The 57,671-nt window shown below is 55.7% G+C and carries 53 protein-coding genes (2 of these 53 running past the window's edge); 19 read left to right on the top strand and 34 right to left on the bottom strand.

The genetic code is table 11. The annotated features are described in order from the left end of the window. Positions 1–248: the 3' portion of a GNAT family N-acetyltransferase gene (locus tag DK872_RS23115; RefSeq protein ID WP_007370444.1), read on the top strand. It extends 187 nt beyond the left edge of the window; only the last 248 of its 435 coding nucleotides appear in the window; the start codon falls outside the window, past its left edge; its stop codon occupies positions 246–248. A gap of 27 nt (positions 249–275) precedes the next feature. Then, positions 276–710, top strand: a complete 435-nt coding sequence (locus DK872_RS23110) for a carboxymuconolactone decarboxylase family protein (RefSeq protein ID WP_007370445.1) — start codon at positions 276–278, stop codon at positions 708–710. An 80-nt stretch (positions 711–790) separates the two neighbouring features. On the opposite strand, the gene DK872_RS23105 is transcribed toward DK872_RS23110, so the two are convergent. From DK872_RS23105 to DK872_RS28050, 4 genes are all read right to left on the bottom strand, one after another. Continuing rightward, positions 791–1,225, bottom strand: a complete 435-nt coding sequence (locus DK872_RS23105) for an NUDIX hydrolase (protein ID WP_007370446.1) — start codon at positions 1,223–1,225, stop codon at positions 791–793. Between the two features lie 168 nt (positions 1,226–1,393). Then, positions 1,394–1,885: a PaaI family thioesterase gene (locus tag DK872_RS23100; RefSeq protein ID WP_197685249.1), complete on the bottom strand. Its 492-nt coding sequence runs from the start codon at positions 1,883–1,885 to the stop codon at positions 1,394–1,396. A gap of 118 nt (positions 1,886–2,003) precedes the next feature. Further along, positions 2,004–2,432, bottom strand: coding sequence for a RidA family protein (locus tag DK872_RS23095; RefSeq protein ID WP_071921326.1), 429 nt, complete (start codon positions 2,430–2,432; stop codon positions 2,004–2,006). 137 nt (positions 2,433–2,569) lie between these two features. Beyond that, complete coding sequence (locus tag DK872_RS28050; RefSeq protein WP_199200060.1) at positions 2,570–3,130, bottom strand: cupin domain-containing protein; 561 nt, start codon at positions 3,128–3,130, stop codon at positions 2,570–2,572. 297 nt (positions 3,131–3,427) lie between these two features. On the opposite strand from DK872_RS28050, the gene DK872_RS23085 reads away from it, so the two are divergent. The 6 genes from DK872_RS23085 to DK872_RS23060 all read left to right on the top strand — a co-directional run bounded on the left by DK872_RS23085 (position 3,428) and on the right by DK872_RS23060 (position 7,411). Next, positions 3,428–3,991: a helix-turn-helix domain-containing protein gene (locus DK872_RS23085; protein WP_035887745.1), complete on the top strand. Its 564-nt coding sequence runs from the start codon at positions 3,428–3,430 to the stop codon at positions 3,989–3,991. Then, complete coding sequence (locus DK872_RS23080) at positions 3,988–4,515, top strand: GNAT family N-acetyltransferase (RefSeq protein ID WP_144133950.1); 528 nt, start codon at positions 3,988–3,990, stop codon at positions 4,513–4,515. The genes DK872_RS23085 and DK872_RS23080 overlap by 4 nt, the downstream gene beginning before the upstream one ends. 245 nt (positions 4,516–4,760) lie before the next feature. Further along, positions 4,761–5,516 (top strand): trans-aconitate 2-methyltransferase, encoded by a 756-nt coding sequence (locus DK872_RS23075; protein WP_079517434.1) that lies wholly within the window; start codon positions 4,761–4,763, stop codon positions 5,514–5,516. Between the two features lie 153 nt (positions 5,517–5,669). Beyond that, entirely contained in the window at positions 5,670–6,212 is a 543-nt protein-coding gene (locus DK872_RS23070; protein WP_079517435.1) for a GNAT family N-acetyltransferase, read from the top strand. A gap of 124 nt (positions 6,213–6,336) precedes the next feature. Continuing rightward, on the top strand, positions 6,337–6,648 hold the full coding sequence (locus DK872_RS23065; protein ID WP_035887746.1) for a hypothetical protein: 312 nt from the start codon (positions 6,337–6,339) through the stop codon (positions 6,646–6,648). Positions 6,649–6,898: 250 nt separating this feature from the next. Then, positions 6,899–7,411 (top strand): GNAT family N-acetyltransferase, encoded by a 513-nt coding sequence (locus tag DK872_RS23060; RefSeq protein ID WP_161518893.1) that lies wholly within the window; start codon positions 6,899–6,901, stop codon positions 7,409–7,411. A 64-nt stretch (positions 7,412–7,475) separates the two neighbouring features. On the opposite strand, the gene DK872_RS23055 is transcribed toward DK872_RS23060, so the two are convergent. The 3 genes from DK872_RS23055 to DK872_RS23045 all read right to left on the bottom strand — a co-directional run bounded on the left by DK872_RS23055 (position 7,476) and on the right by DK872_RS23045 (position 11,379). Further along, on the bottom strand, positions 7,476–8,741 hold the full coding sequence (locus tag DK872_RS23055) for an MFS transporter (RefSeq protein WP_107147275.1): 1,266 nt from the start codon (positions 8,739–8,741) through the stop codon (positions 7,476–7,478). Between the two features lie 254 nt (positions 8,742–8,995). Next, entirely contained in the window at positions 8,996–9,922 is a 927-nt protein-coding gene (locus DK872_RS23050; protein WP_161518892.1) for an AEC family transporter, read from the bottom strand. A 539-nt stretch (positions 9,923–10,461) separates the two neighbouring features. After that, positions 10,462–11,379, bottom strand: a complete 918-nt coding sequence (locus tag DK872_RS23045; RefSeq protein ID WP_161518891.1) for a LysR family transcriptional regulator — start codon at positions 11,377–11,379, stop codon at positions 10,462–10,464. A gap of 118 nt (positions 11,380–11,497) precedes the next feature. Here DK872_RS23045 and DK872_RS23040 point away from each other — a divergent pair, with 118 nt between their 5' ends. Further along, positions 11,498–11,941, top strand: a complete 444-nt coding sequence (locus DK872_RS23040) for an ester cyclase (RefSeq protein WP_144133944.1) — start codon at positions 11,498–11,500, stop codon at positions 11,939–11,941. Positions 11,942–11,988: 47 nt separating this feature from the next. Here the strand turns inward: DK872_RS23040 and DK872_RS23035 are convergent, their stop codons facing one another. From DK872_RS23035 to DK872_RS23020, 4 genes are all read right to left on the bottom strand, one after another. Beyond that, positions 11,989–13,329: a carbohydrate porin gene (locus tag DK872_RS23035; protein ID WP_144133942.1), complete on the bottom strand. Its 1,341-nt coding sequence runs from the start codon at positions 13,327–13,329 to the stop codon at positions 11,989–11,991. A gap of 279 nt (positions 13,330–13,608) precedes the next feature. Then, positions 13,609–14,487 carry an AraC family transcriptional regulator gene (locus DK872_RS23030; RefSeq protein WP_083596735.1) on the bottom strand — a complete coding sequence of 293 codons (879 nt, stop codon included), beginning with the start codon at positions 14,485–14,487 and terminating at the stop codon, positions 13,609–13,611. Positions 14,488–14,500: 13 nt separating this feature from the next. Further along, on the bottom strand, positions 14,501–15,130 hold the full coding sequence (locus tag DK872_RS23025; protein ID WP_007370466.1) for a YbhB/YbcL family Raf kinase inhibitor-like protein: 630 nt from the start codon (positions 15,128–15,130) through the stop codon (positions 14,501–14,503). A 208-nt stretch (positions 15,131–15,338) separates the two neighbouring features. Then, positions 15,339–18,092: an inverse autotransporter beta domain-containing protein gene (locus DK872_RS23020; protein WP_161518890.1), complete on the bottom strand. Its 2,754-nt coding sequence runs from the start codon at positions 18,090–18,092 to the stop codon at positions 15,339–15,341. 494 nt (positions 18,093–18,586) lie between these two features. On the opposite strand from DK872_RS23020, the gene hxlB reads away from it, so the two are divergent. Next, a complete protein-coding gene (gene hxlB, locus DK872_RS23015) occupies positions 18,587–19,147 on the top strand; it encodes a 6-phospho-3-hexuloisomerase (protein WP_007370469.1) in 561 nt (186 codons plus the stop codon). 149 nt (positions 19,148–19,296) lie between these two features. After that, positions 19,297–19,851 carry a TetR/AcrR family transcriptional regulator gene (locus DK872_RS23010; RefSeq protein ID WP_035887750.1) on the top strand — a complete coding sequence of 185 codons (555 nt, stop codon included), beginning with the start codon at positions 19,297–19,299 and terminating at the stop codon, positions 19,849–19,851. An 11-nt stretch (positions 19,852–19,862) separates the two neighbouring features. On the opposite strand, the gene DK872_RS23005 is transcribed toward DK872_RS23010, so the two are convergent. The 12 genes from DK872_RS23005 to DK872_RS22950 form a co-directional block, all read right to left on the bottom strand. Beyond that, positions 19,863–20,444, bottom strand: coding sequence for a TetR/AcrR family transcriptional regulator (locus tag DK872_RS23005; protein WP_007370471.1), 582 nt, complete (start codon positions 20,442–20,444; stop codon positions 19,863–19,865). A gap of 69 nt (positions 20,445–20,513) precedes the next feature. Beyond that, positions 20,514–20,870 (bottom strand): DUF6515 family protein, encoded by a 357-nt coding sequence (locus DK872_RS23000; RefSeq protein ID WP_161518889.1) that lies wholly within the window; start codon positions 20,868–20,870, stop codon positions 20,514–20,516. Between the two features lie 88 nt (positions 20,871–20,958). Beyond that, positions 20,959–22,395 carry an efflux transporter outer membrane subunit gene (locus DK872_RS22995; protein WP_079517444.1) on the bottom strand — a complete coding sequence of 479 codons (1,437 nt, stop codon included), beginning with the start codon at positions 22,393–22,395 and terminating at the stop codon, positions 20,959–20,961. Between the two features lies 1 nt (position 22,396). Continuing rightward, positions 22,397–25,561 (bottom strand): efflux RND transporter permease subunit, encoded by a 3,165-nt coding sequence (locus tag DK872_RS22990; protein WP_007370474.1) that lies wholly within the window; start codon positions 25,559–25,561, stop codon positions 22,397–22,399. Positions 25,562–25,563: 2 nt separating this feature from the next. Beyond that, complete coding sequence (locus DK872_RS22985; protein ID WP_107147281.1) at positions 25,564–26,703, bottom strand: efflux RND transporter periplasmic adaptor subunit; 1,140 nt, start codon at positions 26,701–26,703, stop codon at positions 25,564–25,566. A gap of 222 nt (positions 26,704–26,925) precedes the next feature. Further along, entirely contained in the window at positions 26,926–27,687 is a 762-nt protein-coding gene (gene chbG / locus DK872_RS22980; RefSeq protein WP_161518888.1) for a chitin disaccharide deacetylase, read from the bottom strand. 9 nt (positions 27,688–27,696) lie between these two features. Then, a complete protein-coding gene (locus DK872_RS22975) occupies positions 27,697–29,052 on the bottom strand; it encodes a 6-phospho-beta-glucosidase (protein ID WP_161518887.1) in 1,356 nt (451 codons plus the stop codon). 58 nt (positions 29,053–29,110) lie between these two features. Beyond that, entirely contained in the window at positions 29,111–29,950 is an 840-nt protein-coding gene (gene chbR / locus DK872_RS22970) for a transcriptional regulator ChbR (RefSeq protein WP_161518886.1), read from the bottom strand. A gap of 76 nt (positions 29,951–30,026) precedes the next feature. Next, positions 30,027–31,385, bottom strand: coding sequence for a PTS N,N'-diacetylchitobiose transporter subunit IIC (chbC, locus tag DK872_RS22965; protein ID WP_071921312.1), 1,359 nt, complete (start codon positions 31,383–31,385; stop codon positions 30,027–30,029). 73 nt (positions 31,386–31,458) lie between these two features. Then, positions 31,459–31,782, bottom strand: a complete 324-nt coding sequence (locus tag DK872_RS22960) for a PTS sugar transporter subunit IIB (protein ID WP_007370480.1) — start codon at positions 31,780–31,782, stop codon at positions 31,459–31,461. Positions 31,783–32,073: 291 nt separating this feature from the next. Then, positions 32,074–33,219 carry a porin gene (locus DK872_RS22955; RefSeq protein ID WP_007370481.1) on the bottom strand — a complete coding sequence of 382 codons (1,146 nt, stop codon included), beginning with the start codon at positions 33,217–33,219 and terminating at the stop codon, positions 32,074–32,076. A 467-nt stretch (positions 33,220–33,686) separates the two neighbouring features. Then, positions 33,687–34,277 carry an NAD(P)H-dependent oxidoreductase gene (locus DK872_RS22950; protein ID WP_007370483.1) on the bottom strand — a complete coding sequence of 197 codons (591 nt, stop codon included), beginning with the start codon at positions 34,275–34,277 and terminating at the stop codon, positions 33,687–33,689. A gap of 113 nt (positions 34,278–34,390) precedes the next feature. Here DK872_RS22950 and DK872_RS22945 point away from each other — a divergent pair, with 113 nt between their 5' ends. From DK872_RS22945 to DK872_RS22915, 7 genes are all read left to right on the top strand, one after another. Next, positions 34,391–34,978, top strand: a complete 588-nt coding sequence (locus tag DK872_RS22945) for a TetR/AcrR family transcriptional regulator (protein ID WP_161518885.1) — start codon at positions 34,391–34,393, stop codon at positions 34,976–34,978. A 64-nt stretch (positions 34,979–35,042) separates the two neighbouring features. Then, positions 35,043–36,305, top strand: a complete 1,263-nt coding sequence (locus tag DK872_RS22940) for a nitrate regulatory protein (protein WP_007370485.1) — start codon at positions 35,043–35,045, stop codon at positions 36,303–36,305. A gap of 282 nt (positions 36,306–36,587) precedes the next feature. Continuing rightward, positions 36,588–37,844, top strand: coding sequence for a CmpA/NrtA family ABC transporter substrate-binding protein (locus DK872_RS22935; protein ID WP_161518884.1), 1,257 nt, complete (start codon positions 36,588–36,590; stop codon positions 37,842–37,844). Positions 37,845–37,854: 10 nt separating this feature from the next. Beyond that, positions 37,855–38,739: a nitrate ABC transporter permease gene (ntrB, locus tag DK872_RS22930; protein ID WP_161518883.1), complete on the top strand. Its 885-nt coding sequence runs from the start codon at positions 37,855–37,857 to the stop codon at positions 38,737–38,739. A 10-nt stretch (positions 38,740–38,749) separates the two neighbouring features. After that, on the top strand, positions 38,750–39,544 hold the full coding sequence (locus tag DK872_RS22925) for an ABC transporter ATP-binding protein (RefSeq protein ID WP_007370489.1): 795 nt from the start codon (positions 38,750–38,752) through the stop codon (positions 39,542–39,544). Between the two features lie 34 nt (positions 39,545–39,578). Next, a complete protein-coding gene (nirB, locus tag DK872_RS22920; RefSeq protein WP_161518900.1) occupies positions 39,579–42,491 on the top strand; it encodes a nitrite reductase large subunit NirB in 2,913 nt (970 codons plus the stop codon). 18 nt (positions 42,492–42,509) lie between these two features. Further along, complete coding sequence (locus tag DK872_RS22915; protein ID WP_161518882.1) at positions 42,510–46,250, top strand: bifunctional nitrate reductase/sulfite reductase flavoprotein subunit alpha; 3,741 nt, start codon at positions 42,510–42,512, stop codon at positions 46,248–46,250. 79 nt (positions 46,251–46,329) lie between these two features. Here DK872_RS22915 and DK872_RS22910 read toward each other — a convergent pair whose 3' ends face one another. The 9 genes from DK872_RS22910 to DK872_RS27655 form a co-directional block, all read right to left on the bottom strand. Then, the gene (locus tag DK872_RS22910; protein ID WP_161518881.1) at positions 46,330–47,652 is read right to left on the bottom strand and encodes an MmgE/PrpD family protein; all 1,323 of its coding nucleotides are present in this window, start codon (positions 47,650–47,652) and stop codon (positions 46,330–46,332) included. 31 nt (positions 47,653–47,683) lie between these two features. Further along, positions 47,684–48,448 (bottom strand): ABC transporter ATP-binding protein, encoded by a 765-nt coding sequence (locus DK872_RS22905; protein ID WP_072439112.1) that lies wholly within the window; start codon positions 48,446–48,448, stop codon positions 47,684–47,686. Then, positions 48,445–49,311 carry an ABC transporter ATP-binding protein gene (locus DK872_RS22900; RefSeq protein ID WP_035890205.1) on the bottom strand — a complete coding sequence of 289 codons (867 nt, stop codon included), beginning with the start codon at positions 49,309–49,311 and terminating at the stop codon, positions 48,445–48,447. The genes DK872_RS22905 and DK872_RS22900 overlap by 4 nt, the downstream gene beginning before the upstream one ends. After that, positions 49,304–50,236: an ABC transporter permease gene (locus DK872_RS22895; protein WP_071921302.1), complete on the bottom strand. Its 933-nt coding sequence runs from the start codon at positions 50,234–50,236 to the stop codon at positions 49,304–49,306. The genes DK872_RS22900 and DK872_RS22895 overlap by 8 nt, the downstream gene beginning before the upstream one ends. Further along, positions 50,233–51,306: an ABC transporter permease gene (locus DK872_RS22890; protein WP_071921301.1), complete on the bottom strand. Its 1,074-nt coding sequence runs from the start codon at positions 51,304–51,306 to the stop codon at positions 50,233–50,235. Before DK872_RS22890 ends, DK872_RS22895 begins: the two co-directional genes overlap by 4 nt. Before the next feature lie 12 nt (positions 51,307–51,318). Further along, positions 51,319–52,911: an ABC transporter substrate-binding protein gene (locus DK872_RS22885; protein WP_161518880.1), complete on the bottom strand. Its 1,593-nt coding sequence runs from the start codon at positions 52,909–52,911 to the stop codon at positions 51,319–51,321. Positions 52,912–52,922: 11 nt separating this feature from the next. Continuing rightward, on the bottom strand, positions 52,923–54,350 hold the full coding sequence (locus DK872_RS22880; protein WP_007370498.1) for a M20 family metallopeptidase: 1,428 nt from the start codon (positions 54,348–54,350) through the stop codon (positions 52,923–52,925). Between the two features lie 136 nt (positions 54,351–54,486). After that, complete coding sequence (locus DK872_RS22875) at positions 54,487–55,179, bottom strand: substrate-binding domain-containing protein (RefSeq protein WP_237656246.1); 693 nt, start codon at positions 55,177–55,179, stop codon at positions 54,487–54,489. 108 nt (positions 55,180–55,287) lie between these two features. Next, a complete protein-coding gene (locus tag DK872_RS27655; RefSeq protein ID WP_237656245.1) occupies positions 55,288–55,401 on the bottom strand; it encodes a LysR family transcriptional regulator in 114 nt (37 codons plus the stop codon). A 214-nt stretch (positions 55,402–55,615) separates the two neighbouring features. On the opposite strand from DK872_RS27655, the gene DK872_RS22870 reads away from it, so the two are divergent. Continuing rightward, positions 55,616–55,957, top strand: a complete 342-nt coding sequence (locus DK872_RS22870; protein ID WP_035890212.1) for a nitrous oxide-stimulated promoter family protein — start codon at positions 55,616–55,618, stop codon at positions 55,955–55,957. A 108-nt stretch (positions 55,958–56,065) separates the two neighbouring features. Here DK872_RS22870 and DK872_RS22865 read toward each other — a convergent pair whose 3' ends face one another. Together DK872_RS22865 and flhA are read right to left on the bottom strand one after the other, a co-directional pair. Continuing rightward, positions 56,066–56,494, bottom strand: coding sequence for a molybdopterin-binding protein (locus DK872_RS22865; RefSeq protein WP_007370502.1), 429 nt, complete (start codon positions 56,492–56,494; stop codon positions 56,066–56,068). Between the two features lie 42 nt (positions 56,495–56,536). Continuing rightward, positions 56,537–57,671: the 3' portion of a formate hydrogenlyase transcriptional activator FlhA gene (gene flhA / locus DK872_RS22860; RefSeq protein WP_161518879.1), read on the bottom strand. Its footprint extends 941 nt past the window's final position; 1,135 of the gene's 2,076 nt are visible here — the last part of the coding sequence; its start codon lies off the right edge, out of view; the stop codon is at positions 56,537–56,539.

Below are 57,671 nucleotides of genomic sequence, written 5' to 3'. Positions count from 1 at the left end.
GCTATCGGGTTGCGGAAAATCTGCTGTACGGGCGCTTTCTGTACGTTGATGACCTTGTGACTGCACCCTGTGCCCGCAGCCACGGACTGGGGGCGAAATTAATCGATGCCCTGCGCGCAGAGGCGCGCGATCAGAATTGTACTCACCTGGTGCTGGATACCGCTTTAGGCAATGCGCTGGGACAACGTTTTTACTATCGACAAGGATTGCTGGCGGCAGGCATGCACTTTCGTCAGACCCTGGCATGACGTTTTTTAATAACCGGAGATAACCTGATGAGCACCCCACAACGTTTACCCTATTTCACCCTTTCCCCGGAGGCCTATAACGGGTTTGCTGCGACCAAAAAAGCGCTGAGTAAAAGCAGTCTCGGGAAAGCGCTGATAGAGTTGGTCTGGCTGCGGATCTCGCAGATTAACGGCTGCGCATTTTGTCTTGAAATGCACGCCAAAGCCCTGCGCGCCGACGGTGAAAGCGCTGCACGACTGGATAGCCTGGCGGGATGGCGCGTCAGCGAATTATTCAGCGAACGTGAGCGTGTCGCCCTTGCGTGGGCGGAGTCTCTGACGCACGTAGATAAAACGCATGCGCCTGATGATGATTATATTCCTCTGCAGGCGCATTTCAGCGAAGCTGAAATTTCCGACCTGACCTTTGCGATCGCGCTGATGAGCGCCTTTAACCGTCTGGCGATCGGCATGCGTCAGTAATCATGACGTCCGGCTCAGGGATGCGCCGGAACGGTGAATATTCAGCATATTGCTTATGCCCCGCGCCTGTTCGCAGGAATTCAGGCTGCTCCCCCGGAGGCGAGTATGGCCAGCTCCGACACGCCTTCACTCATTATGTCGCTGTCCTGCAGAAGATGTTGAATATTCACCCAGCGGGCTTCACTTACGTCATCGGCTGCAACTGGCTCGCCACTCACGTACCGGCATTGTATTGCAACCATAACGTAGTGCGTGCTCACATCGCCGTTATCATCTTTAGCAATCGCGTCCACCACCGTGAGTATCCGCTCCGGGTCTGCCACGATACCCGTTTCTTCATAAAGCTCACGTTGAGCGGCGGCGAGTGATGTTTCGCCGATCTCCGTTTTCCCACCGGGAAAGCCCCACATACCGGCGTCCGGCGGGTTATTCCGTTTTACCAGCAGAACGTGTTTTTCACGCACCACCACAGCCAGGACAGCGGCAATGGGTCTGGCCGACGGTATCGGATACATGTGGTACTCCTTTGCAAGAAATATCGGCGGTGGAGATGTCCCAACCGCATGAAGATCGCTGTTAATAACCCCTGTATCCACTTTTCGCCAATTTTTCAAAATATAAACACCTGTACGTTAATTATTAACGACACAGCGTCTCATATTTTATCTGTCATAACGGAGAACTTATCTTCCCCGGGCTTTTTCACCCGTTAGCGTTAATACCGTACTGGTTATAATGGCGACGGCCTTACCATCTTCGCGAGATATTTCACATCGGTAATGACTGATCGTTTTGCCACGATGCTCAGCATGTGCGGTAGCTAATAAACGCGAACGCCAGACAGGACGAAGAAAAGTGGCATTAAGGTCTATCGTTGTAAAACTTTCATTCTTCTGCATTAAAGTGGAGTGCGCGGTTCCTATTGCAGCGTCTGCCAGTTCGCATAATAAGCCGCCATGGACAGTGCCCTGCTGATTTCCATGACGTGCCGAATCGGCATCAAGCATCAGCGTCGCCTTTGCTTCGCCAATATCCACAATGCTGAAACCCAGCAGCCCTGAGATGGCTGTGGGATAATTCATATATGTTGTCATCGTATCGTCCAGTGTGCCTTGCAACTGGCGCTGTAAAAATTCGAGGACGGGTATATAAACGGACTTTTCTTTCATCATCATCTTCTAAATAAATGCCGTCACGACGGAAATAGAGCGGGGCAGCGCGATTATCTGCCCCCAATCAGAAATGTCTCTGCGATATAAAAGTTGCAGGTGAGACTTTTCCGGCAGGCCTTTCTCACTTTCGCACTGCGACTATCATTTCCAGCTCAACAGGCGCGCCGCGCGGTAATTCAGCTACGCCTACCGAAGTGCGGGCATGCGTGCCCCTTGCTCCAAGCCTCGCGACGAGCCGATCGGATGCTCCGTTCATTACCTGACTTTGCTGGATAAAACCGGGGGCAGAAGCAATATACCCTACGACTTTAATCACCTGGATAATATTAGCCTCGCCGCCTACGGCCTCACTCACTGCCGCAATACAGAGGTCTGCACAAAAAGCAGCGGCCTGTTGGGCGGCGGGAAGATCAATGTCCTGTCCCACTTTTCCTGAATAAAGTAGCGTTTCACCTTTGCGCGGGAGTTGCCCGCTCACATAAGCCAGCCCGTCATGGATGATGACGGGAACATAATTTCCACCCGGCTGATTTGTTATATGCTCAGTCATAATATCACCTGTATTTTACCGTTCCTGCATTCGGGATAACGTATTCACACATGGGTCAGAATACACGGCTGACAACCACCTGTGAGCGGGGATTATTTTTATATTCCAGACTGGGATGTTTCTGACTCAGGAAATATTCAGTCAGGTATCACCAGCGCACCACAATCACTGTCGGTAATGAAGGTAGCCAGTAATTCGGCAGGTTCCGTTTTACTGACGTTTTCGGCAAAAAGGTGTAATGCGCCAGGCGGCTCGAACCAGGTTTGCCCTGTTGTATAAGTTTCAGCCGCACCTCCTTCCATTTGCGAGCGCAACGTGCCTTTCAGGACAAACGCCAAAACCGAACCCGGATGACGATGCCGCGGTGTATAAGCGTCTGGCGGAAAGTCAACCACCGCTACGGTGATGGATTTGCCGGGAATGTCCTGCAAAGTTTCACAGGAAACGGGCCTGATACTCGTTTCAGGGCGCGCGGTATCCATGGCACCGGACATACCGGACATCTGTAAACCCGTCAAAGCGTGTTGGTCATTATGATGCATGGCCGGCGCTGAAGCGCCCGAATGATATACAAATGCAATATCACCCGCGAAAAGCAATGCCGCACCTGCAGCGGCGATGATGATAAGCCGCCTGAAAGGGCTGAAATGCAAAAGTGTCTTTCTCTGCGAGAAGGATGAATCAGGCTGTGTAAACACGGGAACCTCATGACGAAATGCCGTAACTAGCGTTACAGACGGAAATCACAGAGTGTTGATCGCCTTCAACCGGGCGCCATCAATTTGTCCGGCGGTGTTAAGGCTGCAATATATCGCCATAATGACCCACCCCATAGGGTCAAGAATTAACAGAAATACCAGGACATTTGCCTTTGATGAACGCAGTTAACATCAACCCGCAGCATGACATGCCCCTTTTGCAATAGCGCTTGACAGGGTTTCAGTAATCAGTAATCTCTCTTTTATGGGAATAATATCTCAAATAAGAGAAAAGACATGAACAACCAGGATTACCGAGCAAGGTTAGCCGCCCGTCTGGCTGCGCTGCGCTTACAACACAATTGGTCACTTGACGAGCTTTCCACTGCGTCGGGCATCAGCCGGGCATCCTTATCACGGATTGAACGGGGTGAAGTCAGCCCGACAGCGGAGGTTCTCAACCAACTCTGTATTGTATACGGAATGACGATGTCCCGGCTGATAAGCGAGATTGAACAGGCAGCAGATAATCTGTTCAGAGCAGAGCAGCAACCTCTGTGGCAGGATGAACTCAATGGATTTGAGCGACGCATGTTATTACCGCCTTCCAGTCAGTTCAAATGCGAGATGATCGAGGGAAAATTGCGCCCTGGCGCTTTCATTGAATATTCAAGCCCTCCCGTTCAGGGGCTTGAGCAATATCTATGGTTATATGCAGGTGAATTAACTATTACGATGAACACTGAAAAATGGAGTTTGAAAGAAGGCGACAGTTTGCGTTTCCATTTATCAGGTTATTCATCATTCAGCGCTCATCAGAGCCTCGGTGCACATTATATTTTGGTGGTATGTAAATCATGATTGAATATGAACTTCTCAGTGCTATACAGGCGCATCAATTTTTACCAGAATTAGGTGACGTATTGCAGTCTTGTGTAAGAGATGGAGCCAGTGTCGGTTTTACCGATCCCGATGATCGGCAGGCTATTGACCGTTTCTGGAAAGATAAAATTTATAGTCTTGCCAGCCACGATTGCGAGTTATTAGTCGCCCGCGATAATGGTTTTTTAGCTGCAACCGTCATCATTAACTATTGCGGCATTCCTAACGGTCGCCATCGCGCTGAAATATCCAAACTCCTCGTTCATCCGCAGGCTCGTCGTCAGGGGATTGCCAGAGAATTAATGAATCGGGCAGAAGATATGGCCTGGAAAAAAGGCATCTCTTTACTCGTACTTGATACACGAACAGGAGATGTGGCCAGCGACTTATATCTTTCCCTTGGGTGGCAGATAGCCGGGGTAATACCTTGTTATGCGAGGTCGATAGAAAACACCTTACACGGCACAACGTTTATGTACAAAATTAATTCGTCCGCTGGCTGATGATATTAACTGGCACCTTTCGCGTTAATACTGATCGTCATGCGAAAAAAATTACCGGTGCACAGAAATAAACTGAAAAAATAACCGTGTCGTACATTCACCTCAAGTGTGAAGCGAGCAGCCTGTCGGAAGCGTTATATCGCCAATAGTGTGATCTTTTGCCAGTTATAATATGGGGAGCGTTATCTCCCCTGCACTGAATATACTGGCAGGGCGGTGTGAAGAGAGTCACTGGAGAATATCTCGTGAAACAGTTCAACAAGAATGCAAATGCTTACGATAAAATCAGAAGCAAGATTACCTATCCACAGGCTCTGTATCGTTATCTTGCCGAACGGGCTCCCGCGACCAGTGCCGCACTGGATATTGGCTGTGGTAACGGGGTCTCCAGCATTCGCCTTAAAGACTATTTCAGTTATGTGGAAGGATGCGATTTAGGGGAGGCGTTAATTGAACGGGCGCGGGTTAACTATCCGGAACTGAGCTTCACCGTTTCCCCGGCAGAAACGTTTTCTCCCGGACGGGCCTTTGATCTGATTACCAGCGCCACCTCTTTTTACTGGATGGATCGTAAAGCGGTGTTGGCCAACCTGAAAAACTGGTTGCGCCCGGAGGGGCTTTTTTGCGCTTACCGATATGATGTCCCGATAATCTATGGCCCGTTACGGGACTACATTGAAAAAGAACTGGTAACACACTGGGCTGCCCATCGCGATCCCCGTTTAATACAATACGATGACACGCTTGAGCTGATGCGTGATTGCCCACATTTGCAGGATGCAAGACGTGAAGCCTTTGCAAATATCCTGTTTCTGAGCGCAGAAGAAGTGGCGCTGTTTTTCCTCTCAACAAGCTATGTCAGCCGTTTTATTGAACTGGAAGGTGGCGAAACTTACCGCAACAATTTTGTGGAAAAAGTTATGTCCATCGGTGGCTCTGAACCCATAGCCGTGAATTTTGATATTCATGCATTCAGCGCCACTTATCTTCCGGCAAACTAACTTATCGCCTGGCCGCCAGTGCGGCCTTTTTGTTTATCGCCACAGCAAGCGTGCATGATCGATAATCGAAGATATCCCATTGCGAATCGCTGTAAATATCCCGTTATTTTTGTTAATACTATTCCCTCCCACATTTTCGTGTATGGATAAATTATGAAGTTATTTTCTACCGAGCGAACTGATGTCTACTTGCTTGCAACCGATCTTGCAGAAAGTTTTCAGCGTTATCTGCTTAATAACAGGTCCCATTTAGCGCCGTTCGAACCATTACGTGATGAAGGCTATTTTACACTCGAAAATATATCGCAAAGAATAATAAACTCACTAAACGATTACGAGAATAGAAAGTGTCTGAACCTTGTAGTGACGTTAAAAAATGAAGATCGCATTATCGCCAGTATTAACTTCACTAATTTCATCTTTGGTGTTTTTCAGGCATGTTACTTAGGTTTTTCACTGGATCATGATTGTCAGGGTAAAGGCTTAATGCATGAATCCCTTGAGAAGTCTCTTCGTTATGTGCGTGAAAACTATGGCATGCACAGGATAATGGCCAATCATCTCCCGGATAACGAACGCAGTAGCAATACATTAAGACGTTTGGGGTTTGTAAAAGAGGGATATGCCGAATCCTATTTGAAAATAAACGGTGTCTGGCAGGATCATGTCCTGAACTCATTTGTATTTCCAGAGTGATTCCCCCAACAATATACACTCATGTCGCTTACCAAAATGACCTGTTGGCGATCACGTTAAATTACTGTTCTGCGGAACTAACCGGTCTTCGCGTTATATTTTTAGCATAAAGAGAGGAAAGCTCATGATTGTAAGAACCTGGCACGGCTGTGTTCCACTTAAACATGCAGAAGGTTTCGCGAAACACCTTGAGAAAACCGGAGTCGAGCACGCAAGGAGCATAGAGGGTAATCGAGGCGCGTTCGTGCGCATGGAAGTGCAGGGAGAGTGGGCGCATTTCTTTCTGGCCACTTACTGGCAGGATCTGCAGTCGGTGCGGGAGTTTGCCGGAGAAAACTATCATGTGGCGGTAACTTATCCGGATGATGAAGAATTTGAGCTGCTTTCCGACCCTTACGTTTTCCAGCATGACGTGGAAGCCATTTCACCGCTTTAACCTTGTTTGCGGGCCACCGGTCAGTTACCCATTTGCTATAAAATCCGAATGGCTCCGCATCCGAAGACACAGCGTATCCGGCAGCGCGACTTATTTTTATCGCCTGTCTGCCGGTAAGTCAGGAAAGGGCAAGCACCGTGTTGAAACCGGTCGGCCTGGAGAGGTCGCAAGATTCTACGTGGCGACGCTTAAGTCTCCATCACTGAAAGGAGACGGCAACATTACCTGCCATGTTCATAAGGATAACCCGATGACAGATATCACTATCAAACCGGCACAACGCGAGCATCTGGAGGCATTAAGGGCGATTGAACTCGCCTCGTTTGAAACATTGCGTGTCACCGGCGCGGTGACAGGTGAGCCGGTTGCGGGCAGCCTGGATGATTTCAGCAGGTTGAGCAAGGAAGGAATTCTCTTCGCGGCATTCGCAGCAGAGGAGATCCCGGTTGGTTTCGCCGGGGCTTATATTACGGAGAACTGGCTGCATATCGCCGAAGCAGATGTGCATCCAGACTGGCAGCGGCAGGGAATTGGTCGGCGGCTGATAAATGCGCTTCTGGCTGAAGGTAAGGCTCGCGGTTTAACCGGCGCCTCGTTGACGACCGATCGTTATGCTCCCTTTAACGCCCCTTTTTATGCCTCTTTGGGGTTCGAAATTGTGCAAGAAGAGGCCCTCTCGCCACGGCTAAAAGACTTACTGGCAGCAGAAACGATCTCCGGGCTGGCACCGCTGCGCCGGGTTGCTATGCAATTGGTGTATTGAGTCACCTTTTCTATACCCGATTGCGCTTTCTTCCTGCTCTCAGCGTATCTCTCGATGGCTTTCATTAGCGCGGCGGGTGTCCGGTCATTTTTGTCGCGCTCCTGACAGGAATGAGCAAAGGCAATATGCAAAGTACCAGCAGTGCAACAACGATTAATGTCTGTTTCACCCCAATCGCATCGCCCGCCAGGCCATAGATAAGCGGCATAAGCGCGCCACATCCCAACGATGCGGTATAGAAAATAGCAAATGCGCGGGTTTGCTGATGCGGTCTGGCGAGTTCGGCTACGCTGCCATACAGAATGGACGACGTTCCGTTCAGCGCGATACCCAGCGGAACCAACAGCAGCCAGCTTACCTGCAAAGGGGCAACCGTCATTCCCAGTACAATGGCCGACGTAATGATCTCACTGGCTGCGACGGTTTTAATTACGCCGAGTTTTGTTGCCAGCACCCCGCAAACCAGTTTGCCAAATGCCCCGCCAATAAAAATTAAGGTCAGCGCAAAGCCAATTTGCGTTGCAGACGCTCCCCTTGCGGCCATTAAAAAGGGAAGGAATGTCAGCGTGCCGGTACGCGTGGCGTTGTCGATACTGCCAATCACGCACAGCGCAGTGAAAGCACGTTTACGAAGCGGTTCGGGGAGTTTTACGCAGGAGGAGGCCTGTTGCTTCTGCTGCGTCGCCTCTTTGCCCGCCAGCGTAGCCACCTGGGGCGTTTTTTTGCCATCCGCAGGCAGTAACACATAGAGACCGAGAGTAACGAGGAAACCCAAAAGCGCAATCAACTGCAGTGCGGTTCCCCACGTGATAACCAACAGGCAGGCAGAAAGCGCACTGGGGATGATCCCTTTACCCACATCGCCGAAAAAGTTGTAGGTGCTGAGTGCGATACGGGCGCGCTGAGGGGGATAAAACCGCGTAATAAAGCTGGAGGAGAGCGGATGCTGAACGCTGGCGCCAAGGCCGCCGATCACAATCAATATCATGAGCTGTATCAGCGTTTCTGACGTTCCATACAGCAGCAGCGCGACGGTTAAAAGCAGCGTGCCGCCGATTAACACTTTCCGCTCGCCGTATTTTCTGCCCAGTTCTCCCGATGGGATCTGAAACGCCGACATCGCACCAGAAAACAGCATCTTCAGTAAACCGATCTGCGCCATTGAAAGCCCAAATTGCTGCTGCCAGAGGGCAAAAAGCACATAGTGCATATCCGTCGCACCATCATGGAAAAGGTGAGCAAGGCCGGTTGCACCCAGCACTTTGCGGCTCTGCGGTTTCTCGACGGTCGGCGAACTTTCTTTCTCAATGGAACCTGAATCCACGCTCATTCTTCCTCCTGCGCTATTAATGGCTATATTCACACTAAACCGGGCAGGGAAAACAGCGTGTTGTTATGTTTGTTTTGCATAAGCAATCCCGGTTTTTTAACGGGCGATTTTATTTGCTGATAGCTATTCAGCCGCTAATTTCATCCTATTTATTGTGGAATGACGCAGAGGGAAAACCGGCGGAATCTGTGCACGTTTTAATTCTACCCGGTGGCAGGAAGAGATCTGGGCCAGATATGAAGCGGATTTATCCCTCAGTTCGGTGACAGTTGGGTCAGCATCAGAATAAAGGGAATGGTCACCGCCGCCAGCACCGTTTGCACGGAGATAATCCCGGCAGAAAGCCGATGATCGCCGCCGAGAAGTTTGGTCATGATATAGGCGGAAGGCGTACAGGGCAGGGCATTAAACAGGACGACGGTGGCCAGTACCGGCCCGGAAATACCCAATTCAACGCCAATAAACAGCGTGATAAGCGGTACCAGTAATAATTTCACAAACGACGACTGTAATACCGGCCCGTGCGCCGAGCGCGCAGCTTTAAGATCGAGCCCTGCGCCAACCGCCAGCAAGCCCAGCGGCAGCGATGCGCCGCCGAGAATATGCAGAATATTGCCGATCATATCCGGAAGTTTGAGCGTACTGACATTAAACGCCAGCCCCGCGACCACTGAGATAATCACCGGGTTACGTACCAGTGCTCTGACTATCTGCCATACGCCAGGCCTTTTGCCCTGCCCGTAATGCATCAGGATGATGATAGACGCGACATTCAGCATGGGAATTGCCACCGCGATACTGATAGACGTGACCGTCAACCCGGTAGTGCCGTAAGTGGCCGCCGCCGCCGCAACGCCAATATAGGTGTTAGGGCGCAGCGCGCCCTGAATAACGGAAGAAAAGACGGTTCCCGGCTGGCTTCGCCATATTCGCCACAACCAGAGTGACACTGCGCCAATCGCCACGGCGCCCAGAATCGACCATGCTATTGGCCTGACCGGAAAATCATTCAGGCTCGCCGTCGCCACCTGAGAAAACATCAGCGCCGGAAACAGCCAGAAATAGTTGAGCTTTTCGCAGGGCAACCAGAACTGATGATCAAGCAGGTTTTTGGCCCGCAGTACAAATCCCATAACAATCAGGAACATCACCGGTGCAAGCGAAGACAGCGTCGTCATCATTTCTCAAATGTATCCTTTCGTCAGTACCAGCAGACCGTAAATGGCAATAAAACCTGTCAGCAGACATTTATAAAGCGGCGCGCTTGCCCGGCGGAAGAGTAAATTCCCCACCGCCCGGTAGATAAATAAGGCCACGGGAGCGGCGATAAGACCTTCAATACTTAATGCTGTGGGGCGAAGCAGCGCCAGAGTTGCGAGCAAGTGAATGTGTATTTTTTATGGCAGTTTTTTGACTTGCTTTTAAATGATAATTTTTGCCTTTATATATCTTTTGATTATATATCAGAGTAAACCTGATATTATTGCCTGCCAGCATTGCTGTTACTGCTTTGCTGAATATCAGAAATTAAAATCCCGAAAATAAATATCAGTTGTTATCACAAGAAATATAAATAATGCGTTTTGTCTTATGGTGACAGACGATGATTTTCTCGGGCGAGCGTTTTTATTCCTGTTGCTCAACTCGTGTGGTAGATGTTGCAGCGCAGAGAATCTCTTCTGCGCCAGCCGTTATGGGATATGTTGTGACCGGCGGCAATTCATTCAGCGCACGTGCTGAATTGCGCATGGATTAATTTCCGCAGCCATTGGTGCGCGTTACCGCCATCCGAGCGGCGGTGCCACAGCAGGTGAAAGGCAATCTCCGGCAGCGCCATCGGCGGCTTGAGCAGTACAACATCGTCATTGGCTTCATCCGCCAGCACGCTGCGCCGAAGCACGGTCGCAACATAGCTGGTCTGCGCAATAATCCGCGAGACGGCCGACATCGTGGGCAGCGTCAGGCGTACCGTTCTGCTGAGCCCCTGCTTGCGGAGCTGCTCATCCACCAGGCCGTAGTGATTGCCTTCGGGCGAGACCAGAATGTGCTTCATGGCGAGATAGCGTTCCAGCGTCATGCCGTCACGGGCGGCATCGCTGTCGCGACGTACGAGAGTGACAAACTCATCGCGGATCAAAGGCTGCGACAGGATGCGTTTTTCCGCCTGGGTTGGCACGATACCGATGACCAGATCGACCTCGCCGCTATCAAGCATCGCCACGGACTGATCGCGATCGACAAAGGTGCGCACATGGATCGTTACGTCCGGCGCCTGCTGGCTGACCGCGCGCATAATCGTCGGCATGAACACCCTCAGCGGGTATTCCGACATGCCAAGTGTGAAGGCCATGCTTCGATTCTGCGGGCTGAACGCCTCTTCCGGTGCCAGCAGGTGGGTTATTTCGTCCAGCGCGCGGCCGACATGCACATGGATCTCTTTCGCTCTCGCCGTGGGCAGTAATCCGCTGGCGCTGCGAATAAACAGCGGATCGGCAAAATGGCTACGCAGACGTGCAAGCGCGGCGCTCATTGCTGGCTGGCTGACTGACGCCTTACCGGCAGCGCGGGTGACATTCTGCTCTTCCATCAGCGCGTTAAAGGCGACGAGAAGATTCAGATCAAGCCCTCTAAAATCCATAAAACGGATACTCCTCTATATCTTATATTTGTTTTATTTATTGATATCGCGAATGTGATACTAGCGGCGTACGGCAAATAAACCAATGCAAAACCGTCAGCCTGCGAGGTAGGTAGTGATGTCAGACCATAATGAAATAGCGAATCGTCTTGTGCGCGAGCGCGAGGCCGTAGAAAAAATCTATCAGGCGTTTAGCCTGCAAAACCCGGATCTGCTCGATGAAGCGGTGACGCCAGACTGGCAGGATATTCCGCTGGCTCCCGGCCAGGCAGCCGGGCCGCAAGGGCTAAAACCCATCATCAGAAGCTTTATCGCGGCTTTTCCCGATGTGCAGATTGTCATTCAGGATTTGATGCAGCTTCCCGGTAAGATTGCCGTTCGCGCGGAGATTACCGGGACGCATCAGGGAACGTTTATGGGGATGGAAGCGACGGGGAAATTTGTGCGCATCCGTTTGCATGAGATGCACGAACTTAACGGTGAGCGCGTGATAAAAACCTGGCATATGGAAGACTGGCTCGGGCTGTTTATGCAGTTGGGCAAGACGCCTTCTCTGCCTTAAGCGCAAAAAAATCCACGCCGTAGCGTGGATTTTTGCTTTTATGGGGATCAGAAGTTGATGTTCGCCGTCACGCCGCCGACAAAGGCGTCATCAACCTGGCTGACTGCGCCCGGTGCGGAAATGTATTGCAGGTTCGGGCGAATTTGCAGCCATTTCGTCGCCTGAATGTTGTAATAGATTTCGTAGTTGTACTCGGAACCGTCCTGAATCGGCAGATAGGCCAGGCTGTTGTAGTCCGTCTCACCGTTGAAGCGGTTCTCGTCGCCCAGCAGGCGGGTGTAGGAGGAGTTGATATGGATACGGCCTGCGCCGATACCAATTTCATCCTGCGGACGCGCGTCAAACGGTCCTTTCCACGTCAGCGCAATCGACTGATAGTTGTCGGTCTTTGACGTTTTGTGATCGTTCATCACCGCCTGAACGGTCAGCGTAATACCGCGATCGCTGGATCCGCCCTGCGCGGTCAGTTGTTGCTGGGCGAGGATATAGCCGCCGTAAGAGTGGGCGGTATCCTGATAACTGCCATCGCGCCATGAGCCGTAAACATTATCGTTGGTCGAGGAGTAGTAGTAACCAAGACGGTAGTTCCCCGGCAGTTTGTCCGCGCCGAGCAGCGGTTTCCAGCCCAGTTCTACCGGAACCAGGTTACCTTCGGTCGGGTTAAATTCAAAACGGAAACCGTCGCCGCGATCATAGTTATACGGGTTCTGGTTGTAGAAACCGACCTGCATAAAGACTTCCGGCGTGAAGTTAATACGCACGCGACCGCCCCACTGGGAAACCGGCCAGTTGTACCAGTGATCGCCGCGCCAGTTACCCGCCTGGCCGCTGCCGAACGCCAGGTTCTGGAACTTACTGTCGAAATTATCGAAATCTTCGCCAACGGTCACACGCCCGGCTTTCACATCCAGCACATCGTCAAAGAAGCCTTTACGTAGCCAGAACTGTGTCAGACGCCAGGTCTGCCCGCGGCCATACACCTCCTGCGGGGAAGAGAGCATGCCGGTACGCGGATCGGCCACTTGATCGGCGACATTCTGCCCGTCACGGTTAGTGATGGTTAACTGGAACTCGGCATCCTGCCAGTTGAGCAGTTTTTGCAGATCGAGATTAACGCCGAACACCTGCTGATCGCTGTAGCGCGCCGTCGTTGAGGTGTTATAGCCGCCAGCCAGGTTTGATGCGGCTTCCATGGTGTAATTCACCTGGAAATCGACACCCTCTTTCTGTAGATCGGTGCGGGTTCCGCCCCAGTCACCAAACATCCACGGGGAATCGGCGCTGAAGGCGTCCGCCGCATGGGCAAGGCTGGGTTGCAGACAAAGGAATAAGGCTCCGGCTAAAGCAGATATTACAGGTTGTTTCACCACTGTTTTTATATGTTTCATAATGTTTATTCTTAGGCAAGGGGAGTTGTTCGGAATTTTGAGTGTAATAACTGCAAATTCTGAGTTTTATAAATTTGTGCGAGTAAAATTATCTTGCCAAAAAAATATGATCGTCAGCACAAAATTAGCTTCACAGTATTTTCATTTGCTATTTTTAGTGAATGACTTTGCGTAAGCCGTGCCGAAATAACCCTCAACCCGGCGGCAAAAAAAGAGGAATAAAGCGCCTTTCTGCCCGGTATATCTCTTACAAATAATTCGCGTGGGTGAAAAAAAACGTTAGCGGACCCGGGAAGGCGGCGTCGAAAAGCGTTTTTTAAACTGCTCCGCAAATCGTGCATAAGAGAGATAGCCGCACTGTTCTGCGACCCATTGCAGGGTGAAGGAGGTGGTTTGCAGCAGGAACATCGCATGCATCATACGCGTTTCCAGCAGCAGTGTTTCGAAGCGGGAATGTTCATCCGACAGTCGGCGTCTTAATGTTGATTCACTCATCGCCAGCCGTTTTCCCGCCTCTTTCACCGTCCAGTGTTGCTCCGGCGCTTTTTGCAATAATTCCCGGAGTTGCAGGGTGACAGAGCGTTTCGCCAGCGGTAAAAAACAGTGGCCGTGCTCCGCCAGCACCAACAGCAGATCCAGCAGCCGTAACGCCAGGCGGTTATCATCAAGTTCCGGTCGGTTTAGGCTCGCCTGTAAAGTAAAAAGCGAATCGATAAGTGCTTTCTTCAACGGAATAACGGCGATTTCGGTAACAGAACTGGTGCGGGAAATAACGTCGGTATAGCGTTTGGCAAACTCGCGAATAACGTTTGCCGAGATCGTCAGAAATAATGACTGGAAAGGCTGACCATCACCGTCAGGATATTTTTCAATATCGATACAGGTATCTTGTGCGATAAGACATGCGCGCGTTGATGGCGTCAGAATTTGCGCTGAATGACCTGTATGCAGAACCAGCGAACCTGACAAAATAATAATCAGGGTGGCCTGCGGAAAATAAAAATCCTTTGTGCTCTGGCTATTGCGCAGCAGCGGTCGGGAGAGTGAACAGAGATTATCCCGATGGATTAAACGCGGTGCGGAAAAGAGGCTGCCCCCGGCGGGCTGGATATTCAGCAGCTCATGTGATTCTTTTTCTACCATCGGGGGCTGAAGCATAGTGGAACCTTGATTAACGAACCGTCGGGTTAAGCGAGTAGAGTCCGGTCAATTCAGCTTGCGCCAGGACATTCACCGATTCTATGGCTTTACGGACATTTTGTCCTGTCAATGCGCCATCAACCGGCAGGCTGGCCACATCCAGCGCATACAGCGTAAACACGTAACGATGGACGATTTCATCATTCCACGGCGGGCACGGGCCATCGTAGCCATAATAGTCGCCGCTCATCTGCGCATCGCTGGCAAACCACAGCGAATAGTCGTTTATGCCGTGGCGATAACCTGTTGGCAAGCTGGCGAGCGTTTTTCCTTTTGGCGTCACGCCGGAAGAGAAAGCCGATTCTGCCAGTTCCTGCTGCGTGACGGGAATATCCAGCAAAACCCAGTGATAAAAATCGATGCGTGGCAGCGTGCTGGAAACCACGCGCCCCTCCTGATTAACATCATCGCCGCGGGAAGGAACATCCGGATCGTGGCATAGCAATGCCAGTGATTTCGTCCCTGGTGGGATCTGATCCCAGGCAAGATGCGGGCTGGCATTCTGCGACAGCGTAATATGCCCCTCGCTGGCGGGCACGGCGAAGGCGTTTTTTCCGGGAATAACATCACCATTACTGAAGTTCTGGCTGAACAGTTTCATCTCTGCATCCTTATCTCACGTCGCGGGAAAGCGATATGTTACCCCGTGGCGGATTTCAGACAGCAACATACCCAGTCAATTAGCGTCCATATCCGGTCAAAATGACGGTATCAGGCGCAAAAAAGTGACGGACAAACGCCATGTTGTCCGTCACCAGGAGGAGCGTTAACCGGTAAGGCGATTTCCGCCCTTATCGGATGCGCTGCGGTTAGTTGAAGTGAATACCGTCATAAGTGATGCTGCAACAGGCAACATTGCTGACCCGGACGCTGAAGCCCGCTGTACCGGAAACAACCGTACTGGTCGCGCTGATGGTTGCCGTTCCGTTAGCATCCGTCGTGGTCTGGGTTGTCGACAAGGTCATCGGATCCGTTGTGCTCAGGGTTAGCGTCTGACCGGCGACAGGTTGCCCGTTATCGGGGCGAATCAACTTCACCGCGAAGACGTTCTGATCCACGCCGTTAGCCGGAGAATAATCCGTGATCATCCTGAACATGCTTTGCAGCATGAGGAAATTCACCGGGCTTGTCGCTTCGTTACCATTATCCAGAGAAGCGATAACCGTATTTTTTATCGCTGCAAGCGATACCACTTCTGTTCTGGCTTTACCATTGGCATCGGTCGTCGCCTGGGTGCCCAGCACCTGGCTGAGCGTATCCTGGGTTTTAAAAGTGATGTTAACGCCAGCGATTGGATTTCCTTTGATATCCAGCACGGTGGCTTCCACTTCATCCTGATCCACGCCGTCTCTCAATGCATTGTCTTTGGTGGTCATCAGGTTAACCTGCGCCCGCGCCACACGGGATTCGAACTCCACATCAACCTGGCGGCGGGTGCCGTTGTCCAGCGTTGCCGTTACCGTACTGGGGCCGTCCTGAATATTGGTCAGGTCGACCGTTACAGCGCCATTGCTGTCTGTCGTCACGGTTGATGCTGAAGCCACTGCGCCATTATTCGCTGTGATGGTAACGTTCTGTCCAGCCTGTGGCTTACCGTTGTTGTCGGTGACCACTATTCGCACGCTGTTTTTGTCGCTGCCATCGGCCAGCGCATTATTGCGCGTGACGGTCATGCTACTCACGATATAGCTGATAACCGGCGTAAAGTGGGTATCCGCCGACGTTGTGGTGCCATTGCTTAACGCCGCCGTTACCGTCGTGGTTCCTGCGGCGGTATTGGTCAGCGTGGCCCAGGCCAGCCCGTCTGCCCCCGTCGTTCCGGTCACCGTCGTAACCTGCGCGCCCTTGTTGGCGGTGAAGGTCACGCTTTCTCCGGCAAGGGCATTGCCGTTACCGTCGGTCACTTCCACCTGTACGGCGTTGGCAGAATTACCATCGGCCAGCGCATTATTGCGCGTGACCATCATGTTGTTCATCATCGCGCTGGTTGACGACGTGAAGGTAGTTTTTACTGACGTTGCTGTACCACTGGCCAGCGAAGCGGTGACGATGGCGCTTCCCGGCAGGGTACTGGTCAGCGTCGTCTCTACAACCCCGTCTGCGTCAGTTGTTCCGCTGCGCGTGACGATTTTCGCCCCGTTACTGGCGCTAAAATTGACGGTCTGCCCGGCAAGCGGGTTGCCGTTACCATCGGTCACTTTTGCCTTCACGGCGTTGGCGGCGGCGCCATCGGCCAGCGCATTATCACGGGTAACGATAAGATCGCTGCCCTGGATGGTGGCGAGCGGCGGGTTCACCGTCACCTCTGTGCTGGCACGGTTTGATTTGTTGTCCTGGTTATCCCAGGCCACGGCGCGAATGGGCCAGGTGTTGTTGCCGCTCTGCCACGGTGGGAGAACAACGGTGGCCGTGGTCGTGCCCGTCACATTAATTTTACCGCCAGCGGCCAGCAGCTCTGGCGCATCCCACTCGACGCGTTTCACCCCGTATTTTGCGGTGACGATGGCGTCCAGCGCGATCGTTTCGCCGGCGTTGCCGCTCTGTCTGGCCGGTAGCGCCAGCGTGATCATCTCCTGCTTACGGTAATCAAGCACAATCGCATTGTTACGTTCGACCAGATCGTGACGGCTTCCGGCCAGGCTACGCATGATACGAACCGCATCCGGATTAAGCTGCTCGCGCAGCGAAACGCCCGGCTGATAACGTAACATCAGCGAGAAGCGGGTATCGCTGATGCCGCTGCCAGTCTGATAATCCACCCCCGTCGTCAACAGTGGAACGGGCGTCCAACTCAGCCCTGCTGTAATCGCCCGCGGGTTATTTTGCCGGTTGTTCTTATCAGCCAGCGCCACGTGACTTCCCCGGTACTGCTCATACACCAGACGGCCGCCCAACTGCGGATAATCAGGCAGCCAGGCTTCGGCGCGAATGTCCCAGCCGTCCGCCGGGCGTTCATCGTAATTGGCGAAATCCCTGGACTGATGCCAGCCCGTGAGGCCGAAATAGCTGTTCGCGCTGAGTTTGAGGTAGTCGGTCCAGGCTTCAGCCCCGAAACCCGCGCGGCGGTTGCTGCCGGTGAAGTCGTTATCCAGGAACAGATTAGCGCCGTACATCCAGCTGCCGTAGAGCGTTCGCCATCCGAGCCCCAGGTTGCCGGTCTGCCGCCCCTCTGGCGCACGATATCCGAGCTGCGCAAACAGGATATTCTTCGGGCCATCATAAAGTGGCAGCAAGAAATCTAACGCGCTATTGCCCAGGTTCCCTTTGGTATCAACGTTCAGTTGTACGCGAGCGGTGCCGAACTGTGAGAGCCAGGCCTGCACTTCACTGTTAGCTGCGCCGGAAAAATGGCCCAGCGCCAGGTTTTTCAATGCCCCGGACTGGTCATCTGCTTGCAGTGCTGCGCCAGTGGCCATCGTGGCAACAGAAAAACGGTTTTCCGTGTTGTTTTGGCTGTCGGTGGTTAAAGAGGGAGTGGGCAGAGCAGCGTGTGCCAGCGGATGCCAGACAGGTAATAGCTGCGTCAGTATCAGTAATCCCGAGGTGGTTTTTTTAATATCCATCAATAATGACTCCATTCCTTGCGGCAGGTGTCCCTAAGAAATAATTATTCATCCCGGTAGTAAAAAGCGCAGTAATCATCCAGTTTGTACTCTATTTCCCGGTTATTTTTCTAACGGCTCTGGAATTTACACCATCTCCGGATTGAATTAAGAAGATAGAATCCTAAAAATGGCGTGGATCGCTGATAAATAATTTTGTGTTATCACGATAAATTATTATATGTTTTTCTTGTCTGGTGACTGGAATATAGGTGGTGACTTTTTTTGAAGAGGTTTTTTGTATTTGTGGATGCGTGTTTTTTTAAAGATTAAGCGTATTTTCTATTTTTAATGAAGATATTTCCCTCTCTGTTTCATTGGGCGGAGGCAAAAAGATAACCGCAGCGGCATCACGGTAGCGGAAGATTTTACGCTCTGTCGCTTATCTTCTGCGCAGATCCCGCTATGCTCTTGTGTCTGGTTGAGGTATGGCAACGGCTTCAGGAGGAAAGAAAATGGGCGTGCAGCAAAACATCCGCAGTATTTTAAATGAACTGGCGCAAAATGCGCAGAGCATTGATAACGCGCAAGCCGGGCAGCTTATCGCGCATATCAGAAAAGCGGGCCATATCTTTTTGCAGGGCGCCGGGCGGAGCGGCATTGCTATCCGTGGTTTCGCCAACCGGCTTTTGCACCTTGGTTTTTCCGTCAGCGTGGTGGGGGAAATGTCTTCGCCGCACAGTAAACCGGGGGATTTATTGATTATCGGTTCCGGTAGCGGCGAAACCGGCAGCCTGAAAAGCCTGGCGCAAAAAGCGGTGGAAAGCGGGGTGGATGTGGCGCTGATTACCCTGAACGCCGACTCTTCCATAGGCCGCATGGCAAACTGCGTACTGGTCTTGCCGGGCACAGCAAAAACAGAGAATGCGCGCATTGAAGGTGCGTTTTCCCAGCCGATGGGTTCTGCTTTCGAGCAGCTCTGTTTTATTACCTGTGACGCGATTATTCTTGAACTGATGGCGCAGCTTGGCGAATCCAGCAACAGCATGTTTAAACGGCACGCTGATTTTGAATAATGATACGGAGCGCGTTGCGCTTCGTTAATACATTTTCCCGCTTCCGATTATTTGCGTGATGACGGTCGTAAATTCTTTATTCTGTTTTGAGCTGACTTGGTGATATTAACATTTCATTATATGATGGTATTTATTTTCGGAGCCAGACAATGAATCGTCACGAACTTATACTCCGCGCCGCCAGAACCTGCATGATAGAAAAAGGCTTTCATAATGCCTCCATTAAAAATATCGCGGCCTGCGCTAATGTCAGCGCCGGGCTTATCTATCGCTATTTTGCAAATAAAGACAGCATCATTGAAGCGCTGGTGACCGACATTGTTAATAATATGCGAAGTCACATAAATGACAAACCCCGGCATGATGAGAATCAGCCGTTAGATATATTCCAGGAATCTGCTTTCTGGGCGGATTTGCAGGATAATATCTTTATGCTGATGGATATCGCCTCCGCTGCGATCCGCAACGAGCGCTATAAAAAGCTGGTGACGGAGGCGCACAACGCCTTGCAGGATGATATCGTTCGGCGCGAGAAACAGCGACACCCGGCAATGGATGAGTCGATTATTCGTACCCGCCATTATGTCATCACCATGCTGCTGGATGGCGTCATTGTGCAGTGCGGCAGAAAAGGCTATGTCATCGACGACGAATTACGCCAGATGATTAATGCGATTTTGCATAATCTGGTGCATGCGAAATAATTTAGTCTCCTTCAGGCGTTCGGGTTGCTAAAAATCAACGTATTAAGACGCAGCAGCTCATTTTCATTGAGTTGCTGATCGTAAACCACCCGACAAATAAAGCCATCGATAATAGTCAGTAGCAGACGAATTTGTGCCCGGCTAAACGGTTGCTGCGTTTCTCTATTCAGGAGTTCGGCGTTTCCGGCAAGATAACTAATGGTTCGTTCTTCTTCATCAGTTAATATTTTGCGCACCTGTTCATTTCTTGAGGCTTCCGAATAACTTTCCAGTAATAACGCGTGTTCGCGCTGACTCCAGCCGGACCAGAAAGCGGATTCACTATTCAGAAGATCGCTCAGCGTCGTATCAGATCGTAGCTGGCGAAATAAAAACGCTCGCCATTGGGCCGCGACACTTTTTACCACCTCATTAATCAGCGCCTCTTTACTGTGAAAATCACGATAAAGCTGGCCCGCGCCATAACCCGACCGGCTGAATAACTCGGCCATACTGCACCCGTGAAAGCCGTGCTCGCTGAAACAGGCTTTTGCCGCTTCAATGATTATTTGTCGGCGTTCATTTACGCGTTGCTCTTGTTTGTTTGTCGCCAAAATAAGTTACCTGCGGACGGGTAAATATTGCTCCTGTGGCCGCTTTGCCTGTCCACAGGAGCATTAAGGTTAAAGGCCAGCCGGCCGTGGCACTTCAATGTACTCATCATCGATATTGCGCTGGTAATAGTGGCCATCTTTTACGTAATAGCGTTTGCCGTTGTAGTCCAGCACCGACATCGCGCCGCCAGAAGGACTGTCGACCACCACATAACGACCATCCTGTTTTTGATAATAGAGACCATTCAGCAGGTAGTAGGTTAATCCACCAATCACGATCAGTTCCGCCGCAGGCGGTAAGATGGTCAGGGGCGCATTATCGCGCGGCAACGCGGGGCCTGGGCGGTGCGGATCGCCAAAAGGTGCCGCTATTGTACTGAATGAAAGACTCAGTAAGACGAATAAGGTGCAGGTGTGTTTTTTCATGGTTGCCTTTCCCGGTGTGTCACAAGTATCGAACAGACTCTCTTTACACCCGGCAGAGCATTCTTCTACCGGGTGCTTACACAGTGTCTTAACGCTGCTGCAGTGCTGCCGTTTTCTCTTCCAGCCCTGTACCGCCGCCCATCACTTTATACAGCGTTATCAGGTTGGTGTAATACTCCTGTTGCACGCTGACCAGCGAGGTTCTGGCCGTGTATAACGTGCGCTGGGCATCAAGCGCGTTCAACCAGGTATCCACACCATTGCGGTAACGCAGATACGCCAGCCGGTAATACTCTTCGGCCGCTTTGGTATAGTTTTTCTGCGCGGTGAGTTGATCGTTAATCGTACCGCGCCGCGCCAGCGCATCGGCCACTTCCTGGAAGGCCGTCTGCACCGATTTCTCATAGGCCGCTACGTAGTACTCCTTCTGCGCCTTGGTGTAGTTCAACTGCGAAATGTTATAGCCACCAGTGAAGATGGGCAGCGAAATACTTGGCGAGAAGGACCACACCCCGGCGCCGTGTTTAAACAGTGACGACAGGTCGCTGCTTGCCGCGCCGCCGCTGGCGGTTAGCGAGATGCTTGGGAAGAAATTCGCCCGCGCTGCCCCAATGCTGGCATTGGCCGATTTCAGATTATGCTCGGCTTCCAGCACATCCGGACGATTCAGCAGCACGTCGGAAGAGATGCCCGCCGGGATCTCTTTGAACGCATTTGCCACCGCATCAATGTTTTCCGGGATCAGGTTATCCGGCACGGCCCGCCCAACCACCAGATCGAGGGCGTTTTTATCCTGCGCCACGCTGGTCTGGTATTTCGCCACATCGGCGAGCGCCGAATGGTACGTTGTGGCGGCGGAAGAGACATCCACCATTGACGCAGTGCCGTGACGAAGCTGCGCCTGGGTGACTTCCATCGATTGCCGCGCGCTTTCGGCAGTCTCTTTCGCAATGGTCAGATTGCTTTTATCCGCCGCCAGCGTCAGCCAGTAATCCACCGTGTTGTAGAGCACCGTCAGACGCGTACTGCGCGCCCCTTCGACGGTACCCAGCCAGGTTTCATACTGCTCGCGCGTCAGGCTCTGGTTTTTGCCAAACAGATCCAGCTCAAACGAGCTGGTGCTGGCATCGCCTTCATAGCTGGAACTGACAGACGTCCCGCTGCCGGTGTTGTTGAGCGAGCGGGAACGGGTGCCGGTCAGCTCCGCGTTAACGGTCGGGAAGAGGTTCGAACGCTCTTCGCCATACTGCGCCCGCGCGGATTTCACGCTGGCGACTGCTTCCCGCAGGTCGCGGCTGCTGTCGAGCGCCATCGCCACCACCTGGCGCAGGCGGTCATCGAGAATGTACTGCTGCCAGTCGATATCGCGATAGTTATTCCCCTGAGTGCCTTTCAGGGAGGCATAGGCCTCCCCGGCAGGAAGCTGGCCACTGACCGGCGAGGTTGGCCTGTCATAGTGGGGATCCAGCGAAATACAGCCCGCTAACAGAAACGGTACGCATGCTGCTAAAAGTCTTGCTGACATCTTATTCTCCTGATTTTTCTGTCGTTTCGCGCACTGCTTTGTACTCCTCCGGCACGGAAGGGAATACGCGTCTGACCAGCACGAAGAACAGAGGAACAAGGAAAATGGCCAACAAGGTGGCGGCGATTGTCCCCCCGATAATCCCCGTCCCGATGGCGATTCGACTGTTAGCGCCCGCGCCGGTTGAGATAGCCAGCGGCAGTACACCGGCGGTGAACGCCAGCGATGTCATGATGATCGGGCGTAAACGCGTGCTGGCCGCGTGAATCGCCGCCGCCACCAGGTTTTCGCCTCGCCGGTAGTTTTCCTCGGCGAATTCCACAATCAGGATCGCGTTCTTCGCCGACAGGCCGATGATGGTCAGCAGCGCCACCTGGAAGTAGACATCGTTCTCCAGCCCGCGCAGCGTAATGGCTAACAGGGAACCAAATACCCCGAGCGGAACCACCATCATGACCGAGAAGGGCACTGACCAGCTTTCATACAGCGCCGCCAGGCAGAGGAAGACAACAATCAGCGAAATACCATACAGCGACATGGCCTGGTTCCCGGCCAGGCGCTCCTGGTAGGAGAGGTCGCTCCACGCATAGGTGGTGGCTCCACCAGGCAGGGCTTTTGCCAGTTTCTCCATGGTGTTCATCGCTTCCCCGGAACTGCTGCCGGGCGCGGACTGCCCCTGAATCTCATAGGAAGAGAGGCCGTTATAACGGGAGAGCGCATCCGCGCCATAAATCCAGTGCGCAGAAGCGAACGACGAGAACGGCACCATGGTGCTGTTGCCATCGCTGTCGGTACCGCGAACGAACCAGCTATCGATATCCTCCGGCTTGCTGCGGAAGGCTGAATCCCCCTGGATGTAGACTTTTTTCACCCGTCCACGATCCGAGAAGTCATTCACATACGTTCCGCCGATAGCTGAACTGAGGGTACTGTTGACATCGCTGACGGAGACTCCCAGCGACTGCGCTTTCACGTCATCCACATCGACCTGCACTTGCGGTAAGTCCGGCAGTGAGTTCGGGCGCACGCTGGAGAGCGTCGGATCCTTCGCCGCTTCGGCCAACAACTGGTTACGCAGTTTCAGCAGCGTATCGCGGTCGGTGCCGCCGCGCGCCTGCAACTCAAAGGTGAAGCCGTTCGACTGGCCCAGGCCGCTGACCGACGGCGGCGTCAGCACGAAGATCTGCGCATCACGGATCGAGGAGAGGTTCATCATTGCCCGCTTCGCGATCGCATCGGCGCTGTTCTCTGCGCCTTTACGCAGATCCCAGTTTTTCAGCGAGATAAAGCCCACCCCGGCGTTCTGCCCGCTACCCGCAAAGCTGAAGCCATCGACCAGCATGCTGACGTTGACGTTATCTTTCTCTTTGGTCTGGAAGTAGTTCTGGATCTGTTTACGCACTTCGAGAGTGCGGTTTTCCGTGGCACCTGGCGCCAGCGTGTACTGCACCATGATGTAACCCTGGTCTTCGGTCGGCAGGAAGCCGGTCGGCAGACGCATATACATCACTGCGCAGCCGATTAACAGCACGCTGTACAGCGCCAGATAACGGCCCGGACCATGCAGGACTTTCGCCACGCGCTGGTGGTAACGCTCCTGTATTTTCTCGTAGCTGCGGTTGAACCAGCCGAAGAAACCTTTACCGGCATTTTCATGATCGTGCGGCTTCAGCAGCGTGGCGCACAGGGCAGGGGTGAGTGTTAACGCGATGATCACCGACAGCACCATTGACGAGACGATGGTGATGGAGAACTGGCGGTAAATCACCCCCGTGGAACCGCTGAAGAAGGTCATCGGCAGGAACACGGCGGAAAGCACCATGGCGATACCGATCAGCGCTGCGGTGATCTCCTTCATCGATTTTTCTGTCGCTTGCCGTGGCGGCAGCCCTTCTTCCCGCATCACACGCTCGACGTTTTCCACCACCACGATGGCGTCATCGACCAGCAAACCGATGGCGAGCACTATCCCGAACATCGTCAGGGTGTTGATGGAGTAGCCGAAGGCCGCCAGCACGCCGAAGGTTCCCAGTAGCACCACCGGCACGGCAATCGTCGGGATCAAGGTGGTGCGCAGGTTTTGCAGGAACAGGAACATCACCACCACCACAAGGGCGATCGCTTCGGCGAGGGTTTTCACCACTTCCTCAATGGAAATTTTGACGAAGTCGGTGCTGTCGAGCGGATAGTCAATGGCGTAACCGGCAGGCATGGTACTGCGGAACTCATCGACGGTGTTTTTAACCCGTTCTGCGGTGGATAAGGCGTTCGCGCCGGAGGCCAACTGAATGGCGATACCCGCTGCCGGGTGGCCGTTGGCCAGTACGTTGGCGCTGTAATCTTCGCTGCCCATTTCAACCCGGGCGACATCGCTTAAGCGGACAACGGAACCATCGGTTTTGGTTTTCAGCACAATATTGCGGAACTGTTCCGGCGTTTGCAGACGCGAACGCGAACGCACGGTGGCAACCAGTTGCTGCTCGCCGCTGGCCGGTTGTGCCCCTAACTGCCCGGATGAGACCTGGGTGTTCTGGTTTTCCAGCGCGCTTTCCACATCGGAAGGCATCAGCGAGTAAGCGGCCAGCTTGTTCGGGTCCATCCAGATACGCATCGCATATTCCGAACCAAACACCTGCACGCGGCCCACGCCATTAACGCGCGCCAGCACATCTTCCATGTTGCTGACCAGGTAGTCAGAGACATCCGAAGAGGTACTTTTGTTGGTCTTGTCATACAGCGCCATGACCAGCAGGAAGTCGCTTTGCGCTTTCTCCACGGTCACGCCTTGCGAGGTGACCGCATCCGGTAAGCGGCTTTCCGCCTGCTGGACTTTGTTCTGCACCTGCACCTGCGCAATATCCGGGTCGGTACCCTGCTGGAAGGTAACGGTGATTTTGACCTGGCCCGTGGACGCGGTACTGGAGGAGGAAAAATAGAGCATGCCGTCCAGGCCGGTCAGCTGCTGTTCAATCACCTGCGTTACGCTGCTTTCCAGGGTTTCCGCAGACGCACCGGTATAGGTGGCGGAGATCCTGACCTGCGGCGGCGCAACATCGGGGTACTGCGCGATCGGCAGATTATTAATGCTGATAATGCCAAGCAGCATAATGACGATCGAGATAACCCAGGCAAAGACCGGGCGACGGATGAAAAACTGAGCCAGCATAATTACTTCCCTCCGTTTCCATCACTGGATTCGGTAGCGCCGACTTCCACCGCTTTCACTGTCATGCCAGCCTGCACTTTGCTGGTGCCTTCGGTAATTAACCGGTCACCGCTCTGTAACCCTTGAGTTATCAGCCATTTATTGCCGATCACCCGGTCGGTAACCACCTCGCGACTTTCCACTTTATTCTCTTTATTCACCACCAGCGCAGTGCCGTTGCCTTTGGCATCGCGCGTGATCCCTTGCTGCGGCGCAAGGATCGCTTCGCTGCGCACGCCGTTACTGACGGTGGCGCGCACAAACATGCCCGGCAGCAAATCGTGTTCCGGGTTCGGGAAGACGGCGCGCAGCGTCACGCTGCCGGTGGACTCATCAACAGAGACTTCGGTCAGCTCCAGTTTACCAGGATGCTGATACTGGCTGCCGTCATCCAGCGTCACGGTAACGGGAACCGTATTATCGCTGTTCTGCAACTGCTGTTTTTTCAGTTTCAGCAGTTGCGTGCTCGATTGTGTTAAATCGACGTAAATCGGATCAAGGGTACGGATGGTTGCCAGCGCCGTGGTCTGGCTGGCGGTGACCAGCGCGCCAGGCGTAACGGAGGAAATACCAATGCGACCGGAAATCGGCGCTCTGACTTTGGTGTAACCGAGGTTGATTTTGGCGCTCTCCACGGCGGCGCGATACTGCGCGACGGAAGCCACGTTTTGTTTGTAGGTGGCCATGGCGTCGTCCGCATCCTGACGAGATACGCCATTCTCTTTCACCAATGCGGCATAACGCTCGGCTTTCAGTTTGCTGCTGTTAACAATCGCCACTGCATTCTGCAACTGGGCGATGGCTTCATCGTAGCTTGCCTGATACGTTGCCGGGTCAATTTCGTATAGCACCTGGCCCGCGACAACATCGTCTCCTTCTTTAAATAACCGTTTCTTGATGATGCCTTCGACTTGCGGGCGAACATCAGAAACCATGGTGCCAGTGACGCGTCCTGTCAGGTCACTGAATAGTGTTACCGGTTCGGCCTTCAGCGTGACCACGCCAACTTGCATTGCCATCGCACCTGCATTCGTTTCCGGTTTTTGGTCGCAGGCGACAATCAGACATGCCAGTACGGCCACCATTATTCTTTTCAATGCCATTTGCAAACCTCAGTAATGAACGTTCATTCTCATGCGGGAGGATAGCAAAATGAAGGCGAAAAAATATACGAGGAAAAGTGAAGATATAAAGGATATTTGCTTACAGGCGGATACGTTTAAGGTGCTAAATCCATGAAAAGAGTGCGTGAAATTTCGAATGAAAGGCTGAGCCAAGGTCGCGGCCAGCGGGGAAATGCGGCGCAGCGCGCGCCGCAAAAGGCGCTATGTCAGATCGCGGAAGTTGCCGAGCCGGTAGCCGCGTTCAGCAATGGCGTATTTCAGCGACAGCGAGGTCAGCACCTCCAGTTCGGTTAAACGCGGGTAGCAATAGCTGCTCTGGCGGATGGTGTTATCGACAAACGCCGGGTGACACATCATCTCCAGCGAATCCTCGCCGCGCGCGGCTGAGGCATCCAGCTCCTGTAAAAAGAGCGCGTCAGAAATCGCCTCGCCATAAAAGCCGCTGCTGAAACCCTCGGTACTGCGAAGCCCAGCCGGCAAATCGCTGGCGGGTAATCCTGCCGGGCGATCGAGGCGCAGCGGCAACCCGCGCACGGCGGCAAACTGCGCCACAATCGGCAAGATCTGCGGGATCATATGCACATGGTGATGGCTGTCCAGATGCGTCGGTTCGCGGCCAAAAAGCGCAACAAAGCGCTGGTACTGGCTCGCCAGTTCTTCGGCGATTTCTGCGTGCGGTAATGTATCGGCTTCGGCCATTTGCCAGATCCATTTTCCCAGTTCGCCGTGCCGGGCAAGGCCGGGCATAGGCGTTAAAGGCTGGCCCAGCGTCAGTACAAAGTGCATACCTACCGCAAGAGCGGGCAGTTCACGGCTCAGCTGCGCCGCATGCTCAATCGCCGCGCCGTTGACCAGCGCGGTCGTGGACGTCACCACGCCGTGACGAAAGCTCTCGACAATGCCGTAGTTTTGCCCTTTGCTGAGACCAAAATCGTCCGCGTTAACAATCAATAAGCGTTCCATAGCCGTTCCTTAACGCGGTGACGCTTTCAGTTTGCCGATGCACTCAGCAAAGTTGGGCAGCCACTTTTCATGCGCCAGCAGCATTTCACGCGCCAGCAGTTCCGCATCATGATCCGAATGCACCAGCGGGCTGAGATTGAGCGCCAGCAGCACATCGTTAAATTCACCGCTCAGCGCCGCCTTGCTGGCGGCCACTTCGAAACCTTTAATGGTGTGAATCAGCCCAAGCACTTTTTCGTCAAACTGTGTCACGCGCGGATGGGGCGTCGCGCCGTTGCGCCCGAGAATGCAGGTCATCTCGACCGCCCAGTGCGCCGGGATATTTTCTACGTGTCCGTGATGCGGGATGTTCACATAGTGTTCGGCCTGCTTATCGTTATAGATGGCGTTGATCACTTCGCAGGCGGCATCGGAGTAGTACGCGCCACCGCGCTGCTCCAGCTCTCTCGGCTTCTCTTTGAGCGCCGGATCTTTATAAAGCTCAAACAGTTGCTTCTCAACCTGCTGCACCACCTGCGCCCGCGCGCCGCCTTTGTAATATTCGCCCATCTCAATCGACAGCATCTCTTTTTGCTTGAAGTAATAGAGCAGGTAAGAGCAGGGCAGCAGATTGAGCGCGCGGATTAACCCTTCGCTAAACGGCAGGTCGAAAATGTTCTTCACCGTCGAGGCTTTCAGCCTGCGGGACGCGACGCCGTCGAGCAGTTCGGCAAAGCGCGACGTACCGTTGACCAGCACATCTTTGATAAACACCATATGGTTAAGGCCAAACAGATCGATCGCCAGTTCGTCGCTGTCAGCAAGGTTCAGCACATCGCGGATAAACATTTTCATGCCGATGGGAATATTGCAGACGCCAATAAAACGCTTAAAACCGGTATGGCGATAAACGGCTTCGGTGACCATTCCGGCCGGGTTGGTGAAATTGATAACCCACGCGTTCGGGCAAATCGCTTCCACATCTTTAATAATGTCGAAAATCACCGGAATGGTGCGCAGCCCTTTAAACAAACCGCCCGCGCCGTTGGTCTCCTGCCCCAGATAACCGTGGCTGAGCGGAATCCGCTCATCGAGTTCGCGCGCTTTCAATTGACCGACGCGCAGTTGTGTGGTGACAAAATCTGCGCCCTGCAATGCTTCCCTGCGGTTCAGCGTTTTATAGACTTTCAGCGGTACACCCGCTTTTTCCACCATGCGCTGGCAGAGCGCAAAAATAATATCCAGCTTCTCTTGCCCCTCTTCGACATCGACCAGCCATAATTCAGAAACCGGTAATTCATGGTAGCGCTTAATAAAACCTTCCAGTAATTCCGGGGTGTAGCTACTCCCGCCGCCAATGGTGACGACTTTTAATTTCTGGCTCATAAATTCTCCCTTGAATTCGGTCATGAATGACAGCGGGCAATGAAACGCGCCCGTCACCTTACTGATTGATTTCCGTTAATCGCTTGCGATAGTTATTGGGCGTAAATGAGGTCATTTTTTTGAAAGTTTTAATAAATAAGCTGGGGCTGCTGTAGCCAGCCTCCCAGGCAATATCCGTCACCGAATAGTTGGTCATTTCCAGCTGCTTTTTCGCAAAATCGATGCGGATTTCATTAATAATCTGCATCGGTGTTTTGCGGTAATAGCGGCGGGTGGCGCGGGTCAGATACTCCTGGGATTTGCCCGCCAGCTGGATCATATTTTCCAGCGCATTTTCGCCAAACTGCGTTTTATCGTGCATCGTTTCGACGGTGCTTTTCAGCCATTGCGGAACGTCATCCATGACCGGCTCTTCCCGGTAGTGGCGCAGCCGGTTAATCACGTAGAACGTGACGGCTTCGATAAACTCATCCAGCCCGTTTTCGCGGAAATTCAGCGAAGCGATGACCGTTTCGACATAGGCCATAAAAGCATTGCTGGTGCGATAGGCCTGCGAAGCGACAAAGCAGAAGGGCAGCAGCGCCAGATAGTGCTGTTCAAAGAACGGCTTGCTGATGCCGACATTCAGAATGCGCGTCGCGCCGAACGCGTAAAAACTCTGATGGTGCGAGCCGAGCGGGATAAACACAAAATCGCCGCGCTCCAGCAGCACACGTTTTCCGTTGATCACCTGGTAGTAACGGCCGGTGAGAACCAGCGTAAATTCATAGTAATCATGCTGATGCAGCCCGCTCGTGCTCTCGGTTTTGTTGTAGATAAACACATGGAAATTTTTACCGTTGAAGAGCTGCTGCTCGCGAACCGTTTTAATTCCCTGCGTGTTGATCTGTGGCTGCATGGTTAACTCCTTACGCGTTTTACATCGGGCGGTGGCTTAAGGATAAGCGCACTTACCTCAAGCCAGCGCCCAGGCTTCAGAACTTCAGCGCCGCGGCAATATCTTCTTCGCTCTCTTCCTGATCAATCACGTTCTGCGCTTTGTTGGCGACCACCACAAAAGGCAGGTACACCAGCGTGGCAATCACTAAGTTGAAGAGTGCGAGCAGTAGCGCGGCGATACTGCCATTGGTATTAAAGAAAGCGCCCAGCCCGGTTGGCATCGTCCACGGTGCGATGTTGGTGATCGGTGGAATAATGCCGCTGTAATAGGCCAGCAGGGTGATGGCGGCGAGGATCGGTTGCACCAGAATAAACGGGATAAACATCACCGGGTTCATGATAATCGGCAGGCCGAACAGAATCGGTTCGTTAATCTGGAACAGGCCGGAAGGCAGCGCCAGTTTCGCCACCTGGCGATAATCCGCCCGCCGGGAGGCGAAGAAGATGGCGATAATCAGCCCGAGCGTCGCGCCGCTGCCGCCCAGAAAAATGTACGAATCCAGCATCGGCTTGGCCCAGACATGGAACGTTTTTCCAGCGGCCAGCGCCGCATCAACGGAGCCGTACTGCTGATAAACGGCGATATTTTCCAGCGCCCACGGCGTCATAATGCCGCTGTCCAGCGCGGTCAGCGCCAGCGAACCGTGAATACCAAAGAACCACAGCAGCGGCACAAACAGCACGTACACCCAGCCGACAATACTGCCGAGCGAGGCCAGCGGCGTGGAGATGGTATCCATAATCAGCTGGTGGAAGTTGGTGCCGAAATGCGTCAGCGCCCAGGCGACAATGCCCATCAGCGACAGAATAATAAAGCCGGGGATCAGCGCGGAAAACGAACGCGCCACCGAAGCGGGCACGCTCTCCGGCAACGTAATCACCCAGTTGCGCCGCACAATAAAGGTAAACAATTCGGCGACTACCAGGCCAATAATCATCCCGGAAATAATATTCGCCCCGCCTAACCAGTTTGCGCCAACGGCATAAGCTTCGCCGACGCTATAAGGTGTGACGGTCATAAAAGCGGCAATGGATAATAATCCGGCGGCCAGCGCATCAACTTTGCGTTCTTCCGCCAGCGCCATACCAATAAAGAACGGCGCCATTAACGACATAATGCCCAGCGTGCCGTTATAGACGTTGCCGCCAATACCTTTTAAACCGTTGAGCGTTTCAATGGTCGAGGCATCCAGGCGGATGCCTAACGAATAGAAAAACGATCCTTCGCCAAAACTTAAAAATACGTTATTAATTAAAACAAACATCGCACCCGCGAGCGTTAATGGCATTAAACGAATAAAGCCATTTTTAATCGCATTAACGTGAGGCTGTTTTCCTAATTTAACCGCAAAAGGAAGAAGTATCTTTTCAAGTGAAGCAATCGCATTACTCATAGAAAAATACCCTTAAATACCGCAACAGGTTATTGCGGCGCAGTGTGAGGGAATAACTCAGTAATAAGAGACGTTAATTATTGGCGGCGGCCTGTTTAATGGCAGCGACGGCCGCTTTCAGCACGCCCAGACCATCAACTTTGCCGTACAGCAGCGAGTCAATCACTTCGACTGGTTTATTCGGCAGCAACTGTTGAATGTCCGCTAACTTCCACGCAATTTGCGGGCCGAGCAATACCACATCCGCCTGCGGCCCCTTTTCTGCGGCCAGAGACTCAGAAAATGCTTCAATAATGACCGGTACTTCATATTTTTCCGCCTGCGCACGCATCTTTGACACCAGCAGCGACGTTGACATACCCGCTGAACAAAACAGATAAATACGTTTTTTTTCCATTATGCGTCCCTCAATATGCGATTTTCTGTCGGCCAGATCCTATGCAGGCTGCGTTAGGGCTTCCTGCAATGGCTGCCCCGCGAAGCGGGAGAACTTTTTTCTGCGTCCGAAACAAGTATACGGCACGCTTCCGGCTTAGGATATTTCTCAACTTGCCAAAATTGTCTGTGGTTGACCTGGCGCTATGTTCATCTTCACATTTTCGTAAATAGATCGTTAAAAATTGTGCTTTGGTGATGAGAGGGGCGGTGGCAGGAGAGGAAATGCCCCCAGGCCGGGGGCAGGCGTGCATCAGAAGTCGTAGCGCAGGCGCACGATATTCATGTCGCTCAGGTTGTCGCTGCTGGAGGTAAACACGTGTTCGTAATCGACACGGAAACCATAATCCAGCTGGAAAGTCACACCGACGCCGTTATCAATACGCTGATAATCGCGACCAGTGGTGTATTGCAGACGGTCGCCCATCACGTACGGTTGTACATATTTAAGCGCGTACTGGCCCACCGGGATTTTATAACCGGCAAAGTATTCAATCCCCCACGCATCGCCCGCGAAGTAGTTTTGCACGTCGGATTTTTTGGTCAGCAGGAAGTTCTGATACCAGCCGCCGCCGAAGGAGAAGGTCCAGTTATCCGGCGTCCAGCTCAGCGCGGTACCGAGGATGTTCTGATCGTAGTTTTTGCTGTCGTCCGTTGATGGCAGGCGCATTTCCGCACGGGTGTAGTTCCACGCCGTACCCCATGTCAGGGTATCGGTCAGGTGATAATCGACACCCAGTGAACCGCCGCCTTTACGTTTGTAACGCGTGCCGTTGCCCGGCAGATAGTCGGAATCATTGAACAGGTAAGAGACATAAATATCCGCGTCGCCAACGGTTTTCTTATATTTGAGCATATTACGTGAGCGATAAGAGCCGTCGTAGTCGCCGTTGATACCGTTGCCCGGCGCCTGGGCCTTCATGTCGTAATCCCAGATATCAGTTTTCGCACCCACGACATCGTAATAAATACTGTTCTGCTGACCGTAGGTGAGCGTCCCCCAGGTTTTACTTTTCAGCCCGGTGTAGAGCATACGGCGGGTCGTATTTCGTGTGCCTTCGGCATAGTGATTATCCCAGTCAAAAAGTGCCGGAATGTTCACGCCGAGTTCGTAATAGTTAATCCAGCTAATATCATCAAACAGATAGTAGTCGGAGGAGAAACGAAAACGGGTACCGCCATCGTAGCCGTTACGTTTGTACGAGCCTTTGTCGCTGTTGCCCATCGCGTTATCGAACTGCGGGCGGATAGACCCCCCGACGGTAAAGTTCAGACGGCTCAGCGGGTCGTCGGCCTGTGGATCCTGTTTCAGCAGAGTAATTTCTGCCTGCGCTGCGAAAGACATCAATGCCACTGCTGCACCGATCGAGGCTGTCAGCATTTTTAATTTAGTATTCATTTATTTTTCCTCGGGAATGCTACTCACTATTAGCGCGGGCATAGTAATTTACGAATATGACAGTTCTGTTTCCAAAATTAGAGATTCGTGCGCTTAATTTATTTAAATGTATATAAACGTAACGTCTGGTTTCTGTTTTTTATATTTGTCTGAATACATGTCTGGCGGTAATTTTTCTCGTTTTAAAGAAAAAAAGCTCGTTTTGCTAATAATGATATGTGCCCATAATAAAGGCACAGATTGTTAAGCGTTTTGTTGCTGACAGAGAGTAAAACGTGCGGACAATAATGAGATCTGGTAGTACTAACGCGCTTGAAATATCTTACCGAACAGCCATGTTCGGTTTTTTTTGCCTGAAATGTTTCGCGGTGGGACGGGGGAAATAGTTATTCAGCCCCGTTTATTGCGCAGCGATCTGTTAAATCTCCCAAATAAATATTTAGCCGCCGGAGAGCGGCGGCTAAAACTCAGCGGTTAAAGACGTTGCGGCCAATTTCAACGGCCTGTTGTAACGCCGCTTCCGCGCTGCCGAGATCCGGCAGCATCAGCGTGGCATTGGTCAGCACCGGCGCGCCGCAGTAATCAAAAATCCCGTGCGCGATTTGTGTGTTCCACGATTGCGCATAACCATGCTTTTCGAAGGTGCGGCGATCGGCCCCGCCCAGCGCCACAAGATGGACCGGCAAATGGCCGAGCTTTTTAATCACTTTACCTTCGCCACTATCGGCATAGGCCCAGCCGTTACTAAAGACGCGATCGATCCAGCCCTTTAACAGCCCCGGCATTGTCCACCAGTAAATAGGAAATACCAGCACCAGCGCATCGGCGTTAGCAATACGCGCCTGTTCGGCGAGCACATCGGCGGGCAGCGGCGCGGTTTGATTGAAGGCGGCGACATCCGCTGCTGAAAAGCGCGGGTCAAACCCTTCTCGCGCCAGGTCGGCGATTTCCGCGCTGTGTTGCCGCCCCTGCTGGCGAATACCTTCCGCAACTGCCTGCACCAGAGCGTGCGTTAATGAACTCTCCAACGGGTGCGATACTACGATCAAAGCGTGCATGTGAAACCTCCTCAGTTGCCATCCGCGATGAACGGACGTAATCTTATATACCAAAGGTAACCTACCAATAGTAAGTTGCCTTTGGTATATAACCTTGTCAACGGAGAAAGAGGATGACCGCAACAGGTACACGGCAGCGACTCACGCGGGAAGCGCGTTTTACTCAACTGGTGGCGGTGGCCTGGCAAATCATTCGTGATGAAGGCACGGAAGCGCTGACGCTCAGCCATCTTGCTGAACTCGCCGGTGTCACCAAACCCGTGGTTTACGACCATTTCACCAGCCGCTCCGGTCTGCTGGCTGCGCTGTATCGTGAATACGATCAGCGGCAGAACCAAAAAATGGATGATGCGCTGCGCACTACCAAAGCCGAACTGGCGCCGCGGGCGACGGTGATCGCCACCGCCTATATCGAATGCGTACTGCTGCAAGGGCGTGAAATGCCCAGCGTACTGGCGGCGCTGGCGGGCACGCCGGAGCTGGAAAAAATCCGCCAGGAGTATGCCGCCGATTTCATTGAGAAGTGCCGCGCGCTGTTCTCGTCATTTTGCGTAAAACCGTTACGTGATGCTGCCTTGTGGGCCATGCTCGGCGCGGCGGAAGGGCTGTCATGGGCGGCGGTGCAGGGCGCCATCACCGAGGCGCAAGCCAAAGAGGAGCTGAAAGCGGTGATTATGGCGATGGTGCAGGCCAGCGTATAACGCGGATTTTTCGTCCTGGCGCGTTGCTTGCATTAACCTGGCATGACTTCCGGGGAGCACGCGCATGATTGCCAACTCATCAACCACCATCCGTTTTTTACTGGCATCACGCCAGTGTGAGCTGAACAGCCTGCGTTATCTGCTGCAACGCGGTGAACTGGTAGGCAAAATCAGCCAACTGGTGCATATGCTGCAACGCGAGCGCGGCACCTCGAATATGTTTCTTTGCGCGGCTGAAGGGCAGTTTGCCGATGAGCTATCCCAACGCGCGCGCGACGTTGCCGGGGCGCAGGCACCGCTGCTGGCGCAACTCGACACGCTGGAGAGCCAGATTGCCGCCAGCCCGCAGGCCAGCCGCCTCTTCAGCCACGTTGCCAGCGTTATTTACGCGCTCAGCCTGCTGCCCGCGCTGCGCCAGCAAATCCGCCAGCGCAAACTGCCGCTGCCGCAGGCGATGAGCTTCTTTAACGACATCATTCGCCATTTGTTGTCGCTGGTGTTTGAACTCACCGATACCGCCGCCGAACCGGACATCTCCCGTGCGCTGATCGCCATGTTCAGCTTTATGCAGGGGAAAGAGTTTGCCGGGCAGGAGCGGGCCATTGCCGCTGCCGCCTTTGCCGCCGGGCAATTCAGCGAAGAAACCCGGCAAAAGCTGCTCGATCTGATTGAGCGACAGGAGCGCTGCTTCGCCACCTTTGCCGATTTTGCTGATGAGCCGCACCGGCTGCGCTGGCAGCAGATGCAGACCGACAGCCAGTTTGAGCGACTGCGGCGTATTGCCTGTACCGGGCGTGAAGGATTTGCGGCGGACAGCGGTTTGCGCTGGTTCGCGCTCGCCACGCAGCGCATTGATGCGATGAAAATCGAGGAAGATGCGCTGGCACAAACGCTGATGGCGCACTGCCGCGCGCGCATTGCCGCCGCTGAACAGGCCAGCCATCAGCAGCAGGCCGATATCGAAAGCCTGATGCCGCAGCCGGAAGAGGAGGAGAGCCGCTATTCGGTGTTTATCGACAATCACGGCTGGCTGGAGAGCGGCGGCGTGCGCCCACAGCTCGGGCGTTCACTGTTAACGCTGGTGCAGCAGCAGTCACGCCGCTTACAGGCGCTGGATACCGAACTGGCGGCGCTGCGGGAAACGCTCAACGAGCGCAAACAGATTGAGCGCGCCAAAAGTCTGCTGATGCAGCATCGCCAGCTTAGCGAAGAAGAGGCCTATAAAACCCTGCGCAGCATGGCGATGAATCAGAACAAAAAGCTGGTGGAGATAGCCGGCGCGATGCTGGCGGTCGCGGATGTTTTTCCTCTACCCCCTAAGGAGTAGCTGCACATCCGGGGTGCGAAATGTGCTCTCCGGCAGTGCGAAAACGTGCCCGGCAAACGGGCGAGTTTTGCGCAACGCGTGAAATTTCGCCTGTTGCAGCGTGATCACGCATTCTGGCACAGCCCTTGCTTTATCCATTGAGAAATTAATTAAGACGCACTATCGGCCAATGGCGGTCGGTGCCGCGTCAACCGGACAACGGCGTCCATAAGCGTGCAGCTTTGCACAGGCTTATGGACGCCGTTTTTTTTTGCATCCGCAACGGTGAGCAAGAGGGTGGCAATGAGCGATGGCAACAAAGGTATGACGGTTTCCCGTCGGCAGTTTTTACTGGGCAGCGCGGCGCTGGGCAGCAGCCTGCTATTGCCTGGGGTGATCAATCGCGCATGGGCCGCAGGCTCGGATGCGCCGGAACTGAGCGAAATCCGCGTCGGTTTTATCCCGCTGACGGATTGTGCCTCGGTGGTGATGGCCGCTGTTAAAGGCTTCGACAAAAAATATGGCATCACCATTGTGCCGAGCAAAGAAGCCAGTTGGGCCGCGGTACGCGACAAGCTGGTTTCCGGCGAACTGAACGCGTCGCACATTCTCTACGGCCAGCTTTACGGCCTGCAAATGGGGCTTTCCGGGCCGCAAACCGAGATGGCGGCGCTGATGACCATCAACCAGAACGGGCAGGGGATCACGCTGGCGAACCAGTTGCACGAGGCGGGCGTTAATGACTTAGCCTCGCTGCAAAAACATATCTCCGCCAGCCCGGCAGGCACTTATACCTTTGCCCAGACCTTTCCCACCGGCACGCACGCCATGTGGCTCAACTACTGGCTGGCAAGCGCAGGCATCAACCCGCTCACTGACATTCGCAGCGTGGTGGTGCCGCCGCCGCAAATGGTGATGAACATGAAGATCGGCAATATGGTCGGCTACTGCGTGGGCGAACCGTGGAACCAACGCGCCATCAGCGATGGCATCGGCTTTACCGCCGCCACCACGCAGGATATCTGGCCGGATCATCCGGAAAAAGTGCTCGGTACCCGCGCAGACTGGGTAGCCAAAAATCCCAACAGCGCCCGTGCGCTGACTGCCGCCATTCTTGAGGCTTCACGCTGGATTGACGCCTCCGACGATAACCGCCGCGAAACGGCGCGGGTCATTGCAGGGCGCGCTTACCTCAACACCAAAGAGGAAACCATTCTCGGGCGCATGCTCGGCCAGTATGAAAACGGCCTGGGCAAAAGCTGGAAGGATGAGCACGCGATGCGCTTCTTCCACGACGGCTCCGTCAACTATCCGTGGCTCTCCGACGGCATGTGGTTCCTCACCCAGCATAAACGCTGGGGGCTGCTTACCAGCGATCCGGATTACCTCGGCGTCGCCCGCAAGGTTAACCGCATCGACATCTACAAACAGGCTGCTGCGGCGGTCAGTAACGTCCCGCTGCCGGGCAGCGACATGCGCAGCAGTGTCCTGATCGATGGCATTCGCTGGGATGGCAGCAACCCTGCCGCCTATGCCAGCGGCTTTAGCGTAAAGAAATAGGAGGTCGCTTATGAAAAACCAGGCGCAGATTATCCCCCTTCCTCGCGAAGAGACGGCGCAGCCGCGTATGGCCGCCGAAATTGTGACGCTGCCCAGCAAACCGGTAGCGCGCCGTTCACCGCTGTTACGCCCGCTGATGGAGCGCGTACTGCCGGGGTTGCTCGGGATTGGCCTGCTGATCTGCCTGTGGCAGGTAGCGGCGCTCAACAGTAAAAACTTCCCCACGCCGTGGCAAACCTGGCAGGCGGCGCTGGAGATCTTTGCCGACCCGTTTTATATCGCCGGGCCGAACGATCAGGGCATTGGCTGGAACGTGCTGGCCTCGTTGCAGCGCGTGGCGGTCGGTTTTGGCCTCGCGGCGCTGGTCGGCATTCCGGCGGGCTTTTTGATTGGCCGCTTCCGGTTTGTCGCCAATATGTTCAACCCGCTGATCTCGCTGCTGCGCCCGGTCAGCCCGTTGGCCTGGCTGCCAATTGGTTTGCTGCTGTTTCAGCGCGCTGAACCAGCCTCCAGCTGGACGATTTTTATCTGCTCGATCTGGCCGATGATCCTCAACACCGCCGAAGGCGTGCGGCAGATCCCGCAGGATTACCTGAACGTGGCGCGGGTGCTGAAGCTTTCGGAGTTCGCCATCATGCGCAAAATCCTGCTGCCCGCCGCGCTGCCCGGCATTCTCACCGGCATGCGCTTATCCATTGGCATTGCCTGGCTGGTGATTGTGGCGGCAGAAATGCTGACCGGCGGCATCGGTATCGGCTTCTGGATCTGGAATGAATGGAACAACCTCAATGTGCAAAACATCATTATCGCCATCGTGGTGATTGGCGTGATCGGCCTGCTGCTGGAGCAGGGGCTGATGTGGATTGCCAGCCGTTTTAACTACACCAGCCGCTAAGGAGGCCACGATGCGTACCCATCCGATTATTCAGGTTCAGCAGGTCAGCCAGCGCTTCAACACCCGCAGCGGTGAGTTTCTCGCGCTGGATAACGTCAGCTTTGATATCCACGCCGGTGAAACCCTGAGCCTGATTGGCCACTCCGGCTGCGGCAAATCAACGCTGTTAAACCTGATTGCCGGTCTGACGCGGCCGACCAGCGGCGGCCTGCTGTGCAATAACCGCGAAATCGACGGTCCAGGGCCGGAGCGCGGCGTGGTGTTTCAGAACCACTCGCTGCTGCCGTGGCTCACCACCTATGACAACGTGGCGCTGGCCGTTCGCCAGGTTTTTCGCGGCGAAATGAGCAAAGCAGAGATGCACGAGTGGATTATGCACAACCTCGATCTGGTGCAGATGAGCCACGCCTGGAACAAGCGCCCGCACGAAATCTCCGGTGGCATGAAGCAGCGCGTCGGCATTGCCCGCGCGCTGGCGATGAAACCTGCCGTATTGCTGATGGACGAACCCTTTGGCGCGCTGGACGCCTTAACCCGCGCCCATTTGCAGGATGCAGTAATGGAGATCCAGCAGCGCCTGCGCACCACCATTGTGCTGATCACCCATGACGTTGACGAAGCGGTACTGCTCTCCGATCGGGTGATGATGATGACCAACGGCCCGGCGGCAACGGTTGGCGAAATCATGGACGTGTCGCTGGAGCGTCCGCGTTCGCGCGTGGCGCTGGCCGACGACGCGCAGTATCAGCGCTATCGCCAGCAGGTTCTGCAATTTCTGTACGAGAAACAGCCGAAAGCGGCCTGATGTCTCTGTCACTTGTTCGATAAGGATTCAGATGATGAAAAAGCCGGTTTTAGCCGTCATTGGGCACGGCATGGTCAGCCACTATTTTTTGCAACAGCTGGTGGAACGCGAGCTGCACCAGCATTACGACATCGTGGTGTTCGGCGAAGAGCGTCTGCCCGCTTATGACCGCGTCCACCTCTCGGAATACTTCGCCGGGCGCAGCGCCGAATCGCTCTCGCTGGTCAGCGATGGTTTTTTTGCCGACAGCGGCATCACTCTGCGCAGCGGCTGCAAAATTGTCGCGATCGACCGCGAACGTCACTGTTTACGCGACGAACAGGGCGCAGAAACGCATTACGACACACTGGTGCTCGCCACCGGTTCTTACGCCTTCGTGCCGCCGATCAGCGGCAATAACCGCCCTGGTTGTCTGGTTTACCGCACGCTTGACGATCTGGACGCTATCGCCGCGCAGGCGAAAAACGCCAAACGCGGCGTGGTGATCGGCGGCGGGTTGCTGGGGCTGGAAGCGGCCAACGCGCTGCGTCAGTTAGGGCTGGAAACCCACGTGGTGGAGTTTGCCCCGCGTCTGATGGCGGTACAGCTTGATGAAGGCGGCGCGATGATGCTGCAACGCAAAATTGAAGCCCTGGGCGTGCAGGTGCACACCCGCAAAGAGACGCGGGAAATCGTTGATGGCGAACAGGCACTGCATCGCCTCTGCTTTGCCGACGGTAGCTGGCTGGAGACCGATCTGCTGCTCTTTTCAGCCGGTATTCGCCCGCGCGATGAGCTGGCGGAGAGCGCGCAACTGCAAAAAGGGCCGCGCGGCGGCATCGTGATTGATGATCAATGCCGCACTTCCGATGCGGCGATTTTCGCCATTGGCGAGTGTGCATTGTGGAACGGGCAGATTTTCGGCCTTGTGGCGCCCGGTTACCAGATGGCGCGCAGCGTGGCGGACACACTGGCGGCGCGCGATACGCCGTTTACCGGCGCGGACATGAGCACCAAACTGAAGCTGCTCGGCGTTGAAGTGGCGTCGCTCGGCGATGCACACGGTAAAACGGAAGGTTGCCAGAGCTATCAGTGGACCGATGGCCCGCGCGAAATCTACAAGAAAATTGTCGTCTCTGCCGACGGCAAACGGCTGCTCGGCGCGGTATTGATTGGCGACAGCGCCGATTACAGCATGCTGCTGCAAATGATGCTCAACGGCATGGCGCTGCCCGCGCAGCCGGAAACGCTGATTTTACCCGCCCGTTCCGGTGATGCGCCGAAAGGCCTCGGCGTGGCGGCGCTGGCGGCCAGCGCGCAAATCTGCTCCTGTCACAATGTCAGCAAAGGCGACATTGCCGCAGCGGTCGCCAGCGGCTGCAGCGAACTGGGGGCGATAAAAAGCTGCACCAAAGCCGGAACTGGCTGCGGCGGCTGCGTGCCGTTGCTGAAGCAGGTGATGGAGCATGAGCTGCAACAGCTTGGCGTGGAAGTGAAAAAAGATCTCTGCGAGCATTTTGCCTGGTCGCGCCAGGAGCTGTATCACCTGATCCGCCTGCATGAAATTCGCAGCTTCGATGAATTGATTAGCCGCTTCGGCAAAGGCCACGGTTGTGAAGTGTGCAAGCCACTGGTCGGCTCTTTGCTGGCTTCCTGCTGGAATGATTACCTGCTCAAACCGCAGCATCTGCCGTTGCAGGATACTAACGACCGTTTCTTCGCCAATATCCAGAAAGATGGCACTTACTCGGTGGTGCCGCGCATTCCGGCTGGCGAAATCACGCCGCAGGGCTTGATCGCCATTGGCGAAGTGGCGCAGCGCTACAACCTCTACACCAAAATTACCGGCGGCCAGCGGGTGGATCTGTTTGGCGCGCGGCTGGAGCAACTGCCTGCGATCTGGGAGAGGCTGATCGCCGCCGGGTTTGAAACCGGCCATGCTTACGGCAAATCCCTGCGCACGGTGAAATCCTGCGTCGGTTCTACCTGGTGCCGCTACGGTGTGCAGGACTCGACCGGCATGGCGATCACCCTGGAGAACCGCTACAAGGGGCTGCGCTCGCCGCACAAAATCAAAATGGCCGTTTCCGGTTGTACCCGCGAATGCGCCGAAGCGCAGGGCAAAGACATTGGCGTGATCGCCACCGATAAAGGCTGGAACCTCTATGTCTGCGGCAATGGCGGCATGAAGCCGCGCCATGCGGACTTGTTCGCCAGCGATCTCGACAGCGAAGCGCTGATCCGCACCATCGATCGCGTGTTGATGTTCTATATCCGCACCGCCGATCGCCTGCAGCGCACCAGCACCTGGCTCGACAATATGGAAGGCGGCCTTGCGTACTTACAACAGGTGATCCTGCACGACAGTCTGGAGATTGGCGCTGAGCTGGAGCGTGAAATGCAGCAGGTGGTGGACGCTTACCAGTGCGAATGGAAAACCACGCTCGATAGCGCGGAAAACCGTCTGCTGTTCCGCGGCTTCCTCAACAGCGATCGCCCGGATGAAGCGGTGGTGATGGTGCCGGAGCGCGGGCAGATCCGCCCGGCCAGAAGCGAGGAAAAAACCGCGCAGGCGACAACGCTGCCTGGCGTCGAAGCCGAATGGGTGCATGTTGGCGCGGTGGCGGATATTCCGGCCAACAGCGGGGTCGCCGCGCGTCTGGGTCAGCAACAGATTGCGCTGTTCCATCTGCCCGCAAGCGAGGCGCAGATTTTCGCGCTGGACAATCGCGAACCGGGCAGCGAAGCCAATGTGCTGGCGCGCGGTCTGGTGGGCGATAAAGAGGGCGAACCGATCGTGATTTCGCCGCTCTACAAACAGCGTTTCCGACTGTGCGACGGCGTCAGCCTCGACGATGCCACGCTGCGGGTGCGCGTCTGGCCGGTCAACATTATCGACGGGCATATCTGGGTTCATCGCCAGCCGCTGGCAGAGAGCACTTTCCCGGCGATTGCCGAAGCGTCATAAGCCGCAACGGGGGCAAAAATGGATCTAAAAAGTGTATGCCCTTATTGCGGGGTAGGCTGCGGGCTGGTTATGAAAGTGGAAAACCAACGCATTATCAACGTAGTAGGGGATAAAACGCACCCCACCAATCAGGGGCGTTTATGCACCAAAGGTAAAAGCTGTGCGCAGGCGATTACCGCAGCGGGCAGGCTGGATCGCGCATGGCTGCGCACTTCGCGCCAGCAAGAGCCGGTGCCGGTCGGCATCGACAGCGCCATCACGCAAACCGCACAACGGTTGCGCGCCATTATCGATAATCATGGCCCTGATGCGCTGGCGCTGTATGTGTCCGGGCAGATGTCGCTGGAAGCGCAGTATCTGGCGAACAAGCTGGCAAAGGGGTTTATCGGCACGCAACATATCGAGTCCAACTCGCGGCTGTGCATGGCCAGCGCCGCCAGCGGCTATAAGCTGTCGCTGGGGGCTGACGGGCCGCCGGGATCTTATGATGATTTCGATCGCGCCGATCTCTTTCTGGTGATCGGCGCAAACATGGCCGACTGCCACCCGATCCTGTTTCTGCGCATGATGGACAGAGTCAAAGCTGGGGCAAAGCTGATTGTCGTCGATCCCCGGCGTACCGCCACGGCGGAGAAAGCCTCGCTGTTTTTGCAGATCAAACCCGGCACCGACCTCGCTTTGCTGAACGGTCTGCTCGGGTTGCTGGTGCAGAACGGCCAGATCGACGAGGCGTTTATTGAACATTGCACCGAAGGCTGGCAGGCGATGCCGGATTTCTTGCAGGACTATTTACCGCAGCAGGTGGCCGAACGTACCGGGCTGGCGGAGGCGGACATTCGCCAGGCGGCGCAGTGGATTGGCGAAGCCACCGAGTGGATGAGTTGCTGGACGATGGGGCTGAACCAGAGCACCCACGGCACCTGGAGCACCAATGCGCTGTGCAATTTGCATCTGGCAACAGGGGCGATTTGCCGTCCCGGCAGCGGCCCGTTCTCGCTGACCGGGCAGCCAAACGCGATGGGCGGGCGCGAAGTGGGCTATATGGGCGCCGGATTGCCCGGCCAGCGCTCGCTGCTGGTGGAAAAAGACAGGGCCTTTGTCGAGCAGCTCTGGCAGCGACCGCCGGGTTCACTGCGCAGCGATAGCGGCCACGGCACGGTGTCGATGTTCGATGAGATGCGCGCCGGGAAAATTAAAGCCTGCTGGATAATCTGCACTAACCCGGTCGCCACGGTCCCCAATCGCCAGCAGGTGATTGCCGCGCTACAGCAGGCGGAACTGGTGATCACCCAGGATGCGTTTCTCGATACCGAAACCAACCGCTATGCCGATATTTTGCTGCCGGGCGCGCTGTGGGCGGAAGCGGAAGGGGTGATGATCAACTCCGAACGCACCATGACGCTGATGCAGCAGGCGGTGTTGCCGCCGGGCGAGGCGCTGGCCGACTGGCAAATTATCGCCCGCGTGGCCTGCGAAATGGGCTATGCCGAGGGTTTTACCTATGCCAGCGCTGCCGAAGTCTTCGACGAGATCCGCCAGTCGTATAACCCGGAAACCGGCTATGACATTCGCGGTGCCAGCCATGCGCGGCTGCGCGAGATGCCGTTGCAATGGCCGTGCCCGCCGGATGACACACAGCAACGCCACCCGATTCGTTATCTGCAGCACTGCGCCACGGCGCGGGTGCGTTTCGCCACCGCCAGCGGCAAGGCGCAATTCTTCGCCCGCCCGGATCTGGCACCCGTGGAGATGCCGGATGACGAATTTCCGTTGGTGCTGAATACCGGGCGCGTCCAGCACCAGTGGCACACCCTGACGAAAACCGGGAAGATCCCGATGCTCAATCAGCTCAACCCTGGTCCGTTTGTTGAAATCGCACCACAGGATGCCGAACGGCTTAACATCCGCGCGGGCGAGCTGGTGGATATTCGCTCCCGGCGCGGGCTGGCGACGCTGCCTGCGGTGATCACCGATCGGGTCAGCCCCGGCACCTGTTTCGCGCCGTTTCACTGGAACGATCTGTTTGGCGACAGGCTGGCAATCAATGCGGTGACCAGCGACGCCGTCGATCCCATTTCACTGCAACCGGAACTGAAACATGCCGCCGTCGCGCTGACGCGCAGCGCGCAGCAGCCGGTGATGAGCGAAAAAAACGCCGTAACCGCGCAAGCCACGCCGGGCGTGCTGCTGGTGCTGTGGGCGTCAATGACCGGCAATGCGCAGGCCTTTGCCCGCCGCTGCGCCGGGCATTTTCTCGATGCCGGGCAGGCGGTAAAACTGCGGGGAATGGAGAGCGTCGGCGTGGCCGATATTGCCGCCGCCTCGCACGTATTACTGGTTGCCAGTACCTTCGGCGATGGCGATCCGCCGGACAATGGCGCGGCGCTCTGGACAGCGCTGGAAAGCGACAGCGCGCCTGAACTCACCGGGACGGCATTTTCAGTACTCGCCTTTGGCGATGCCAGCTACGATCGGTTTTGCGGCTTTGGCCGCAAGCTTGATGCCCGGCTGGCAGCGCTGGGCGCGCAGCGGCTGGTGGCGCGCCATGAATGCGATGCTGGCGATAATGCGCCAGCGCAGCAGTGGCTGAATGCGGTGCAGCGCGCGCTGCTCGGTGAGGTCATCGCGGAAACCAGCGAAACGCAACCAAAGCCCGGCTTTAGCCGCCATCAGCCGTTAACTGTTCCGCTGGTAGTCAATCAGCGGCTGAACGCGTCGGTGGCGCAAAAAGAGATCCGCCAGGTGGTTTTTGATCTGCAAGGCAGCGGCATGCATTATGAGGCGGGCGATGCGCTCGGCGTCTGGCCGATCAACTGCCCGCAACAGGTTGATAAGGTGTTGCGTCTGCTGGAACTGGATGCGCAAACGCTGGTACAACTGAGCGATAAAGGCGAAATGACGTTGCGTGAAGCGCTGACCAACGAGATGGATATCACGCGCATTACTCCGGACATCATGCGGTTTGTCTGCGAACAGACCGGCAACGCGGCGTTAAAAACGCAGCTCGACAACACCGGGGAATTATCGCAGTGGCTGTGGGGACGCCAGCTTAGCGATCTGCTGCAGATGTCCCCGGTTCGCGCGTCGGCGCAGACGTGGTTGTCGGTGCTGCGCCGTTTACAGCCGCGCTTCTACTCCATTTCTTCCAGCCCAAAGGTTTCGCCGCAGCAGGTAGCGCTGACGGTCGCGACGGTGCGTTATGGTGAAGGGAATCAGCGCGGTGGCGTCTGCTCAACGTTTCTCGCCGACCGGGCGACCAGCGCGGCAGTATTTATTCACTCGTCGCCGCACTTCCGTCTGCCCGCCAACCCGCAAACGCCGGTGATTATGGTTGGCGCGGGCACCGGTATCGCGCCGTTTCGCGGCTTCTTACAGGAACGGCAGGCCACCGCTGCGCCGGGCCGCAACTGGCTGTTCTTTGGCGAGCAGCATGCGGCAACGGATTTCTGGTATCAGGAGGAGCTGGAAGCTTGGCAGCGCGGCGGCGTTCTGCACCGCCTGAGCACGGCGTTTTCCCGCGATCAGGCGGAAAAAATCTACGTGCAGCACCGCATGGTGGAAGAGGGGGCTGAGCTGTGGCGCTGGCTGTGCGACGGCGCCTGTTTTTATGTCTGCGGCGATGCCAGCCAGATGGCGAAAGATGTCGACGCGGCGTTAAAGCAGGTGGTGCAAACCTTTGGCGGCATGCGCGCCGATGAGGCCAGCGACTGGGTGGCGGCACTGGCGCGCGAGAAACGCTACCTGCGGGATGTCTATTAGTGGTTTACGGCGGCGGTTTATCATCACCAGCAGTCTGGCAAAGCTCAGCGGAACCCGGCAACCGCAGGGCGATGCTGGCTTATGCATCACCCGGTAGCGAAGGGCGGCTGGTGACCATCATCCGGCGCAGAAAACCGATATCACGCGTTTGTTCCAGATCCGCTAATTGCTGGTAAAGCGCCTGCGCATCGGGCAGATGCGCGCAGCAATCGAGGAATTTCGCCTGCCGTTCCGCCTCGCTGAACGGTTCTTCCAGCACACCTTTTGCCTGCCAGCGCGAGTGGCGAAGCGTGCGGCCATCTTTAAGCGTTACTGTCAGCGTATGCGGCAGCGCGGCGTTTTCGTTTTCCTGCTCTGCTGTCCAGTGGCTCATGGTAATACGCGCCAGTTTCTGCGCATCGCTCTGCGCAGCAACGGCCTGCGGCGTGAAATCCGAAACGCTGAGCGCCCCTTTTTCCAGCATCACCGCCACGCAGTAAGGCATGGAAAACCGCGCCTGCATTTCGTCAGCGGGTTGCGGGTACGCCAGGTTGCGCCAGTTGGCAATGCCCACCTGGCAGTGCACCTGTTCAACTTCATCGGTATGGAAGAGCTGTTGCGCCTGCAAATCGGCAATTGCATCCAGAATGCGGTGCGTCGAGCCGCAACAGGGGTGTTTTTTCGGCATGACGCCGACGCGCTCAATCACATGCTGGCGGTCGTTAAGCCAGCCCGGCTGGCTTAACGTTCCGGCATAGAGTTCGGCAAAACCCTGCGGGCATTCAAAAATATCCAGCCTGCCGTGCATCCCCGTGCGGGCAAGGGTTGCGGCTTCAACGGCGTTACGCGCGGCCATACCAGCATGAAACGGTTTGAGCGGCGTGCCGAACTGGCCTTTTACGCCGCTGGCCATGCTGACCGCTATGCTCAGCGTGCGGGCAATGCCTGGCGCATCTTGCCCCATCAGCGCTGCCACGCCTGCGGCGCTACCGATGCAGCCAATGGTCGATGTGCCGTGCCATCCGGCGGTGTAATGGCCGTAACCGGTCGCTTCACCAATAAACGCCTGCGCCTGCAAACCCACCAGATAAGCGGCAATCAGCTCCGCGCCGCTGCTGTTCTGCGCCAGCGCCACCGGTAACAGAGCCGGAAGCAGTACGGCGGAAGCGTGGCTCATGCCCGGCGTAAAATTATCGTCATAGTCGATGGCGTGCGCAGCGGTGGCGTTCACCAGCGCCGCCTGTGCGGCACTGCGCGGCGAATCGTGCCACGCCTCGCTTACCGCGCGGGTGGAAAAGTCATTCTGCCCGGCGACCATGCAGGCCAGCGTATCGGTAATGGCTTCGCGCGCCAGCGTTTTTGCCCGCTCGCTAAAGGGCTGCGGTGCGGCGCACCAGCGCGCCAGCGTTTCGATCAGTGTCATGATGCCAACTCCTTCCGACGCCAGATGGCGCTTATGCTTCACTCGCCGCGAGAAACTCACGGGTATAGGTTTCTTGCGCGTCGCCCTTTCGTAAACGCGCCGCACTAATCTCTTCCAGCAATTTCCCCTGATACATCACGCCAATGCGTTCGCAAAGGTGGGTAACCACCGCCAAATCGTGGGTGACCAAAAGGTAGGTCAGGTTGCGCTGCTGGCGCATGCGGCTGAGTAAGTTGAGGATCTCCGCCTGGACAGAAACATCCAGCGCGGAAGTAGGCTCATCAAGCAGCAGAACCGACGGTTCGAGGATCAACGCGCGGGCAATCGCCACGCGCTGGCGCTGGCCGCCGGAGAGCTGGTGCGGATAGCGGTAGCGAAAAGCGTCAGAGAGGCCGACTGCATGCAGCACCTCGCTGATCCGCGCTTCGTGCCGATCCATATCGTGCAGTTTTAGCGGCTCGCGCAGGCTGGCCCACACCATTTTTCGCGGGTGCAGCGAGGCATACGGATCCTGAAAAACCATCTGCACCTGACGGTAAAAGGCTTTGTCGCGGTGCGGCTGTTGTTCACGGTTATTAAACAAAATATGGCCGTGATAGTCCGGGTTTAGCCCGGCCAGCGCCCGCAGAATGGTGGATTTTCCACAGCCGGATTCTCCAATCAGGCCGTAACTTTCACCGCGCGCCAGCATCAGGCTGACATCGTTCACCACCTGGCGGTGCTGGTTGCCCTGACCAAAAGCGATGGCGAGATTGACCATTTCAACGGCGCGTTCGGTTGTCGGGATCGGGTTCATTGGGCTACTCCATTGCGGTAACTGGGGCCGTTGAGCCAGGCGGGATCGCGCGTCGGCACGCGCAGCGTTTCTACCGGTTCGCGCAGCCGGGGCTGGCTGGCGAGCAGCGCCTGAGTATAGGGATGGCAGGCCTGGTCAAGTTCGCTGGCACGGATCTCTTCGACAATGCGCCCGGCGTACATCACCAGCACCCGGTCGCAGAAACGCGACACCAGGTTTAAATCATGAGTGATAAACAGCAGCCCGGTCTGGCGGCGTTGCAGTTGCTCATCAAGAATGCTGAGCACCTGGCGGCGCACCGTGACATCCAGCGCCGAGGTTGGTTCGTCGGCGATGATCAGATCCGGTTCCGGGATCAGCATCATGGCGATCATCACCCGCTGCCCCATACCGCCAGAGATTTCGTGCGGGTAGAGGCGGGCGACTTTCGCCACCTCGCGAATATGCACCGACTCCAGCATCTCCAGCGCGCGGGCGCGGGCTTCCTCTTTGCTGACGCGACGGTGTAAACGCCAGGCTTCCGCCACCTGATCGCCAATGCGCATTAACGGATTCAGCGAAAAGCGCGGGTCTTGCAGGATCATCGAAATGCGGTTGCCGCGAATAGTGCGCATTTGCCGTTCGCTGGCGTTCAGCAGATCGAACTCACCGAAACGCATTTTAGCGGCCCGCACCTGGCCGATTTTCGGCGTCAGCTTCAGCAGGGCACGGCAGGTCTGTGATTTCCCCGAACCGGATTCGCCGACAATCGCAACCTTTTCCCGCCCTACCTGAAAGCTCACGTCGCGCACCGCGAGGTTATCTTCGTGCGCCCCTTTAAACAGGATGCTGAGGTTTTCTACTTCCAGCAGTGGATTATTCATGGCGGATATCCATTACATCGCGCAGGCCATCGCCGAGCAGGTTAAAGGCCAGGCTGGTAAACAAAATCGCTAAACCGGGAATGGCGGCAATCCAGCCATTGTTCAGCATAAATTCGCGCCCGGAGGCCAGCATCGCGCCCCATTCCGGGCTGGGTGCTTGCGCACCAAGGCCAAGAAAGCCAAGCCCGGCGGCGGTGAGAATAATCGCCGCCATATTGAGCGTGACGCGCACTACCACCGACGGCAGGCACATTGGCATCACGTGGCGCAAAATGATGTGCCACGCCGATGCGCCCTGTAAGCGCACCGCGGCGATGTAATCCATCTTGCGGATAGCCAGCGTTTCAGCGCGTGCCAGGCGGGCAATCGGCGGCCAGGCGGAGAGGGAAATGGCGATAATCGCGTTCTCAATGCCGGGGCCGAGGGCAGCGACAAACGCCAGTGCGAGGATCAGGCTAGGGAAGGCAAGAAAGATATCCACCAGCCGCATCAGCAGCGTATCGACGCGCCCGCCGAGATAGCCCGCCGTGGCGCCAATCACCAGCCCGAGCGGGGTGATAATCAGCGCCGTCAACCCGGTGATATAGAGCGTGATGCGCGCGCCATACAGCAGGCGGCTAAAGATGTCGCGCCCCAGTTCATCGGTGCCGAGCCAGTGCTCCGCACTCGGGGGTTGCAGGCGCAGCGCCAGGTTTTGCGCGTAGATATCGTGGTTTGCCAGCCACGGCGCAAACAGCGCGGCGGCAACAATGATCAGCAGCACCAGCAGGCCAAACAGCGCAGAGTGGTTGGCGCAAAAACGTCGCCACTGGATCCAGCTAAGCTGCACTCTGGCTTGCAACGGGGTTTGCGGCGCCGGATCGCGCAGCCATGCGCGCAGCCCCTGGCGCGGATGGGCGCGCAGGTATTTGGTCGAATCGGTCATTGCTCCTCCCGTCGCGTGCGCGGATCGAAGATGCGGTACAGCAGATCGCACAGCAGGTTAAGGGCGACAAAAATCGCGCCGGTCAGCAGGGTGCAGCCGACCACGGCATTCATATCGCCCGCCAGCAGAGCGTTGGTCAGGTAGCGGCCAAAACCGGGCCAGGCGAAGACGGTTTCCGTCAATACCGCCCCTTCCAGCAGCCACGCCCAGGAGAGCGCCACCACGGTCAGCACCGGCACGGCAATATTGCGAAACGCGTGTACCCAGACGCAGCGCGCCCAGGACAAACCTTTGACGCGGGCAGTGATGATGTACTCCTGGGAAAGCTGCTCGATCATAAAACTGCGGGTCATGCGGCTGATATACGCCAGCGCGCTCAGCCCGAGGATCGAGGCGGGCAGAATGATGTGGCTGAAGACGTTTTTGAATACCGCCCAGTTGCCGCTCAGGGCGCTATCCAGTAGCCAGAATCCGGTGACCGGGTGTAGCTCGAATTCGTAGATAAAGTCGATGCGCCCCGGACCACCGATCCAGCCAAGGGTGGCGTAAAACAGCAGCAGCCCCATTAACCCCAGCCAGAAGTGCGGCGTGGAGTAACTCAGCAAACCGACAAAACGGATCAGGTGATCAAACCACGAGTTGCGATACATTGCGGCGAAAACCCCGGCGGGAATGCCGAGGCCGACGCCAATTATCGCCGCCACCGTGGCCAGTTCCAGCGTTGCCGGAAAGACGCGGGCGATATCCTGCGCCACAGGCTGGCTGGTGGTCAGCGCGGTGCCGAAATCCAGGTGCAGCAACTGCCAGACATAATCGACAAACTGTTTCCACAGCGGCTGATTCAGCCCGAGTTGTGCATACATCTTCTCGTAGGCTTCGTGGCTGGCGTTATCGCCAATCACCGCCACTACCGGGTCGATAGGCAGCAGCCGACCGATAAAGAAGGTCAGCGCCGCCAGCCCCAGCAGCGTACAGCAGATGGAAAGGGCTCCCCGGAAGATACGGCCTGTCAGGCGCATCCACGGCGGCGGAGCGTTATCGGTTGTGGTCGGTGCAATAACCTGAGACATCAGCAACCTCCATTACTTACTTGCGTCACCGTACCAGACGCGAAAACCGTTCCACGTCCAGTTCTTCACCGCCGGGCTAATGCCCGCGCTGTTGTACATCTGGAACATGATCGCCATCGGTCCTTTTTCCATGACCTTTTTCTGCAATGCGGCATACATCTCACTGCGTTTGGCGTCATCCGGCTCCAGCAGGGCGGCTTCCACTTTCTGGTTCATCTGCGGGTCGTAGTAAGCGGCGCGCCAGCTCGGATACTGCGTGGCGCGAGCCTCTTTGCGGTTATCCGGGTTAAACACCAGCCTTGAGGCGTTGCCGTAGGCATCCGGCACGGAGGTTTGCCAGGCCATCATCGCGCTCTGGAATTCTCGTCCGCGCGCCCGGCTAAACAACTGGGCGTTCGCCATGCGCTCCAGCGTCAGCTTGACGCCGATTTTCGAGGCATTCTGCTGAATGCTTTGCGCGATGGGCGCGGAGTGGGCAAGGGTGCCGAAAATGACCGACGCGCTAAAACCATTTGGGTAACCGGCTTCGGTGAGTAGCTGTTTGGCTTTCGCCAGATCGAGTTTGAACGGCTGGCCTTCCTTTTCGTCCAGCGCGCCGAACGCGCCAAGCTGCACAAAGCTCGCGCGCGGTACACCGAGGTAAGGCATCACGCTTTTGCCTAAGCCGTCGTAGTCGATCAGATAGCGCATGGCGAGGCGCACTTTTTCATTTTTGAAGATTGGATCTTCGTTGTTGAAGGTCCAGAAAAAGAGCTGCGGTTTCAGGACTTTGTCCACCCTGACTTTGCCGCCTTGATCCAGGGTTTTCAGATCATCAGCCGACAGATCGCGGGCAATATCCACATCACCCTGCGTCAACAGCAGGCGCTGCGTGCCGGTTTCGGCAACGTGGCGGATCAGTACACGTTTCAGTACCGGCGCTTTGCCCCAGTAGTGATCGGTGGCCTGCAACATCACGCCTTCACCGGCGTTCCAGCGCACCAGTTGATACGGGCCAACGCAGGCAGTATGCGTGGTGAGGTATTTGTGGCCGAAATCGCCCTCCACGGCCTCTTTTTCCACCACTTTGCGGTTGAGCAGCGACGAGACGTTATTGGCGGCGATTGCCTGTAAAACGAGGCTGGTGGGGTAGGGTTTATCCAGCGTCATCACCAGCGTTTTGTCGTCCGGCGCGATAATGCGGCTGTCGACATTCTCTTTGTTAAAGCCATATTCGGTGATTTGCGCGGCGTTACCGTAACCGAGTTTCACCACCCGCTGCATGGACCACGCCAGATCGCCTGCGCTGGCGGGCGTGCCGTCCGGGAACTTCAGGTTGTCCTGCAAATGGAAAGTGAGGGTCTTGCGGTCCGGCGAGACATCCCAGCTTTTCGCCATGGCCGGGGTCAGTTTCTTCTCATCTTTCACATCAAAATCGACCAGCGCATCGCAGGTGTTGGCGTAGATTTCGCTGGTCACCACTTCGCCAATCTGCGCCGGGTCCCAGGTGCTGATGGCGTCAATATTCCATGCCATCACCAGTGAATCCGGCGGCGTGGCGGCCTGAGCATGAAGGCTGACGGCGCTGGTCAGCGCCATGGCTACGGCAATCGGGGTGAATTTCATGTCGGATATCCTTATAACGTGGCCGGGCGTGGCTGGATGGGCGGCATCACCTCTTCCGGGATAGGGCAGTGATACGGTTTTTCGCTCACCTGCTCGAAGTGCGCTTTTTTCACTTGCGCCAGTAGTACCTTGTCGGTCAACACATCGACGGCAGTGGCAGCCATCACTTTCGCCACATGGGAAAGGCCTTTATGGGCGGCAGGCATCTTGCCCTGTGCGGTGAGTTGCCAGGAGTGGCCCGGCGTGCCAATCGCCATGGTGGGAATATGCGCCTGCACGGTCGGCAGCACCCAACTGACATCGCCGACGTCGGTGGAGCCAATCATCACTTCGCCGTGGGTATCCAGCGGGATGATGTAGTCGCTGAGCGGTTTCGGGTTTGCGGGTTTAATCCCGGTTTTGCGATAGCAACTGGCAATCTCCTCTTCGGAGAGCGTGCCCTGGATTTCAGCGGCAAAGGCCATGTCGGCATCGTCGAACGGCACCGTACCAAGGCTTTCCAGATTGCGCTGCATCGCCTCTTCCAGCGGACGGTTGCCGAGCAGGTTAGAGACGGCGCTCATGATGCTGATCTCCACTTTGGTGTCGGTCATCAGCGCAGCGCCCTGCGCCACACGTTTTACGCGTTCGTTCAGTTCAAACATGGCGTGGACATCGCGCGCGCGAATGGCGTAGCGCACCGCTGCTTTCGCCTGCACCACGTTTGGCGCAATGCCGCCGGAATCGAGCATCGCGTAATGGATGCGGGAATCCTGCGGTACATGCTCACGCAGAAACTGGACGCCCACGTTCATCAATTCTGCGGCGTCGAGCGCGCTGCGGCCTAAATGTGGGGAGGCGGCGGCGTGGGAGGAGCGGCCAGTGAAGAAGAAATCCATGCGGGTATTGGCCAGCGACAGCGGTTTCGCCACTTCATGATGTGCGCTGGGATGCCAGGTGATCGCCACATCAACACCATCGAAAGCTCCGGCGCGCGCCATAAAGGATTTCGCCGCGCCGCCTTCTTCCGCCGGACAACCGTAGTAACGTACTCGGCCCGGCGTGCCGGTCTCTTCCAGCCAGGCTTTCAGCGCGGTGGCTGCCAGCATGGCGCCGGAGCCGAGCAGATTATGCCCGCAACCGTGTCCATGACCGTTGCCCGGCAGCGGCGAGTAGTGCGCGACGCCGGAGGCCTGGCTCAGACCAGGCAATGCATCGTATTCACCTAGGAAAGCGATGATCGGCCCGCCGCTTCCCGCTTCGCCCATTACGGCGGTAGGAATACCGGCGACGTTTTCAGTGACGCGGAAACCTTGCGTTTTTAGCATGGCGGTATGTTCGGCCACCGAGCGGTATTCGGTGTAGCAGATCTCTGGTGTACCCCATACACGATCGCTGAGATCGCAGAAATCGTGCTGATAGTTCTCTACCCACTTCCAGACTAACGCTTTGTTTTCCATGATACTCCCCAGTTTGGTTGGTCGGCATAATGCGCACGCGTTAACGTCGCTGTACCACCAGAATGAGGGCAACGGTTCGTAAAAGGCCAATGAGCAATTCACACTGGCTATTCCGTTCTTGCATAGTCTGCCGCCATCAGGCGGCATGGGCGGTTTCGCTCTGCTGGATCAACTGCCAAAGTTGTTCCGCTTGCGGGTTGCGCAGCACCGGCTGGCGATAGAGACGGATCGCCAGTTTGATCTCCTGGTCGCTGCTGCCGGCGCGCACCAGCGTGCCGTTTGACAACTCCTCATGAACAAGGCTCAGCGGCAGCCAGGCAACGCCGCCGCCCGCCAGCGTCATCGCTTTCAGGTTGGCCGACATGCCGTTTTCATACACGGCTTCCAGCGGCAACGGGCGTTCGCTCAGCATTTGCGCCAACGCATGGGCGAAAAAGGAGTGGCTGCCGTAGCTCAGCCACGGAATCGGACGTCCATTGGGGTTGATGGGGTAAAGCGGCTGCCCGCCGCTGTCCGGTCGGCAGACCGGAATCGCCCATTCGCGGCCTAAATGGATCATCGGGTAAGGCGCAAGCTGGCGGATCAGCGACACTGCATCGTGGGCGTAGGTAAGCAGAAAATCGGTTTCGCCGCTGTGCAGAGTGGCGATGTGCTCGACAAAGCTCGGCTTGGAGTTGCACATGCGGATATATCCAAGCTGGTGTTGCAGGTTCAGGCGCTGGATCCAGTCCGGGAAAAAGGTCAGCGACAGGGTATTGAGCATGGCAAAGCGCAACACCGCCGTGCGGGAACGAAAGCGCTGGTTGAGATCGTTACGCAGATGGGTCATGGCGAACACGGTTTCGCTGGCGGTGGCGTGAAAGGCTTCGCCCTCCGGCGTCAGCGTGACCGGATAGGTTTTGCGATCGAACAGCGGGACGCCAAGCCACTCTTCCAGTTAGCGGATGCGACGGCTAAGGGCGGACTGGGTGATGTGCCGCTCATCGGCGGCGCGCGTGAAGCTAAGACTGCGGGCGACACTGAGAAAATCTTCGAACCATTTCAATTCCATAGCGATACCTTGTGAAATGAATGGGAAAACGTCTCCTCGGGTAAACAGTCAGTTACGCAAGAAACGCGCCACTCTTGCAGGCGGGCGTTCACGCGCACTGCAGCGCAGGGCCGGGGAAGAGGCCCCCATGATTGCGCAGAAAGTGCACTAATGAGGTGCAACGGAGTTATATTAAGATGTATTATTAATGCATCTTAATTGATGGGTATTGTGTATGTCTGGTCCACGGATCCTGCGGGAGAAACTGACCATCCGCAAAATGATCGCGCTCTATCAGCGTGCCTGCGCGGATGCGGTTAGCAGCGAGTCGCACTATGTGAATTTGTTCGCTTATGCGGAAAAACGGCTGGATAAGTGCGTGTTCGGCGAAGAAAAACCGGCCTGTAAGCAGTGCCCGGTGCACTGTTACCAGCCCGCAAAGCGTGAAGAGATGAAGCAGATTATGCGCTGGGCGGGGCCGCGTATGTTATGGCGGCATCCGGTGCTGACGGTACGCCATTTGATTGACGATAAACGCCCGGTGCCAGAGCTGCCGGAGAAGTATCGGCGGAAATAGGTTGAGTTGCCGTCCGGCGTTTTTGGAAGATCGTGGAATTATTTCGTTCACCAGCGGTGCAGGCCGGATGGCAGCTTCGCCTTATCCGGCCTGCAACTGCGGCTGCACTCAGGCGCGCGTAGCGATCAAAATCGCCGACGCCTTAATCAGCGCAATCACGCGTTTACCGCTGTCCAACTGCAAATCCTGCACGCTTTCATTGGTCACCACCGCCACCAGCTCAAACCCGGCATCGGTCTGCACATGCACCGTGGCATTGACCGCGCCTTCGGTCACCGAAGTGACTTTCCCGGCGAACTGATTGCGGGCGGAGAACTTCAACCCGCTATCTTCGGTCGCTAGCGTCACCCACGGCGCTTTGATCAGCGCGATAGCCTCTTTGCCTGGTGTCAGCCCCAGCGCCGCCTGGCTGCTGCTGGTGACAATCGCCACCAGCGTTGCGCCGCCGTCGAGAGTGAGTTCCACTTCATCATTCACGGCACCGTGAGAGGTTGCACTGACCTTGCCTGTTAATTGATTTCGCGCTGAAACTGCCATAGACCCTCCATTATGTATGGATATGTTGAATATTTTTCCAGCTTAACATAGTGCGTCTTTATTGATACCTAAACGTTTCATGCGCGAAAGCAGGGTGGTGCGTTTAAGTCCCAGCCGCTGCGCTGCGCCTTTTGGCCCGGCGACCACACCGTTGGTTTCGCGCAGCACACGAACAATCAGCTGGTACTCATCTTCGCCTTCGCGAGCCACTTCAGCAGGCTCCGCTACGGGCTGAGGCGGAACGGTGATTTCCGGCAGCGAAAGTTGCAGCACATTACCGTGCGTCAGCAGTACCGCCCGTTCGATGACGTTCTCCAGCTCGCGCACGTTGCCCGGCCACTCCATGGAGCTCAGCACGCGTAAGGTTTCCGCCGGAATACTGTCGATGCTGCGGCCCATTTTGCGGGCAATTTTGAAGGTGAAGGCTTTCACCAGCAGCGGAATGTCTTCCGGCCGTTCGCGCAGCGGCGGCAGATGAATCGGGAAGACATTGAGCCGGTAGTAAAGATCGCTGCGGAACTCCCGATCGGCGACCATCTGTTTCAGATCGCGGTTGGTGGCGGCGATCAGCCGCACATCGGTCTGGATCAGTTTATTACTGCCGAGCCGCTCGAACTCCTGCTCCTGCAATACGCGCAGCAGCTTCGGTTGTAGCTCCAGCGGCATATCGCCCACTTCATCAAGAAACAGCGAGCTTTTATCCGCCAGCTCGAAGCGGCCAATTCGCTGGGTACTGGCACCGGTAAACGCGCCGCGCTCATGGCCAAAGAGATCGCTTTCCAGCAGCCCGGCAGGCATGGCGGCGCAGTTCATCTTCACCATTCTGCGGCTGTTGCGATCGCTGAGGTTATGGATCGCACGGGCAATCAGCTCCTTGCCGGTGCCCGTTTCGCCGAGGATCAGCACCGTGCTGTTACTTTGCGCCACCATCTCAACCTGTTTCAGCACGCTGAACATCGCCTGGCTGCGGCCGATGATCTCGCCAAACTCGCTATCGACATTATTTAGCTGCTCGGTCAGTGCCAGGTTTTCATCCACCAGCCGCTCCTTCAGGCGGTGAATTTCCTGGTACGCCAGCGCGTTATCCACGGCAATGGCGATGCGTTCGGCAATCTGGCGCAGCAGCTTGAGATTCGCCTGGGTAAACACCTCTTTCTGGCACTGCGCCAGTTTCAGC

It is taken from the genome of Kosakonia sp. MH5 (assembly GCF_009935945.1).
Taxonomy (GTDB): domain Bacteria; phylum Pseudomonadota; class Gammaproteobacteria; order Enterobacterales; family Enterobacteriaceae; genus Kosakonia; species Kosakonia radicincitans.
Note: the sequence above shows the minus strand (reverse complement) of the source record. Positions and strands in the feature narration are given on the sequence as shown.

What these genes read in the sequence shown, in the direction of transcription:
- DK872_RS23110 (WP_007370445.1), top strand. Translation starts at nt 276, where the DNA reads ATGAGCACCCCACAACGTTTACCCTATTTCACCCTTTCCCCGGAGGCC.
- DK872_RS23105 (WP_007370446.1), bottom strand. Translation starts at nt 1,225, where the DNA reads ATGTATCCGATACCGTCGGCCAGACCCATTGCCGCTGTCCTGGCTGTG.
- DK872_RS23100 (WP_197685249.1), bottom strand. Translation starts at nt 1,885, where the DNA reads ATGATGATGAAAGAAAAGTCCGTTTATATACCCGTCCTCGAATTTTTA.
- DK872_RS23095 (WP_071921326.1), bottom strand. Translation starts at nt 2,432, where the DNA reads ATGACTGAGCATATAACAAATCAGCCGGGTGGAAATTATGTTCCCGTC.
- DK872_RS23085 (WP_035887745.1), top strand. Translation starts at nt 3,428, where the DNA reads ATGAACAACCAGGATTACCGAGCAAGGTTAGCCGCCCGTCTGGCTGCG.
- DK872_RS23080 (WP_144133950.1), top strand. Translation starts at nt 3,988, where the DNA reads ATGATTGAATATGAACTTCTCAGTGCTATACAGGCGCATCAATTTTTA.
- DK872_RS23070 (WP_079517435.1), top strand. Translation starts at nt 5,670, where the DNA reads ATGAAGTTATTTTCTACCGAGCGAACTGATGTCTACTTGCTTGCAACC.
- DK872_RS23065 (WP_035887746.1), top strand. Translation starts at nt 6,337, where the DNA reads ATGATTGTAAGAACCTGGCACGGCTGTGTTCCACTTAAACATGCAGAA.
- DK872_RS23060 (WP_161518893.1), top strand. Translation starts at nt 6,899, where the DNA reads ATGACAGATATCACTATCAAACCGGCACAACGCGAGCATCTGGAGGCA.
- DK872_RS23055 (WP_107147275.1), bottom strand. Translation starts at nt 8,741, where the DNA reads ATGAGCGTGGATTCAGGTTCCATTGAGAAAGAAAGTTCGCCGACCGTC.
- DK872_RS23050 (WP_161518892.1), bottom strand. Translation starts at nt 9,922, where the DNA reads ATGATGACGACGCTGTCTTCGCTTGCACCGGTGATGTTCCTGATTGTT.
- DK872_RS23045 (WP_161518891.1), bottom strand. Translation starts at nt 11,379, where the DNA reads ATGGATTTTAGAGGGCTTGATCTGAATCTTCTCGTCGCCTTTAACGCG.
- DK872_RS23040 (WP_144133944.1), top strand. Translation starts at nt 11,498, where the DNA reads ATGTCAGACCATAATGAAATAGCGAATCGTCTTGTGCGCGAGCGCGAG.
- DK872_RS23035 (WP_144133942.1), bottom strand. Translation starts at nt 13,329, where the DNA reads ATGAAACATATAAAAACAGTGGTGAAACAACCTGTAATATCTGCTTTA.
- DK872_RS23030 (WP_083596735.1), bottom strand. Translation starts at nt 14,487, where the DNA reads ATGCTTCAGCCCCCGATGGTAGAAAAAGAATCACATGAGCTGCTGAAT.
- DK872_RS23025 (WP_007370466.1), bottom strand. Translation starts at nt 15,130, where the DNA reads ATGAAACTGTTCAGCCAGAACTTCAGTAATGGTGATGTTATTCCCGGA.
- DK872_RS23020 (WP_161518890.1), bottom strand. Translation starts at nt 18,092, where the DNA reads ATGGATATTAAAAAAACCACCTCGGGATTACTGATACTGACGCAGCTA.
- hxlB (WP_007370469.1), top strand. Translation starts at nt 18,587, where the DNA reads ATGGGCGTGCAGCAAAACATCCGCAGTATTTTAAATGAACTGGCGCAA.
- DK872_RS23010 (WP_035887750.1), top strand. Translation starts at nt 19,297, where the DNA reads ATGAATCGTCACGAACTTATACTCCGCGCCGCCAGAACCTGCATGATA.
- DK872_RS23000 (WP_161518889.1), bottom strand. Translation starts at nt 20,870, where the DNA reads ATGAAAAAACACACCTGCACCTTATTCGTCTTACTGAGTCTTTCATTC.
- DK872_RS22995 (WP_079517444.1), bottom strand. Translation starts at nt 22,395, where the DNA reads ATGTCAGCAAGACTTTTAGCAGCATGCGTACCGTTTCTGTTAGCGGGC.
- DK872_RS22990 (WP_007370474.1), bottom strand. Translation starts at nt 25,561, where the DNA reads ATGCTGGCTCAGTTTTTCATCCGTCGCCCGGTCTTTGCCTGGGTTATC.
- DK872_RS22985 (WP_107147281.1), bottom strand. Translation starts at nt 26,703, where the DNA reads ATGGCATTGAAAAGAATAATGGTGGCCGTACTGGCATGTCTGATTGTC.
- chbG (WP_161518888.1), bottom strand. Translation starts at nt 27,687, where the DNA reads ATGGAACGCTTATTGATTGTTAACGCGGACGATTTTGGTCTCAGCAAA.
- DK872_RS22975 (WP_161518887.1), bottom strand. Translation starts at nt 29,052, where the DNA reads ATGAGCCAGAAATTAAAAGTCGTCACCATTGGCGGCGGGAGTAGCTAC.
- chbR (WP_161518886.1), bottom strand. Translation starts at nt 29,950, where the DNA reads ATGCAGCCACAGATCAACACGCAGGGAATTAAAACGGTTCGCGAGCAG.
- chbC (WP_071921312.1), bottom strand. Translation starts at nt 31,385, where the DNA reads ATGAGTAATGCGATTGCTTCACTTGAAAAGATACTTCTTCCTTTTGCG.
- DK872_RS22960 (WP_007370480.1), bottom strand. Translation starts at nt 31,782, where the DNA reads ATGGAAAAAAAACGTATTTATCTGTTTTGTTCAGCGGGTATGTCAACG.
- DK872_RS22955 (WP_007370481.1), bottom strand. Translation starts at nt 33,219, where the DNA reads ATGAATACTAAATTAAAAATGCTGACAGCCTCGATCGGTGCAGCAGTG.
- DK872_RS22950 (WP_007370483.1), bottom strand. Translation starts at nt 34,277, where the DNA reads ATGCACGCTTTGATCGTAGTATCGCACCCGTTGGAGAGTTCATTAACG.
- DK872_RS22945 (WP_161518885.1), top strand. Translation starts at nt 34,391, where the DNA reads ATGACCGCAACAGGTACACGGCAGCGACTCACGCGGGAAGCGCGTTTT.
- DK872_RS22940 (WP_007370485.1), top strand. Translation starts at nt 35,043, where the DNA reads ATGATTGCCAACTCATCAACCACCATCCGTTTTTTACTGGCATCACGC.
- DK872_RS22935 (WP_161518884.1), top strand. Translation starts at nt 36,588, where the DNA reads ATGAGCGATGGCAACAAAGGTATGACGGTTTCCCGTCGGCAGTTTTTA.
- ntrB (WP_161518883.1), top strand. Translation starts at nt 37,855, where the DNA reads ATGAAAAACCAGGCGCAGATTATCCCCCTTCCTCGCGAAGAGACGGCG.
- DK872_RS22925 (WP_007370489.1), top strand. Translation starts at nt 38,750, where the DNA reads ATGCGTACCCATCCGATTATTCAGGTTCAGCAGGTCAGCCAGCGCTTC.
- nirB (WP_161518900.1), top strand. Translation starts at nt 39,579, where the DNA reads ATGAAAAAGCCGGTTTTAGCCGTCATTGGGCACGGCATGGTCAGCCAC.
- DK872_RS22915 (WP_161518882.1), top strand. Translation starts at nt 42,510, where the DNA reads ATGGATCTAAAAAGTGTATGCCCTTATTGCGGGGTAGGCTGCGGGCTG.
- DK872_RS22910 (WP_161518881.1), bottom strand. Translation starts at nt 47,652, where the DNA reads ATGACACTGATCGAAACGCTGGCGCGCTGGTGCGCCGCACCGCAGCCC.
- DK872_RS22905 (WP_072439112.1), bottom strand. Translation starts at nt 48,448, where the DNA reads ATGAACCCGATCCCGACAACCGAACGCGCCGTTGAAATGGTCAATCTC.
- DK872_RS22900 (WP_035890205.1), bottom strand. Translation starts at nt 49,311, where the DNA reads ATGAATAATCCACTGCTGGAAGTAGAAAACCTCAGCATCCTGTTTAAA.
- DK872_RS22895 (WP_071921302.1), bottom strand. Translation starts at nt 50,236, where the DNA reads ATGACCGATTCGACCAAATACCTGCGCGCCCATCCGCGCCAGGGGCTG.
- DK872_RS22890 (WP_071921301.1), bottom strand. Translation starts at nt 51,306, where the DNA reads ATGTCTCAGGTTATTGCACCGACCACAACCGATAACGCTCCGCCGCCG.
- DK872_RS22885 (WP_161518880.1), bottom strand. Translation starts at nt 52,911, where the DNA reads ATGAAATTCACCCCGATTGCCGTAGCCATGGCGCTGACCAGCGCCGTC.
- DK872_RS22880 (WP_007370498.1), bottom strand. Translation starts at nt 54,350, where the DNA reads ATGGAAAACAAAGCGTTAGTCTGGAAGTGGGTAGAGAACTATCAGCAC.
- DK872_RS22875 (WP_237656246.1), bottom strand. Translation starts at nt 55,179, where the DNA reads ATGACCCATCTGCGTAACGATCTCAACCAGCGCTTTCGTTCCCGCACG.
- DK872_RS27655 (WP_237656245.1), bottom strand. Translation starts at nt 55,401, where the DNA reads ATGGAATTGAAATGGTTCGAAGATTTTCTCAGTGTCGCCCGCAGTCTT.
- DK872_RS22870 (WP_035890212.1), top strand. Translation starts at nt 55,616, where the DNA reads ATGTCTGGTCCACGGATCCTGCGGGAGAAACTGACCATCCGCAAAATG.
- DK872_RS22865 (WP_007370502.1), bottom strand. Translation starts at nt 56,494, where the DNA reads ATGGCAGTTTCAGCGCGAAATCAATTAACAGGCAAGGTCAGTGCAACC.